The organism is Alteromonas sp. P256, assembly GCF_036864455.1.
Taxonomy (GTDB): domain Bacteria; phylum Pseudomonadota; class Gammaproteobacteria; order Enterobacterales; family Alteromonadaceae; genus Alteromonas.
The window spans coordinates 115344-173014 of sequence record NZ_JAZETM010000009.1 but is presented as its reverse complement, the minus strand read 5'-3'; the positions used below and the strand labels follow the sequence as shown (position 1 = coordinate 173014).

The 57671-nt window shown below is 45.2% G+C and carries 53 protein-coding genes and 1 tRNA gene (2 of these 54 cut by a window edge); 18 read left to right on the top strand and 36 right to left on the bottom strand.

The annotated features are described in order from the left end of the window. Together V7R39_RS14120 and V7R39_RS14115 are read right to left on the bottom strand one after the other, a co-directional pair. A protein-coding gene (locus V7R39_RS14120) for a cation:proton antiporter domain-containing protein (RefSeq protein ID WP_334031464.1) crosses the window boundary here: on the bottom strand, positions 1-799 show its 5' portion. It extends 11 nt beyond the left edge of the window; the window shows 799 of its 810 coding nt (coding positions 1-799); its start codon is at positions 797-799; the stop codon falls past the left edge of the window. 13 nt (positions 800-812) lie between these two features. Then, entirely contained in the window at positions 813-1448 is a 636-nt protein-coding gene (locus tag V7R39_RS14115; protein WP_334031463.1) for a cation:proton antiporter domain-containing protein, read from the bottom strand. A gap of 214 nt (positions 1449-1662) precedes the next feature. On the opposite strand from V7R39_RS14115, the gene V7R39_RS14110 reads away from it, so the two are divergent. The 6 genes from V7R39_RS14110 (at position 1663) to V7R39_RS14085 (ending at position 6087) form a co-directional block, all read left to right on the top strand. Beyond that, positions 1663-2022, top strand: coding sequence for a hypothetical protein (locus V7R39_RS14110; protein WP_334031461.1), 360 nt, complete (start codon positions 1663-1665; stop codon positions 2020-2022). An 87-nt stretch (positions 2023-2109) separates the two neighbouring features. After that, positions 2110-2754: a DUF4386 family protein gene (locus tag V7R39_RS14105; protein WP_334031459.1), complete on the top strand. Its 645-nt coding sequence runs from the start codon at positions 2110-2112 to the stop codon at positions 2752-2754. A gap of 77 nt (positions 2755-2831) precedes the next feature. Then, positions 2832-3401: a histidine phosphatase family protein gene (locus V7R39_RS14100; protein ID WP_334031457.1), complete on the top strand. Its 570-nt coding sequence runs from the start codon at positions 2832-2834 to the stop codon at positions 3399-3401. Further along, positions 3395-3904, top strand: a complete 510-nt coding sequence (locus tag V7R39_RS14095; RefSeq protein ID WP_334031455.1) for a shikimate kinase — start codon at positions 3395-3397, stop codon at positions 3902-3904. The genes V7R39_RS14100 and V7R39_RS14095 overlap by 7 nt, the downstream gene beginning before the upstream one ends. 200 nt (positions 3905-4104) lie before the next feature. Beyond that, positions 4105-4278 carry a hypothetical protein gene (locus V7R39_RS14090; protein WP_200883130.1) on the top strand — a complete coding sequence of 58 codons (174 nt, stop codon included), beginning with the start codon at positions 4105-4107 and terminating at the stop codon, positions 4276-4278. Positions 4279-4608: 330 nt separating this feature from the next. Beyond that, positions 4609-6087 (top strand): hypothetical protein, encoded by a 1479-nt coding sequence (locus tag V7R39_RS14085; RefSeq protein WP_334031454.1) that lies wholly within the window; start codon positions 4609-4611, stop codon positions 6085-6087. An 18-nt stretch (positions 6088-6105) separates the two neighbouring features. Here V7R39_RS14085 and V7R39_RS14080 read toward each other — a convergent pair whose 3' ends face one another. The 4 genes from V7R39_RS14080 to V7R39_RS14065 all read right to left on the bottom strand — a co-directional run bounded on the left by V7R39_RS14080 (position 6106) and on the right by V7R39_RS14065 (position 10903). Then, a complete protein-coding gene (locus tag V7R39_RS14080; RefSeq protein ID WP_334031452.1) occupies positions 6106-7380 on the bottom strand; it encodes an NRAMP family divalent metal transporter in 1275 nt (424 codons plus the stop codon). A 121-nt stretch (positions 7381-7501) separates the two neighbouring features. Then, a complete protein-coding gene (locus tag V7R39_RS14075; RefSeq protein ID WP_334031451.1) occupies positions 7502-8845 on the bottom strand; it encodes an alginate export family protein in 1344 nt (447 codons plus the stop codon). Between the two features lie 99 nt (positions 8846-8944). Further along, the gene (locus tag V7R39_RS14070; protein WP_334031450.1) at positions 8945-9742 is read right to left on the bottom strand and encodes a substrate-binding periplasmic protein; all 798 of its coding nucleotides are present in this window, start codon (positions 9740-9742) and stop codon (positions 8945-8947) included. An 18-nt stretch (positions 9743-9760) separates the two neighbouring features. After that, positions 9761-10903: a hypothetical protein gene (locus tag V7R39_RS14065; protein WP_334031449.1), complete on the bottom strand. Its 1143-nt coding sequence runs from the start codon at positions 10901-10903 to the stop codon at positions 9761-9763. Positions 10904-11352: 449 nt separating this feature from the next. On the opposite strand from V7R39_RS14065, the gene V7R39_RS14060 reads away from it, so the two are divergent. After that, the gene (locus V7R39_RS14060) at positions 11353-11655 is read left to right on the top strand and encodes a hypothetical protein (RefSeq protein WP_334031446.1); all 303 of its coding nucleotides are present in this window, start codon (positions 11353-11355) and stop codon (positions 11653-11655) included. Between the two features lie 240 nt (positions 11656-11895). Continuing rightward, positions 11896-12606, top strand: coding sequence for a YitT family protein (locus V7R39_RS14055; RefSeq protein ID WP_334031444.1), 711 nt, complete (start codon positions 11896-11898; stop codon positions 12604-12606). A 433-nt stretch (positions 12607-13039) separates the two neighbouring features. Here V7R39_RS14055 and alr read toward each other — a convergent pair whose 3' ends face one another. After that, entirely contained in the window at positions 13040-14122 is a 1083-nt protein-coding gene (gene alr, locus V7R39_RS14050) for an alanine racemase (protein WP_334031442.1), read from the bottom strand. Positions 14123-14340: 218 nt separating this feature from the next. On the opposite strand from alr, the gene murQ reads away from it, so the two are divergent. Together murQ and V7R39_RS14040 are read left to right on the top strand one after the other, a co-directional pair. Next, entirely contained in the window at positions 14341-15309 is a 969-nt protein-coding gene (gene murQ / locus V7R39_RS14045) for an N-acetylmuramic acid 6-phosphate etherase (protein WP_334031440.1), read from the top strand. A 368-nt stretch (positions 15310-15677) separates the two neighbouring features. Next, the gene (locus V7R39_RS14040) at positions 15678-17069 is read left to right on the top strand and encodes an exo-beta-N-acetylmuramidase NamZ family protein (RefSeq protein ID WP_334031493.1); all 1392 of its coding nucleotides are present in this window, start codon (positions 15678-15680) and stop codon (positions 17067-17069) included. A gap of 976 nt (positions 17070-18045) precedes the next feature. Here the strand turns inward: V7R39_RS14040 and V7R39_RS14035 are convergent. After that, positions 18046-20163 (bottom strand): glycoside hydrolase family 3 N-terminal domain-containing protein, encoded by a 2118-nt coding sequence (locus V7R39_RS14035; RefSeq protein WP_334031438.1) that lies wholly within the window; start codon positions 20161-20163, stop codon positions 18046-18048. A gap of 176 nt (positions 20164-20339) precedes the next feature. Here V7R39_RS14035 and V7R39_RS14030 point away from each other — a divergent pair, with 176 nt between their 5' ends. Further along, positions 20340-21716: a Na+/H+ antiporter NhaC family protein gene (locus V7R39_RS14030; RefSeq protein ID WP_334031437.1), complete on the top strand. Its 1377-nt coding sequence runs from the start codon at positions 20340-20342 to the stop codon at positions 21714-21716. A gap of 169 nt (positions 21717-21885) precedes the next feature. Next, on the top strand, positions 21886-23484 hold the full coding sequence (ggt, locus tag V7R39_RS14025) for a gamma-glutamyltransferase (protein ID WP_334031491.1): 1599 nt from the start codon (positions 21886-21888) through the stop codon (positions 23482-23484). 45 nt (positions 23485-23529) lie between these two features. On the opposite strand, the gene V7R39_RS14020 is transcribed toward ggt, so the two are convergent. The 6 genes from V7R39_RS14020 to V7R39_RS13995 form a co-directional block, all read right to left on the bottom strand. Continuing rightward, positions 23530-24000 (bottom strand): LabA-like NYN domain-containing protein, encoded by a 471-nt coding sequence (locus V7R39_RS14020; protein ID WP_334031490.1) that lies wholly within the window; start codon positions 23998-24000, stop codon positions 23530-23532. 191 nt (positions 24001-24191) lie between these two features. After that, positions 24192-24608 (bottom strand): VOC family protein, encoded by a 417-nt coding sequence (locus V7R39_RS14015; RefSeq protein WP_269520925.1) that lies wholly within the window; start codon positions 24606-24608, stop codon positions 24192-24194. Between the two features lie 11 nt (positions 24609-24619). Next, on the bottom strand, positions 24620-26026 hold the full coding sequence (locus tag V7R39_RS14010) for an aldehyde dehydrogenase family protein (RefSeq protein WP_334031436.1): 1407 nt from the start codon (positions 26024-26026) through the stop codon (positions 24620-24622). A gap of 312 nt (positions 26027-26338) precedes the next feature. Further along, positions 26339-27637, bottom strand: a complete 1299-nt coding sequence (locus V7R39_RS14005; RefSeq protein WP_032095424.1) for an adenylosuccinate synthase — start codon at positions 27635-27637, stop codon at positions 26339-26341. 271 nt (positions 27638-27908) lie between these two features. Beyond that, a complete protein-coding gene (locus V7R39_RS14000) occupies positions 27909-28091 on the bottom strand; it encodes a DUF2065 domain-containing protein (protein ID WP_334031435.1) in 183 nt (60 codons plus the stop codon). A gap of 107 nt (positions 28092-28198) precedes the next feature. Then, positions 28199-29362: an aminotransferase class V-fold PLP-dependent enzyme gene (locus V7R39_RS13995; protein ID WP_334031433.1), complete on the bottom strand. Its 1164-nt coding sequence runs from the start codon at positions 29360-29362 to the stop codon at positions 28199-28201. Between the two features lie 246 nt (positions 29363-29608). Here V7R39_RS13995 and V7R39_RS13990 point away from each other — a divergent pair, with 246 nt between their 5' ends. Beyond that, positions 29609-30037: a hypothetical protein gene (locus V7R39_RS13990; RefSeq protein WP_334031432.1), complete on the top strand. Its 429-nt coding sequence runs from the start codon at positions 29609-29611 to the stop codon at positions 30035-30037. A 52-nt stretch (positions 30038-30089) separates the two neighbouring features. Here V7R39_RS13990 and trxA (V7R39_RS13985) read toward each other — a convergent pair whose 3' ends face one another. Beyond that, positions 30090-30959: a thioredoxin gene (gene trxA / locus V7R39_RS13985; protein ID WP_163106963.1), complete on the bottom strand. Its 870-nt coding sequence runs from the start codon at positions 30957-30959 to the stop codon at positions 30090-30092. A gap of 232 nt (positions 30960-31191) precedes the next feature. On the opposite strand from trxA (V7R39_RS13985), the gene V7R39_RS13980 reads away from it, so the two are divergent. Continuing rightward, positions 31192-31521: a DUF962 domain-containing protein gene (locus V7R39_RS13980; RefSeq protein WP_334031431.1), complete on the top strand. Its 330-nt coding sequence runs from the start codon at positions 31192-31194 to the stop codon at positions 31519-31521. A 196-nt stretch (positions 31522-31717) separates the two neighbouring features. Next, entirely contained in the window at positions 31718-33832 is a 2115-nt protein-coding gene (locus V7R39_RS13975) for a S9 family peptidase (RefSeq protein WP_334031429.1), read from the top strand. Positions 33833-34010: 178 nt separating this feature from the next. On the opposite strand, the gene V7R39_RS13970 is transcribed toward V7R39_RS13975, so the two are convergent. From V7R39_RS13970 to trxA (V7R39_RS13930), 9 genes are all read right to left on the bottom strand, one after another. Beyond that, positions 34011-35156, bottom strand: a complete 1146-nt coding sequence (locus V7R39_RS13970; protein WP_334031428.1) for a PQQ-dependent sugar dehydrogenase — start codon at positions 35154-35156, stop codon at positions 34011-34013. A 312-nt stretch (positions 35157-35468) separates the two neighbouring features. Beyond that, positions 35469-35942, bottom strand: coding sequence for a Dps family protein (locus V7R39_RS13965; RefSeq protein ID WP_334031426.1), 474 nt, complete (start codon positions 35940-35942; stop codon positions 35469-35471). Positions 35943-36131: 189 nt separating this feature from the next. Next, the gene (locus V7R39_RS13960; protein ID WP_334031424.1) at positions 36132-36740 is read right to left on the bottom strand and encodes a copper chaperone PCu(A)C; all 609 of its coding nucleotides are present in this window, start codon (positions 36738-36740) and stop codon (positions 36132-36134) included. 67 nt (positions 36741-36807) lie between these two features. Beyond that, a tRNA-Thr gene (locus V7R39_RS13955) sits at positions 36808-36883 on the bottom strand. 61 nt (positions 36884-36944) lie between these two features. Further along, positions 36945-38081: a 5-(carboxyamino)imidazole ribonucleotide synthase gene (locus V7R39_RS13950; RefSeq protein ID WP_334031422.1), complete on the bottom strand. Its 1137-nt coding sequence runs from the start codon at positions 38079-38081 to the stop codon at positions 36945-36947. After that, a complete protein-coding gene (gene purE / locus V7R39_RS13945) occupies positions 38078-38572 on the bottom strand; it encodes a 5-(carboxyamino)imidazole ribonucleotide mutase (RefSeq protein ID WP_334031421.1) in 495 nt (164 codons plus the stop codon). Before purE ends, V7R39_RS13950 begins: the two co-directional genes overlap by 4 nt. A 232-nt stretch (positions 38573-38804) precedes the next feature. Beyond that, positions 38805-40103 (bottom strand): amidohydrolase, encoded by a 1299-nt coding sequence (locus V7R39_RS13940; protein WP_334031419.1) that lies wholly within the window; start codon positions 40101-40103, stop codon positions 38805-38807. 170 nt (positions 40104-40273) lie between these two features. Further along, on the bottom strand, positions 40274-41539 hold the full coding sequence (rho, locus tag V7R39_RS13935) for a transcription termination factor Rho (protein WP_032095483.1): 1266 nt from the start codon (positions 41537-41539) through the stop codon (positions 40274-40276). A 268-nt stretch (positions 41540-41807) separates the two neighbouring features. Continuing rightward, positions 41808-42134: a thioredoxin TrxA gene (trxA, locus tag V7R39_RS13930; RefSeq protein WP_163112631.1), complete on the bottom strand. Its 327-nt coding sequence runs from the start codon at positions 42132-42134 to the stop codon at positions 41808-41810. 100 nt (positions 42135-42234) lie between these two features. Here trxA (V7R39_RS13930) and rhlB point away from each other — a divergent pair, with 100 nt between their 5' ends. Both rhlB and V7R39_RS13920 read left to right on the top strand, forming a co-directional pair. Next, positions 42235-43521: an ATP-dependent RNA helicase RhlB gene (gene rhlB / locus V7R39_RS13925; RefSeq protein WP_334031417.1), complete on the top strand. Its 1287-nt coding sequence runs from the start codon at positions 42235-42237 to the stop codon at positions 43519-43521. A gap of 13 nt (positions 43522-43534) precedes the next feature. After that, on the top strand, positions 43535-45046 hold the full coding sequence (locus V7R39_RS13920) for a Ppx/GppA phosphatase family protein (RefSeq protein ID WP_334031416.1): 1512 nt from the start codon (positions 43535-43537) through the stop codon (positions 45044-45046). A gap of 125 nt (positions 45047-45171) precedes the next feature. On the opposite strand, the gene hemB is transcribed toward V7R39_RS13920, so the two are convergent. The 7 genes from hemB to tatA are packed head-to-tail and all read right to left on the bottom strand — an operon-like array spanning position 45172 to position 50744. Then, positions 45172-46167, bottom strand: a complete 996-nt coding sequence (hemB, locus tag V7R39_RS13915) for a porphobilinogen synthase (RefSeq protein WP_334031415.1) — start codon at positions 46165-46167, stop codon at positions 45172-45174. A 2-nt stretch (positions 46168-46169) separates the two neighbouring features. Beyond that, on the bottom strand, positions 46170-48059 hold the full coding sequence (locus V7R39_RS13910; protein WP_334031414.1) for a sensor domain-containing diguanylate cyclase: 1890 nt from the start codon (positions 48057-48059) through the stop codon (positions 46170-46172). Positions 48060-48068: 9 nt separating this feature from the next. After that, positions 48069-48845, bottom strand: a complete 777-nt coding sequence (locus V7R39_RS13905) for a TatD family hydrolase (protein ID WP_334031413.1) — start codon at positions 48843-48845, stop codon at positions 48069-48071. Further along, positions 48846-49406: a hypothetical protein gene (locus V7R39_RS13900; RefSeq protein ID WP_334031411.1), complete on the bottom strand. Its 561-nt coding sequence runs from the start codon at positions 49404-49406 to the stop codon at positions 48846-48848. It lies immediately after the preceding gene. 25 nt (positions 49407-49431) lie between these two features. After that, positions 49432-50205, bottom strand: coding sequence for a twin-arginine translocase subunit TatC (tatC, locus tag V7R39_RS13895; protein WP_334031410.1), 774 nt, complete (start codon positions 50203-50205; stop codon positions 49432-49434). Further along, entirely contained in the window at positions 50206-50505 is a 300-nt protein-coding gene (gene tatB / locus V7R39_RS13890; protein ID WP_032095443.1) for a Sec-independent protein translocase protein TatB, read from the bottom strand. Beyond that, positions 50505-50744: a Sec-independent protein translocase subunit TatA gene (gene tatA, locus V7R39_RS13885; RefSeq protein WP_032095444.1), complete on the bottom strand. Its 240-nt coding sequence runs from the start codon at positions 50742-50744 to the stop codon at positions 50505-50507. The genes tatB and tatA overlap by 1 nt, the downstream gene beginning before the upstream one ends. 182 nt (positions 50745-50926) lie before the next feature. On the opposite strand from tatA, the gene V7R39_RS13880 reads away from it, so the two are divergent. Then, positions 50927-51976 carry a hypothetical protein gene (locus V7R39_RS13880; protein WP_334031407.1) on the top strand — a complete coding sequence of 350 codons (1050 nt, stop codon included), beginning with the start codon at positions 50927-50929 and terminating at the stop codon, positions 51974-51976. Between the two features lie 108 nt (positions 51977-52084). Here V7R39_RS13880 and ilvN read toward each other — a convergent pair whose 3' ends face one another. From ilvN to V7R39_RS13855, 5 genes are all read right to left on the bottom strand, one after another. Beyond that, positions 52085-52582 (bottom strand): acetolactate synthase small subunit, encoded by a 498-nt coding sequence (gene ilvN / locus V7R39_RS13875; protein ID WP_032095445.1) that lies wholly within the window; start codon positions 52580-52582, stop codon positions 52085-52087. Further along, entirely contained in the window at positions 52582-54300 is a 1719-nt protein-coding gene (locus tag V7R39_RS13870; protein ID WP_032095485.1) for an acetolactate synthase 3 large subunit, read from the bottom strand. Before V7R39_RS13870 ends, ilvN begins: the two co-directional genes overlap by 1 nt. Positions 54301-54555: 255 nt before the next feature. Then, positions 54556-54939: a DUF413 domain-containing protein gene (gene maoP / locus V7R39_RS13865; RefSeq protein WP_334031404.1), complete on the bottom strand. Its 384-nt coding sequence runs from the start codon at positions 54937-54939 to the stop codon at positions 54556-54558. A gap of 249 nt (positions 54940-55188) precedes the next feature. After that, positions 55189-55650 (bottom strand): hotdog fold domain-containing protein, encoded by a 462-nt coding sequence (locus V7R39_RS13860; protein ID WP_334031402.1) that lies wholly within the window; start codon positions 55648-55650, stop codon positions 55189-55191. Positions 55651-55828: 178 nt separating this feature from the next. After that, positions 55829-57671, bottom strand: partial view of a TonB-dependent receptor domain-containing protein gene (locus V7R39_RS13855; protein WP_334031400.1) — the 3' portion only. 1244 nt of this gene lie beyond the right edge of the window; only the last 1843 of its 3087 coding nucleotides appear in the window; its start codon lies beyond the right edge, outside the window — the gene reads right to left on this strand; the stop codon is at positions 55829-55831.

Below are 57671 nucleotides of genomic sequence, written 5' to 3'. Positions count from 1 at the left end.
GATAAAAGCAGCTTTCCACGGCTTGTTTATCAAGCAGCTTAGTAATAATAAATACGTGATCGCCTACCTCTAAACGTGTACTACCTTTAGGAATAAGCGTTGCCTCCCCACGCGCAACTACCGCAATAATCGTTTGTGCAGGCAGCACCAGCTCACCAATCGACAGCCCTATCGCGGGTGAGTCTTCTATCAACTCTATTTCTATTAACTCTCGCTTGCTCTTAGCCACCTTCACTATTTCGATAGTGCTTGATTCTTTAGCTTTCGCATTCAGCACTAGCCCCAGCTTCTTCGCTGCAAAGGGTAAACTAGAGCCTTGCAGTAAGGCAGATATAAGTACGATAAAAAACACCACGTTGAATATGAGGTCGGCATTCGGCAGCTCAAATATCAATGGGAATATAGCCAAGATAATAGGCACTGAGCCGCGTAGCCCAACCCATGATATTAATAGTGATGCTTTAAACGAAAAACGACTAAGCATCATTAGCGGCATGACGATTAGTGGCCGCGCAACAAATATAAGCACGAAAGCAATAATTAGCCCTTCTTTCCAAGTTTGAAAGAGATCGGTGGGTGTAACTAAAAGGCCTAAAATAACGAACATGGCGATTTGCCCAAGCCACGCAAGCCCGTCGAGAAACACAAAGGTGTTGCGTTGATAAGAAAAACGACTGTTTCCAACTATAACGCCAGTTATAAAGGTAGCTAGAAAGCCGCTGCCGTTTAGATTTGCGGCCAAGCCAAACGCTAACACCCCGAACAGCATGACAAACACAGGGTACAAACCAATAGCCATTAGCGTAATTCTTCTAAAAATCCATACCGCCCCCCCCAATACCGGCCCCCACCAAGGCCCCTACTCCCATTTGACTTACAAATAGCGACGCCAGCTCGATAGGCTGGGTAGAGGAGTCTTTTATGAGTGTAATTAACCCAACGGTGAGAAATATGGCCATAGGATCGTTTGATGCGCTTTCTAATTCTAGCGTGGCCTTAATTTTTGCAGGTATAGTAATGCCTGCATTTCTCAGTACAGAAAATACCGCAGCAGCATCTGTCGACCCTACAATAGCGCCAAGCAGCAAACCCATGTACAGCGGTAAGTTCAGAATATACATGGCGGCAATGCCTGTGATCGTAGCAGTGCCCACTACACCAAGGGTGGCTAAAAGTGCCGCAGGTTTCCATGCTCGTTTTATCGACCTTTTCGAGGTTTGTAAGCCACCATCAAACAAAATAAGAATAAGCGCGAACGTGCCAATTGAATGGGCCACATCCACGTTATCAAAAAGAATTCTGCCAATGCCGTCTTCTCCGGCCAGCATGCCAACACCTAAAAAGAGAACAAGCACCGGCACGCCAAATCGCGGCGACAATTTGCTGGCTAATACACCAAGTATGGCAAGCACAGCGCTGAGTAAAATAATGTGGTCGACCGCAAACATAAGAATATCCTTGTACTGAGTTGCGCGGAAAAATGAAGAAAACGGAAAGGCGCTAGAATAACAGGCTTATAAGCACGATTGAGCACCACAATCGTACGGTTTCGTTGTTCGGCTTTTTTACTACCTCTTTGCCAACTTTTGATAGCGCTCTTAAGACTATTTGATGTTTCACATAACAGCGCTATATTTAAAACTCGGTTTAGGGAGATGATAATTGAAAGACTTTGACATCATCTTTGATTATTTAAAAAACATTCTGACGGACTATGAACAGGATATGGTGGTTGCCATAAACGCACCCAACCACTTTTATCTTAATACCCATCATATTATGAAAAATAAAAAGCCAATGTATTTTGCCTCAGCAAAGGTCAATAAGAATTACGTTAGCTTTCATTTAATGCCAGTTTATGTCTTTCCTGAATTACTCGACAAGGTTTCTCCTGAACTTAAAAAACGAATGCAGGGCAAGTCTTGCTTCAATTTTAAAACGTTCGACGACACTCTTATTGATGAATTGACAGCCCTTACTAGAGCAGGCTTTCATAAATTTGAACAAGCCGACTATTTATAATCTCAGCGTAATAATGACTGGCGCTGGTGTTGACCGCATTGGTATGTAGTCGTGTATGGCGATATTTAACCCTTGGAAATATACAGCTTGAGTAACTTACAAAAAACAGGCGGCGTAGCTGCATTATTTGAAGCCGTTATTTATGTTTCGGCGTTTGTGTTCTTTGGTGCGTTTTGGAGCTCACCCGGTGGTGGCGATGCAGCGCAACAATTTGCCTTTCTCGCCGAGAACAAAACAGTGCTATCCATCGTTAACTTCGTTATGTATGTCCTTTTTGGCATTGTATTAGCGGTATTAGTACTGGCACTTCACGAGCGTTTAAAAAAAGGGGCTCCAACACTTTCTTCACTCGCCGCTGTATTTGGTGTGGTTTGGGTAGGTCTGGTGATAGCAAGCGGTATGATAGCGAATATTGGCTTAGCCGCAGCCATAGACCTTGCTACCACAGAGCCACAACAAGCAATGATAATGTGGCGCACTATTTACACCATAGTGGAAGGAATGGGTGGCGGAAACGAAGTGGTAGGTGGACTATGGGTTTTACTGATAAGCATTGCGGCATTACAAAGCCAAACGCTGCCAAAAGCGTTTAACGTTGTTGGATTATTTGTTGGATCTGTTGGTGTACTCACTGTGTACCCTGCCGACGTATTGACCGAAATCTTTGGCGTAAGTCAGATAGTATGGTTTGCTTGGCTGGGCGTAACCTTGTTGAAAAGCAGCGAAATTTAACAGCCATATATGTAACATGGTGTTGTCATTTAATATTCATTGACCATCAATAATAGTGATAGCACGGAAGTGAAACTATGCAAATAGTACTAGTACGACACGGAAAACCAGAAAAATCCCAAAATACTCGCTTGGGCAGCGCGGGCTTCGCAAACTGGGTAAGGAACTACAATCACTCGATGGTTGCTAATACGAGTCGCCCAAACATGGTATTTACTGACAGCTTTGATGATTACTACGTGGTGTCTAGCGATTTACCTCGTGCTGTTCATAGCTGTGAAATAGCACTCAATAAATCTCCAAACCTCACATCGGCGTTATATCGGGAGATGGATATTCCGCGCTTCAAATTACCTTTTACCCTAAACGCGTGGACTTGGGTTTATGTAAACCGAGCTTTATGGACGGTAGGAAAAACCGGCCCGTTTGAATCTTATCGACAAGCAAAAACACGCGCTAAAACTGCAGCAAAAGAATTAATCACCATTGCGCAAAAAGAAGGTAAGGTTATTGTATTTGCTCACGGTTACTTGAACTTACATATGAGAAAACACTTTCGTAATTACGGCTTAAAGCAAACTTGCAAATCAAGCCAATATTGGGGAGTCACCGCCTTTGAAAGCGGGTCACGGAAAACGCCATGTTAACTAACACTCTAATTTTTGGAAACTCTGCGTCTGGAAAGTCCACCCTCGCCAAAGGGCTTGCGAATACATACGGTGTCGCCCATTTAGACTTAGACACCATAGCGTGGCAACCGCAATCGCCACCATCGCGAATGCCTATGGCAGAATCTAAAGCGTTGATAGATGCGTTTGTAAATACACACACTCACTGGGTTATTGAAGGGTGCTATTCTGATTTATTGGCGCTTGTTGTGCCTTTAGCCAGTAACGTGCTTTTTCTCAATTTATCCGTTAATGACTGTATACAAAATGCCAAAAACAGGCCGTGGGAGCCACATAAGTACGAGAGTAAGGAAGCCCAAAACGCCAACTTAGATATGCTTATACACTGGATTTCGCAGTACACCGAACGCAATGACACATTTTCAAAAGCGGCTCATGAACACCTATTTAATAGCTTTGAAGGCAACAAGCGCATGTTTGAGTCGAACCAAGCAAAGTCTCGCTGGCTCTTACAACAATGAAAATTACGGCTAAAACCAGCTTAAGCACAAACTCACTTAGACTTACATATGTGCTTAGTTACGTGCTCAGCTAAGCGCTCAACTCTCTCCTCAAATAAGCGTTCAGATAGACTCAGACACATACGCTTACGTTGTTTTTGCTAATGGCTTTACTCAATGCACTATAATTACAGTTCGGCATACCAACATGGAGTATTCTGATGCCCCCATTTATTCGTATCACCATTGCGTTATTATTTCTATTTGCTGCGTTATTCTCATACAGCATGGGCTTTGAAACCGGTTTGTTTGCTCTTGTCGTGCTTGGTTTTATCTTTGAGGCAGGGTTTTGGTTGGGGCTTTTCCCAATAAAAAGAAGAAAGCAAAAATTCTAGTGCATCACTCTGTGGTCACCGGTGTGCTCGCCAGCATGATCAACAGCTTGGGCACTAGTTTGATCGTAGGCTTGGTCAGAGATTTTATCTCGAGTTCAATAGCAGTTTAGATTGCAGATTGGTTTATAGCTGTTTGAGGCCTTGGCTGTTCGAGGTCTTGGCTGCTTGAGGTTTTAGCTGCTTGAGGTTTTAGTTGTTGAAAATTTAACCAAGCTATTTTACATTAATCACTCTTTATTAAGTAAACGGACACAAATTCTATTGCGCTGGTGTCATTGCGCTGAAGTTATTGGAGTGGGGTCCTCACTTACCTAGCATGGACGTACCTCAATGACCAAAATATTTACTATAGGCGACAGCATTTCCCAAGGCTTTATGTCAGGCAGTGCGGCTAACACGCGACTTAGTTACAGCACACTGCTTGCCGACGCGCTTGGCGAACCCAACTACCGCTACCTTCGCTGGGATGAGCGCTATAAAACTAAAGTCGATTTAGAACGCATTTTTAGGGCACTGGAAAGAAAGTTTGGCGCAAACATTCGTGGCCTTGAATGGCTAAATGCATTTTCAGTGATTAATAGCGTGCTCGATCAGGCTGAAGACTTTTACGAGCGTGGTGACGGCATGCCGGGTAAACCCGTGGGTAGCAATTTCGACTCGCTAGGTTTTCACAATGTGGCCGTTGAGGGGATGGATGTGGGCGATGCCTTTATGGTCACTCCCCGCTCATGCCTTGATGTTATAGCAAACAGCACCGCTACCGGCGATGGCTACCTTCAAGCCGTGAGTACGCCCTTTTCGAGAAATGCGTATCGCGTACTTAACCCATTAGGCGATGAGGGGTTAGACACCTTCGGCAACTATACCGCCGTAGACTGGCTAAAGCATTGCGCGAGTGAAGAAGGCGTTGAAAACCTCTGCGTGTGGCTTGGCGCCAATAACGCGCTAGGCACGGTGTTAAGCCTCAATATAGCCCAAACACCAAACGACCCCGAGCGAGTGCTACAGGCTTCGCGCAAAGAGCGTAGCAAGTGGAATTTATGGCACCCCAACGACTTTCACGCCGAATACGACATGCTGTTAAACAAGGTTGTTGACGCTATGGCAGACAATAAGGAAAGTGACTGGAAAGTTTTTGTAGGCACAGTTCCTTTAGTCACTATTGCGCCTATTGCCAAAGGGATGGGGGAAAAGCGAGTTATAACCGACCCTTCTCGGCCTGATAAAAAAGCCCTTTATTTTGAGTTTTATTCTTACTTTCCGCTGTCGGAATCGGCTGCAAAAGGGTGTGGTAAATACCTCCCGTTTAGAGATGCGGTATTCATCGATAAAACTATCGTCGAGTTTAATCGTAGTATTAAAGCGTTGGTGGCTGCTAAAAATGAAGCCTTAGGCAGCGAGCGCTTTCATATTGTCGATATTGGCAACGACTTAACAGAAATGGCGTGGAAGCGCAATTTTGGTGAGCCAACTTACCCACTGCCCGAGGCTTTGCAGTTTGTCTATCCTCCCATAGACACCAAGTATTATGATACCTCGGCGCAGGGCGATGTTTTATCCGGCGGTATTTTTAGCCTAGACGGGGTGCACCCTACCGCGATTGGGCAAGGCATCATTGCCGACGCATTTCTCAAAGAAATACAAAACGCCCGCCCCGATGAATCGGTAACACCGCTTAATTGGCAAAACATTATTGCAAGCGACTCGTTACGCCAAAAACCCATTACCTTAATGAGCGAATTGTATGAGCACGATAAGCTGGTGAAATTTATTTGCTCCGTGGGCGACATTATTCGCTTTCGAGACTAATACGTGTGTTAGTTCGCATTATGCCAACCATTTCCACCAAACAAAGACCAACAAAAATCCGAATAAATAAATAAGCCCTAAATAGCTTATCGCCGTAACCCATTTGCTTGGCGCGGCGTCTTCATGCAGCTGACTTCGGGCCACTAATCTATGGTTAAGCCACGCAAAAACCGGGGTTGTCACAAAAGCCAGCGTCATCGCAAACCCTAGCATAGCCAACAGCGCGGTTTTAAAAAATAGCACTATGGCAAAACTTATCGCAGCTATGGCAAGCAGCACTATTGTAACCAGCCTGTTCTGAGGGCCTTTTTCGCTGTTCGCTGCTTCGCCCGCTTTTTTCTGTAAAAGCAGCGAAATACCTTCTGCGACCACTCGCGCATAACCATCGTAAACGGTCAGCGCCGATCCGAAAATACACAGAAAGGCCACCAGCGCTATAAGCCCATGGGCCCATTCACCAATAGTGGCAGAATACATGCTAATTAGCTGATGAGAAAACCCTATGCCGCTTGTGGCCAGAGGCGTGTTACTTGAATAGAGTACCAGTGCACCTAGCCCTAAAAACAGCATGGCAAGCAACACCGTTACGCCGTAGCCAAGGTTGAAATCGAACAGCGCGCTTTTAGGAGTAACCGCTTTGTCTTTACACTGGCGCTTTAGCCACAGCGATGTAATTGACGATATTTCAATAGGCGCAGGCATCCAGCCCATGGTAACAACTAAAAATCCGAGGGTAGCTAACGTCCATGGAGAAGGAGGCGTCTCTTTGGGCGCAACCGGGGCGTACCCCACTAGGGCAACAACAAACACCACAATAGTAGCTACCACCAAGACGCCCATTATGCCCTTAGCAATATTGTCTAAGCCTTCAAAATGCCCGGCTAACAAAATGACTAAAATAAGGCCCAATACCAAGGATGAGGAGAGTGTGATCGCGATATCGAAAGGCACAAAGTACGAGAGCAAACTGGCGGCGAACAGTAAAAGTGCGGCTGCATTGACCACAGAGGCGAGCATATTTAAGCACAGCGCCGACCCTAAATAGCGCTTACCCATACTAAGATACCCCTGCTGCAGGGTATTCTGAGTACTTATAGTGTAGCTAACCCCGGCTCTAAAAAAAGGGTACTTCAGTATATTAACCACAAGAATGAGTATGGCGAGCTGCCAGCCAAACTTAGCCCCTGCCTGCGTTGACGCTACAAGGTGACTTCCTCCAACGGCCGCTGTGGCCATGAGTACTCCGGGCCCAAGGAGCGATAAGAGTGCCCGGAAACGAGAAATTAGCGACATAAATGGCAAGGTGCTCTCTTAACTATTAGCAAACGATGAGCAAAGATAACAGGTTAATTAAACAGGGAAAAGGTTAACTAATTTCTATTAGCTAGGCGCATCAGGTATCAGTAAACGGCGTTTAAAAGCTGTACATTGCGCCTGTGAAAACAAACGCACTGTTATCGCTATAGTCGCCGCGCTCAAAGCCCCGCCCTTTAAACAAATACGCACCGCCAATAGCCAAGCGCAAATTAGGCAAAACGTTATAGCGCCATCTTGCCTCTAGTTGATGCCCGATAAAATCATCCACACTTTCAGGGGCTTTTTGGTACCACATGGCTTTATAGCCAAGCAACACATGGTGGGCGCTTGCAGGTTTGCTAATGCTACGCAACCCTACCGTTTTCAAGTTTCTGCGGGGCATGGCTTGATACACATCCGTTGGCCCAAAATCAAAACGCCTAACACCAAATAAACTGTCGAAATTCTCAATTCTGTTGTCTGACGTATCGTTATCACCACTGATGTAATCTACCTCGGCGCGTAAAAAGGTGTTGGCAGTAATCTTTTTGCCTAGATAGCCAAAAAGCATGTAGGCGCGAACGTCTTTATCTAAAGTGTCGTCAGCGGCTCTGGTTTCTCTTGCGGTTCCAGTTTGACCGACCACCTCTACGTTGCCCTTCCAACCATGACTAAACGCTTTGGTATAATCTATGGATAAGGTATACAAATCTCTGTTATTCGTGGCTAACTCGTCGCCGTCATCTTCTTTTAACCAGTAGCTTTGTAGCTTTACATTGTCATCGGGAGAGGTGATATATGCCCCGAATAACCGTCTCTCGCTGTAGCTTTTATCAAATGCTCGCTCGTTTGCATCAACACTTGCCGCATCGAGGGGAAAACGCACCACAGGCTGAATATATATCCCACTGACATTCCACTGTGAGAATGTAGCGTCTACCACTACTCCGTCGTAACTGTTTGTAGCATTGCGATAGATGGTTTTTGCCAGCAGGCGACGGCTGCCGTAATCAAGCTCCATACGCCCTACTTTGATGGCGTCTATATTGGTTAAAGATGTTGGGGCATAAGAAACATAGAACTGCACGGGCTCAAGTGTATTGACCTGATTGGCGCCCAAGGTAGGGTCGTTATCATCAAGAAATGCTCTTGAGTCTCTTACATCCAGAGTTGCGCTAATATTGTTGTAGCTTACCGTGGTGTTAACAATGACTCGGGTAGAAATACGCTCGTTGTTTTGCTCGCGCTGCTCACGTGTAGTAGGAAAAATAGGGTTATGCAGCGACTCGTAGCGCACTCTTAGTGAGCCTGATACGTCCACATGCACTTGGTTGTCGTTATGTATCGCTGTATCCGCTAACGCATTATTAGCCACCAGTGGCGACAATATAATTAGCGCTATAGAGAAAAGAAAGAAAGGAAAAGCGAAGAGTAAAGGTAACCGACTAAAAAGCGAGCGCATTAACAACCCATAAAGACCTAAAAATTATGGGTTGTGATTATACGCAGGGCTGCGCATAACGCACTATCTGTTTACTTATAGCGCGTTATTTGTATTGAGCTATCGTCTATCGTAGTGCACTTTTTTCTGAGGATGCTGGTAGTAGCCCTCTTTTAACAGGCGCTTGAACCTTGTTAACTTACCTTCAAGGGTTAGCTCATCAATACCTTTATTAAACAGCGACAGCACTAGCTGACTGTTTTGCCTACCCTTTGGCACAATAAGATGGGTAGTTACGGTAGAAATATTAGGAGAAATAAGGGCCACGCTATCTCGCTCAGCGTCAGTGAATTCACGCTCTAACAAATACCAGCCGGTTAACTCATCAATGGGGAAGATATCAATATCGCCATTAATAAGTGCTTCTAAGTTCTCCTGATCGCTACCTCGCCTTACCACGTTTTCATTGCCTTCAATAAAAGCGGCAATTTCGTCGTTGTAGAGATACCCTTCTGTTATGCCCATTTTCAAATCGGCAATATCGCTTAGCTCAGACCAGGTGCGTATTTCTTTTTCACTATTCACATAGAAGACTAAACTTTCAGCGCTAATTGGCTTGCTGTGAAAAAACTCACTTTCTCTGGAGCGAACAAAATTGCCGTAAGAAAGGGCATCGTATTCACCTGCTAAGGTAGCTTCTAACGCTTCTTCCCATGGCATTGATACATACTCAACCTTCACCCCAGTTTCTAACAGCGCGTCGGTAATAATGTGGTTAATATAGCCGCCGTGCTCCATATCTGTTGAGGTATAAGGCGCATACTCAGTAGTTGCTATTTTTAACTTCAACCACGCATGACCGTGACTCGCCGACGGTATAAAAGCGAGTAAAAATATAATGGTAAATACTGTTCTCATAATAATTCCCCTAAGCGCTTAGAAATAAATTCCAAGGTTAATATTGAGTCTGTGCGTGGTGTCTTGCAGGCCGCCGATGTCTAAACCAATTCCCGGGCCACCGGAAAACCACATATTTTTGCCTCGAATGCTATCCACATACATGAATAATTTATCCCATCCCACGCTACAGCCATTCACCCACTGAGATGAGTTTTTACCTGAGGCATCATCACCTTTAGCAAGACTGAACTCTGAGTAGCATGTCATTGACGATATATTGTCAAAGTCGTATGGCACCGAGTAAATGAGATTGGCCGAGTAGGTTTGTCCATCTGCCGCAGCCAAAAAAGGAAAGGTAAACGAAGATAGCGCTAAACGATCGTCAGCCTGACCTTCTGGCGCAGCTAAATTATATTCGTAGTTGATATATTGAAGTTCTACTTTAAAGTCATTTTGGGTATGACGCATGTGCAGGGCGTAGGCATTCATATCACCACTGCTAGAGGTATCTAAGTTGAGAATATTGCCATACTGATAAGACGCCCCAATCTCGGTGATAGCACCTCTAATAAAACGACCAGTATAGTTTGCCCGGATATTATACTGGCCGTCTTCTGAGTTTCTAAACTCACCGTCGTCGGCAACATCAAATGAATAGCGACTAAACTTTGCGGCGTCGTTATATTCATCGTTCATAAAATAGGCCGCCTGAAAATCCCAGTTACCTCGCGTGTGATTTATTTTAACGCCGGCATCATAGTCGTCTTCAAACCCAAGGTAGTAATTGACTGAAAACCAAAAGCTGTTACTGGCAAAGGGCTGTAAGCCAAAAGGCGTTTGCGTAATACCGCCGGTTATTTCTGTACGCTCGTTGAAATGATACGTTAAATCAGCAAAGCGAATGGTATTAAAGTCGACATTTTCATACCAGCGGTACTCTGCTTTATAGCTGAATTGATCAGATTCACCAGACACACCCAGTTTAAACGATTCAAATTCAAAGCCGTCTCTAAAATCAGGGATAAGCCAGTCTTGATGCCCGTAGTTAACACGTGCATGACCAGAAAGAGTAAAAGGTAATTCGTCAGCTATCGCTGATTTGCTAATGCCAATAGCGCCGATAGAGCAACCGATGCCACTACCGACAATCAACGACAGCGCGATGGGGAGTTTTTTCATTGCAGTTCCTACAAGTAAATTGGCGAAACAAGAGAAGAAGAAGGCTTACGAAAGGTGTTTGATTACCTAGCTTTCAAAAAAATAATTCTACGCCGAGAGATTTGCAATCATGGTATCAGCCCAGCGTAAACCTTACAAAAATATAACGTGTAACGCATTTAATTCTCACGTTTGCCTTTACGTATACCACACAGGCTTGTGCAATGCGGCGTTTTGCTACATAAGCTCCCAACAGGTTTTCTAACTAGAAAACAACCGCGTTACGAGAGCACATTTCCCTATTTTGTATTCTTTATATCCCATATATGGTCGTGATATGTTTATGCGATTGAGTAGGAACCGTTTCTTTTTTTACTAACCTGTAAACGCACTTTTAACTCATTATAGTGTCTGAAACTTCTCGATGTAGTCTGCCACCGCGCAATGATAGAGGTAAAACAATGCATGCTATGAAACGTTCAATTCTTGCGGATATTGCTGCAATCGCTGCTATTGCAGCACTCATTGCAGTCACTTTTTATTGGATTGAAGCGCGAAGAGAAGTCATCATTTTATGCGATAATTTCTATCCTGGTATATCAAAAGCAAATGTAGAGCGTCAGTTGAACACCGCTGAGCTTTTAACGTGGCACACGGAATTTGTCGCTTACGGCAGCAAAATAGAAGCGTCCAGTCCGCTCCATTTTGGCGTTATGCAGTGCAATATTAGTTTTAATAAACAAGGCATCGTGTTAAGTGCCTCACTCGATTAGGCAACAACCTATTAGTGCGTGATTTAATGCGGTCATTTTATGCCTAGTACTGAAGTGGTTGTCACAATTTGGTGCAACGTTTACATGGCCGCAACACCCTGTTTACGGAAGAGATAAGAGTCGTAAAGGCATGCATACCATTCGCTGATTTGCCGACTTTAAGTTAGTCGCTCCCCCCTATATTCCATTATGTTGTAAACGTACAATTACATTGTGTATTCTTAACGCAAGCTCTTTATCATGCAAAAACCAAATCACAGTGTCATCGAAGATGTATTCGCTTTAGTTAGTGCGGGTTTATTTGTTGCGTTTGGCGTGTTCTTATTCCAGTCTCAAGACTTAATGGTAGGCGGTGCTGCAGGTTTAGCATTGCTTGGTACCTACGCAGTGGATATAGACTTTGGCGTGCTCTTCTTTCTAATTAACATTCCCTTTTACGCCTTAGCGTGGACGCAAATTAGTAAACGTTTCACTATTAATACTTTTATCTCTGTTACCACGGTATCGGTGCTTACCGAACAAATACCAGCCTTTGTTGATATAAGCCACGTGAACCCATTTTTTGCCGCAGTATTTGGCGGCATTCTCATTGGTGTGGGTATGCTAATGATGTTTCGTCATAGCTCTAGCTTAGGTGGTATCGGCATTATGGCGTTCTTCTTACAACAGCGCTTTAATATACGAGCCGGTTTTTTCCAGCTATCGGTAGATAGCGTCATATTGTTATGCGCGTTGCAGTTTATAGAATGGCACCTTGTGTTAATTTCTATTCTTGCAGCGCTTTGCCTTAACATGGTGATATCGCTTAATCATCGCCCCGAGCGTTACGCGCCGGTATCAAAAAGCAAAAACAACAGTAAAAGCGTGAGTAGTGCTGACGCTAACAACACCACACTCACAGGCGAACAGAACGAGCATTTAGACAACGGATTACACCCTCAAAATAGCTGATGCAATTTTGAACGCCTGATGTGCCTATGCTTTGGCGACACAATTTCAGCAAATTGACGTGGCGCGCAAAAGAAAAGCCCGATTGACTCACATCAATCGGGCTTTTTTGAATTGCTTATTTGTATTTTTACCGCTTAGGTACGTTGGCGTCGACTTTAGCTACTGCTTCTTTTTTAACAGGCGTTGGTGGACGGCTTACTGCGCCACGGTTGACTCTCGGTCTTGAAAACGAAGTACGCATACAAACCTCACTTATGAGTATTGGCAACACTGTCGATGATGAAACATTCACCTCACACACACATTGCACGCAAACAGTATAGACACAAGGTAGGCTAAATCGCCTCATTCTTTTGTCGAATAGTTATTAATATAATTTTAGCTATTCGCCGTGTAGTGCAGTTTCTGAGTGGGAAACACTCTACATAAAAGTTTAGGCGTATCTCACGATACGAGGGACGCGACTGGACACGCGTGTCATCAGTTCATAATCGATAGTGCCCGCACAAGAGGCCACTTCGCTGATAGAGATGTTTTCTCCCCACAGCTCTACCGTATCGCCAGTGGTCACATTATTAATGTGAGTTACGTCAATGGTTATCATGTCCATAGACACCCTACCTACCAGCGGGGCGCGCTGCCCTCTTATCATAACGGGCGTGCCGTTAGGACAGTGTCGTGGATAACCATCGGCATAACCTATTCCCACTGTTGCTATTTTACTTGGCTTTTGGGCGCGCCAGGTTTGTCCGTAGCCTACCCCTTCACCCTCAGCGATGTCTCTAAGCGCAATAACGCTAGAGCGCAAGGTCATTGCAGGGAACAACTGCACTGCCGAGCTGATGATAGATTGAGTAGAAACCTGTCCACCATAAACACCGAGCCCTAACCGATTCCACTGTGCTTGAGATTGTGGCCAATTCACGCTTGCTGGCGAGTTTGCTAGGCTAACTGGTAACGACAAAGACGCTACCTTGGTTTCAAAAGCGGCTATTTGAGTGGCTGTAAAATCGTTATCTGGATCGTCGGCGCTGGCGAAATGCGTGACTAGAGTGGTTTCGCTGGTAAGCAGGCTTTGGTTTTGAGCCACCACCTGGACAATGTCGTCGGTAGAAAAACCCAGTCGATGCATACCACTATCTACTTTTAACCAAATGTGGGGGCGTTTAGATACTTCACATTTTTGCATCCACTGTAGCTGTTCATAAGAATGCATCACTAATATACAGTCGTATTGCGCCGCCATTGCGCACTCTTTGGCTTGATGCGCCCCTTCAAGTACCACTATTGGCACCGTTATGCCCGCTTCTCTTAACGCCACCGCTTCTTCAATAATAGCCACTGCAAAGCGCGGCGACACATGCTGAAGTATGCGCGCAACATTAATAGCACCGTGACCATAGGCATCGGCTTTAATCACGGCCATAGATTGGCTGTGCTTTGCCATAGACGACAATCTTCTGAAATTTTGAAGTACGGCATCTGCGTGGATGATGGCTTGAGTTTGACGGCTCACAGATTAACTCTCACTGCATAAAAAAGTTGCTAATCACAATACAATCACTGTGTGACCATATCTAATAACGCAGATTATATCATGAGTTAAACCTGACCGCGTTTGTCTTTACCTGTGGTTTGTGGCCTTTCACCTTTAGGCAAATGCCGCTATTCTAAGCGCTTTCTGATTAGCCTTGGCTATTAGCCCGTTATTCAACGTTCATTAGAGTATCTCTCATGCCATTGTCACAGCCTTCATCTTCTCATTCTCTTATCAACGATTTAGCGCGTATCGTATCGGAGGGCAGAAACCCAGACACTCTCGACATTGATACACTTTCTACCGTAGACGTCCTCTCAAAAATTAATGCTGAAGATGCAAAAGTGGCAGCGAGCGTAGCCACGCAAATTACAGCAATTGCACAAACCGTGGATGCAGCAACGCAAAGCATTAAAGCGGGCGGCAGACTTATTTATATTGGAGCCGGTACCAGCGGCAGGTTAGGCATTTTAGACGCGGTGGAGTGCAGACCCACTTTTAGCGTGCCCGATTCACTGGTAGTGGGAGTTATTGCAGGAGGTGACGATGCCATAGTGCACGCAGTAGAAGGCGCTGAAGATAATCGTGCGGCCGGCAAAGATGATTTGGTTGCCCTATCACTGACTAAGAACGACACCGTAGTGGGCATTTCAGCAAGTGGCCGCACGCCTTATGTCAGTGGCGCGTTAACCTATGCAAGTGAGCTAGGCTGCACCACCGCCGCTATTGCCTGTAGTCCTGACGCTGCCATATTTGAACCCGCCGCTATTACAATATGCCCAGTAGTTGGTCCGGAAGCATTAACAGGCAGTACCCGAATGAAGTCGGGCACGGCGCAAAAAATGATCCTCAATATGATAAGCACCACCACCATGGTGAAATTAGGTAAAACTTACGAAAACCTGATGGTAGACGTGAACGCCACGAATGAGAAATTGAAAGCCCGTGCATGTCGCATTGTAATGCAAGCCACCGAGTGTGATGAGGTCACCGCCATAAAGGCCCTCGACGCCTGCGAAAATAAGGCAAAGGTCGCTATACTGATGGTGTTGACTAACACCAATGCAGAGCAAGCGGCTAAAAGCCTGAGCAATCATAACGGATACTTAAGAAAAGCAGTAAAAACCGACACCGCGGACAAGCCAACGCCAAAGGCTGATAACTAGCGAATAAATTACTAAAAATAGATAACTAGAAAATACAGACGAAATAGGTGAGCCCTCTGGCTATAAAAGGTTATAAGGGTCAACAAGGGTGCAATACATTGGTAAAAGGCATGCAGCAAAGCCTTAACAAGGGAAGCAATATGAAAAGACATAGATCATCAAAATGCCTTTTTCCGTCTTTTACCACGGCAGTGCGATGCGGCTTAATGTTCTTTGCATTAAGTTTGAGGCACAGCTTGGGATTGTGCCTGAAATTTTTCTTGGGATTATTCTCGAGATTGTGCCTGAGATTTAGCTTAGGATTGGTCATTCCATTAGGGGCTATTTTTTTAGGGGCTATTCCTCTAGGGGCTATTCCTTTAGGGGCTATGGCAGCGTCAAATACACCACCCGCGAGTGCCACACAGATTAAAGTTGGCGCTGAGCAGTTTGACACCTATTTGCCTTTGTTATTAGGAAAACGTGTTGCTCTGGTTGTTAACCAAAGTGCCCTGGTTGCGAATAGCGAACCGGAGCCTAGCGTTCAGGGTGATGGTGATAAGTCAACTGGCACTCCGTCAGCAACTAAACAGCATCTGCTTGACGCATTGCTCGCTCGCAATATCAATGTGGTCAGCACTATGTCTCCCGAGCACGGATTTCGGGGAGATAAAGACGCCGGAGAAAAGATAGACAGCAACATCGACATTCAAACGGGCTTACCCATTCACTCTCTTTACGGTAAAACCAAAAAGCCCTCTGTGGCGATGTTAGAAAATATCGACACCGTTATTTTCGACATACAGGATGTGGGCGTGCGCTTTTATACCTATTTGAGTACTATGCATTACGTTATTGAAGCCGCGTTTGAACAAGGTGTTGATGTGATTGTGCTTGATAGGCCGAACCCTAATATCGCCTATGTTAACGGGCCGTTACTTACGCCACCCTTTAAATCGTTTATTGGCATGCATCCCATTCCCGTACTTCATGGTATGACGCTAGGTGAACTTGCCAAAATGATAGTGGGAGAAGGTTGGATAGACACAGATAAACGCGCAACGCTAACGGTGGTGCCAGTAGCAAACTATACCCGAACCACTCCCTACTCGCTTCCCGTTGCGCCGAGTCCAAACCTTCCCAATGATAATGCTATTCGGCTTTACCCTACGCTGTGCTTTTTTGAGGGAACATCGGTAAGCATTGGGCGCGGAACTGACCTTCCTTTTCAACTTATAGGTCATCCCGTTGCCAAGTTGGGCAACAGCCGCATTAAGGTAAATGCAAACCATGGTGCGTCAAATCCGAAGCACAAAGGCACAACATTGTTTGCTCAAACTCTTGTGGCCAACTCTTATGCTTCTAAGCTTTCTAGCGCGCAAGATTCTCAAGGACAAATGTTAATATCAGAGCCACAAATAATAGGAGGGTCGACAACACCAAATGTAAGAACAAATACAAGTTCAAAAGCGCGAAAACCGAAAGAAAAAATAGCACAAAAACCAGTGGCCAAAAATGCAATATCAAGCTCAATAAGCGGGCTAAATATTCAAACCTTGCTAGATACATTTAACGCGGTAAAACTGGCTAATGAAACTTTTTTTACTCGCCCAGATTTCTTCGATAAATTAGCCGGAAATTCGTCTTTGAGAGAAGCCATAGTGGCAGGCAAAAACGCAGAAGAAATTTATGAGTCTTGGCAAGCAGACATTGTAAAATTTAAAGCGCAGCGAGCCCCCTATTTACTTTATTCAGAGCAGGCTAAACACACTTCAAAATAAAGTTTGTAACCACTTACAAACTATCAATAGTATTCACTTAGATATTGCCCACCAACCCATTTATGACAAGCGGCTATCTTCAACAGCATGAGCTTATATCTGCTACAGCGTGAGCGCCTGTAAAAGCGCGGGCGGTTAACGCCGTGTGTAAACCGGCAACGAGCAAGCCTGCTAGATAGACGCATAGAGATTAGTGAGCACTCACATTTCTTTAAAGAGTGTTCATTAAAATGCTGGCTAAAGGGATATTTTAAATATTACCTGTGTATACGTTGAGAATTGCTGACGTATATTTTGAGTGTAAACTGGGACTTAACTTGAGGAACAGCTTGAGGAACAGCTTGAGGAACAGCTTGAGAGGATCAGCACTTATCTAATGTTTTACAGTTCACAATTATTAGCAGGTTGGTACATAACAATACACACTATTAGGTGGCATACTACTAGGTGACATACTACTAGGTGACATACTACTAGGTGACATACTACTAGGTGACATACTACTAGGTGGCATAAACTGACAGTAGGAGCTTAGTTTATTCCTTCGTTTATTGTCTTATTTTCAGCTTTATTCGTTGTCTATCATCACAAAAAAAGTAAACAAAAATAGCGCAAATTGCCGATAACGTTTTCGCTAAAAACCCTGCTAATTTTTCAGCTTGAGATAACACTTTAGACTTTTTAAAAAGCTGATTAGTGAGTACTAACACACCGCTTATTCTTACCAATTTTCAGCGCGTTTTTTATGTATTTTACTTACTGTTTGGCCTAGTGCTTAACTCAATGTTTGGGTAGCAACTTACGGGTCTTTATATCCACATATTTGATCTAACAAACGCTTTTTTTCACCTAGTTTTCACCCTGCTTACGACCTATTTTTACTCTGTTTTGCCCCTTTATTAACCCTCTATCAACCTTAATACTAGCCCCAGCACTTATATTACTTTGGCACGTAAGATTAAAAATAGTAGCGTAACTATTGTTGCCAGCTAACTGGAGATTTTCCTTTTGGAACAAGTTTTCCGCTTAGCACTTTCATTAAGGTTTTAAGACTCTGACTAGACACCCTTGGGCCAGATTCATCGCTGTTGGTATCGATTAGCGCACTTTTCTCTAATGAATTGTCTTGTAAAGCATTCGACTGTTTCGACTCTGGCAAAACTGTTACTGCATAGTCATAAGTTGCAATGCCGATATCTGCATAGTCCATTGCCGCCTTAGCGGTGTAAGGCATTCTCATTGCAGCAAAAATTACTGTTTTGCCGTGCGACCTTGCCAGCTTCATTGCATATGCGCCAAAGGCGTTTAACTGCGCTCCACTTGCCCTATTTGCGAGTTGCGAGGCTAGATCTAACCCACCAAGCTCATAGCTGGCGTGAAGTGGCGTAATATCACCCACAATGAGTGCATCAGATTGCGTGATTAACCGCGATACTAACCCTTTATTCGGCAGCTCGATGAGCGGCAAACACGCGTACTGAGCATTAACGTCGACAGCAAGTAACGCGTCTTCAAGGGCTAAGCATCGCGCTGCGTCTGGCATAAGCGCTACCCACTTCATTGCTTTCACGGGAAGTTTATTTTTTCCAAACAATAAGGTGACAGACGACTCAGAAAGCGCTTTCTCGATTTGCTTTCCTTTTAAATACAGTGCATTGGCATTCTCTTCTAAATAGCCTGCTGCTTTCGATTTTGGGATAACCTTGTCACTGCGTAGAGTAGTCTCACCGGTGTTCGCCTGTGCTTCATTAAGCCACCACGACATAGGTTTACTCACGTACCGGCCTAATTGATGATGTAACTTCATCCGCAACACCCGTTGGTGTGACGCTGTTAACCGTTCCATCTTTTGCTTATCTTTCACCGTTCGCATTGCAAGGCTATTTAGCATGGCTTTAAATGCCGCTATGTCTCGTTGATTGCGAATGGTATATGGCATAAGTGCAATGTCTGCCCCCGCGTCAAAGGCCATCATCACCGCCTCTTCTTGCGTAAAAAATTGTGATATGCCCGCCATATCCAACGCGTCGGTTACAATGAGTCCATCGAAGCCTAAACGGTTGCGTAACATGTCGGTTAAGATGCGCTTAGACAAGGTGGCCGGCACAATTTGCAGTTCGCCCTGTTTGTTTTTGATGGTGGTATTATCTAGGGATGGATATTGAATATGAGCGCTCATCACCATGGCTGGCGGTGTGTCGCTATTAATAATATTAGCGAATGGAAGCAAGTCGCCAGACTGTGCTTGTTTAAGCGAATGGTCAACCAGCGGTAGTCCCGAATGACTGTCTACGCGAGTATCCCCATGACCAGGAAAATGTTTAAGCGCGCTTAATACCCCAGCTTTTTGCATAGCAGACACAAAGGCTTCACCAAGTTCTGCGGTTTGTTCAGGACTTTCACCAAAGCTACGAACGTTAATAACGGGGTTATTGGGTTCGCTATTAATATCTACAGAAGGGGCGAAGTTAGTGTTTATCCCCAGCGGCAGCAATGTTCTGCCTATGTGCTCACCAATGTTGCTAGCAAACGCATTACCATGTTGATGCGCAGACGCCCCAATAGCCAAGTTACCCGCAAAAGCGGGTAATATAGTGGTAGGTAATCGAGCCACCCGCCCACCTTCTTGGTCAACAGCAATAAAGAGGGCTTCTTTTCCCGCCTGTCGCATGTTGGCCTGTAGCTCGTAATTCATTGTTACAAGCTGCTTGGCGCTATGAATATTTTCACTAAAAAGTATTACGCCGCCAATATTTTCACTACTGAGTAAGTTTAGTAATGGCTGCGGTATGGACGTAACAGGCGTTCTGCATTGCTTGGATAAGGTATCATCTTGGCAAAAATAACGTAAATCCAACATCATTTTTTGCCCTATCATCAACTTGGCTTTTGTAAGCTGAGCATCACTGACTTCACTGTTGGCGCTGCTAGGTGTAAAACTAGCGCTAAAATCAGATGCGAAACAAGGCACAGCTACTGCCGTAATAAAACCAGCAATGAATAGGCTTTTTCTAAAAAGCGTTAACGCAGAGAGTACTGAACGACTTGATGTTATAACGGGGGTTTTGGTTTTATTAAATGTGAAGAACGACAATGTTTATCTAATCCTTGGTAACAACGCACACAATACGGTACGCTACTATTAATTAGGAAGCTAGCAGAACGCTAACTGCTCTGATCACCGCTAAACCCGCAGTTTCTCTGCGAGTTAGTCACGTTAATGAGCGCTCCCCTGGCGCTAAGTCAATACGTTTAGATTTGGAAAGTAGTATGGATTGGATGTCAGTCATCCCCCCAATTGTGGCTATTGCCGTTGTATTTTGGAAAAAAGAAGTCATTCTCGCACTGGCCCTTGCTGTGCTTTGCGCGGAAACGCTGATATTGATCAATACAGATTTAAGCGGCACTTACCTTGCGCCGATTAATGCGATTGAAAGAGTGGTTGGCACAGCCTCTAGCCCAGGTAACACAAGGGTATTATTATTTTCAGTATTAGTTGGTGCACTACTAGCCTTTATTCGCGATTCTGGCGGTGTTACCGCTACCGTTAACTTTCTGGTTGGCAAAGGCGTAGCCAAAACTCGTAAACAGGTGGGCGGACTGACTATGTTTACCGGTATTGCGGTGTTTATCGAATCGAATTTAAGCGTGCTGACTGCGGGTATATTTGCCAGAGGTTTATATGACCGGTTTGGAATGAGCCGCGCTCGCCTTGCCTACATTATTGACTCTACCAGTGCGCCAGTTTGTATATTAATACTCCTTAACGGTTGGGGCGCGTTTATATTAAGTCTGCTAGATGCCTACGAACTGCCCGCCTCTTCTGCCTCCATTTTATGGGGCAGCGTTGTATTTAATTTTTACGCCATTTTTACTCTTCTTATTGTCGCCTACACTATATCTGCCGACAAAGTACACGGCCCAATGCTAGAAGAAGAAAACGCGCTTTCTCACACCGACGTCACGCAGCACTCTGAACCGGCTACTAAAGCGCGCTTTATGATAGCGCCTTTACTGGTGATGGTATTTAGCATGGTGGGCTTTATGTTCTGGACTGGTAACGGCACGCTTTCACAAGGAAGCGGCAGTAAATCTGTACTTTACGCCACAGCGCTCGCTACTGCCCTTGCGTATTTCTTGCTGTTGTTTCACAAACGATTCACCCACAAAGAAGCGGTAGAGATTGGCTTTAAAGGCATGGGCGAGCTTCTGCCCTTGGTTACCATTGTATTGCTTTCTCTTACCCTTGGTAATAGCTTAAAAGACTTAGGAACAGGGGTGTTTGTTGCTGGCGTAGTGGGCGAATACCTTCCTATTGTGTTTATTGTGCCAATGCTATTTATTGCCGGTGGCGTGATGTCTTTTACCACGGGCACCTCGTGGGGCACTTTTGCTATTCTTATTCCTATTGGCGTACCGCTAATACAAAGTTTAGGACTACCCCCATCGCTGGTTATTGCGGCTATTTTGGGAGGCGGTATATTTGGCGATCATTGCTCGCCTATTTCAGATACAACAGCGGTTTCTTCTCTGGCAGCAGGGTGCGATGTACTTACCCATGTTAAAACACAAATACCCTATGCGCTTTTCGCCGGTGTACTCACGCTAATTGCATACTTCATTGCTAGCGTCATTATGATTGGGTAACCCCCATTTTTGCATTAACTAGGAGCTATACATGACTGGACGGATAATATTTAATGCCTGGATGCTAAAAGCAGCAATGCTTGTTGGCGTCATAGCACTAGGAGCAGGCTGCACTTATACGGCTTCTTCTGATGCTGGTCAGTATGAAAATGATAATGTTAAAAGCCCAATGACGCAGCAGGCTGTTGCTATGCCAGATAGCTACAGTGCCGATGCTGCAATGGCAGTATTACAAGAAGGCGGTAACGCCATTGACGCCGCGATTGCTGCACAATTTGTATTGGCAGTCACCTTGCCTGAGGCAGGCAACATTGGTGGCGGTGGCTTTATGACCATTAAGTTTGAAGACACTACAGACTTTCTCGACTATCGGGAAATGGCGCCTCAACAGGCTCACCGCGATATGTATTTAGACGATAACGGTGACGTAAAACCTTACGAATCGCTTTTTGGTGCAAAAGCCTCCGGTATTCCGGGCACGGTTGCAGGAATGTGGGCCGCCCATAAAAAGTATGGCACGCTAAGCTGGGAACGCTTACTTGCCCCTGCAGTGCAATTAGCTGAAGACGGTTTTGTTGTGCACGACAAGCTAGCTAATAATATTTCAAACTACATTAGCCGAACTCAAAATAACGGTATTAACAGCAACTTTGCAGACTATTTTCAACAGGCTAAAGCCAATACCGTATTCAAACAACCTGAACTGGCGGCCACGTTAAAAACCATTCAGTTAAAAGGCAAAGAGGGCTTTTACTCAGGCGAAGTGGCTAACCTTATTGTGGACTTTATGAAGCAGAATAAGGGCTTAATTAACCACGATGACCTAGCGGCCTATAAAGCAGTGTGGAGAAAGCCACTCCAATTGAGCTGGCAGGGATATGAGTTAGTGACTGCCCCGCCGCCAAGCTCAGGCGGTGTCGCTGTAGCACAGTGGATTGGTATGCTTGAGGCCTACACAGCGCAGCACGAACTGCCAGCCCACAACAGCAGCGAATACATTCACATAATGTCGGAAATTGGTAAGCGTGTATTTGCCGATAGAGCTGAATACTTGGGCGACCCAGACTTTGTAAACGTGCCTGTTGCCGCCCTTACCCAGCCACAGTATATTGCGGCGCGGGCAAAGGATATTCAACCAGACACCATTTCAAAAACCATCACGATTAAGCCTGGCCTTCCTGAAAGCGAAGATACCACCCACTTTTCAATTATGGATAAGTGGGGTAATGCCATTGCCAATACCACCACTATTAACCTGACTTTTGGTAGCGGTGTAGTGGTTAGCGGCGCAGGCTTCTTACTTAACGACGAAATGGATGACTTCAGCGCCAAGCCAGGCGTGCCCAACTTTTTTGGCGCGATAGGCGGCGAGGCTAATGCTATTGAACCTTACAAGCGTATGCTGTCTTCGATGACGCCAACCTTGGTGAAAAAAGACAATGACGTGGTGCTGGTGACCGGCTCTCCAGGGGGAACCACCATTATTTCATCGGTAGCGCAGTCGTTATTAAATGTGTTGCTGTACGACATGAGCGCCGAAGATGCCGTTAATGCGCCCCGTTTTCATCACCAACTATTTCCGAAAGACACCATTAGAATGCACGATGGTTTCAACAAGGACACATTGAAAAACCTTGAAAGCATGGGGTATATCATTGACAACCGACGCTTTGGTGATACACACCTTATTAAGCGAACTGACGCAGGTATTGATGCAGCATCAGAGGCCAGCGGCAGAGGAAAAAGCATTGTCGCTGCCTCTAACTAGGGCGTACTGACCTAGTGTTCAAAGCACGATAAAATAGTGAAAGCACTAGAGTAAAAGTGCGGCATCGATGGGTATATACTCCGATGCCGCTTTTTGCAGGCTTTCTGCCGTTAGCGCCGGTACACCATATACAGAGACTTTTTTGCCCTTGGCGTTCAGTGCCTCCACGAGTATATCGAAGTCGCCATCGCCAGATACCAGCACCACTTCATCGGCATTGTCGGCGTATTGCAGTGCATCAACGGTAATGCCAACATCCCAATCACCTTTTGCTGACCCATCGGCACGTTGAATAAAAGGTTTGAGCTTTACATCAAAGCCAATAGCCCGAAGTATATTTTGAAATTCCCGCTGTTTGTTATCGCCCTTATCTATTGCATAGGCGAATGCATTGACAATATCGCTATTGGCGTTAATTCGCTGCCAAAAGCGGTTGTAGTTAAAGTTGCGTTTGTACGCCTGACGGCAGGTGTAATAGACATTTTGCACATCGACTAAAATAAGAACTTTCTGCAAATTATTTTTACCCACTTGATTTATACTCTCTTGTTTTTTACTCGTCTGGTTTAGACTCGCCTGATTCTGACTGGCTTTGAGAAAATGAAATGAGAATGACATTACCCAGGTAATGTCACTACACTGAGGGTGTGCTGCTAAAGCGTTAGGTGTAGCGCTTTGAGCGTCAAGCCATGAGCCTGAACTTTAAGCTACGAGGCAAACAGCTGATTGATGTCGGCAAACGCTTTAAACTCTAATGCATTGCCGAAAGGATCTTTGAAAAACATAGTGGCCTGCTCTCCAGGCTTTCCCTTAAAACGAATGTAAGGGGCAACAATAAACTCAATATTAGCCGCCTCTACCTTTTCTGCTAGTTCCTGCCATACCCCCATTGTTAGCACTACGCCAAAATGAGGCACAGGCACTGCGTGATCGTCTACGCCATTATAGGAAGGTGGCGAGGGCATTTCATTTACGCAGTGGGTAACTAGCTGATGACCAAAGAAATTCCAATCTATCCACTGGGTATCGCTACGCCCCTTCTCACAGCCAAGCAATTCGCCATAAAATCGATTGGCATCGTCTAAGTTTGTTACTGGAATAGCTAAGTGAAACGGCTGTGTCATCAAACGTCCTATTATAAAAATTTCTTGAGTAGCGACAGTTTAAATTTAGAAAACGGCGCGTATCTAAAGGGGACATCTAGCGCAAATGACCGCTTCATTACTGTTTTCAAATGGCTAAAGGTATCGAACCCTGCACGACCATGATAACTGCCCATACCGCTATTACCAACACCGCCAAAGGGAAGTTCGGGATTGGTCATAAATAACATGGTGTCGTTTGTACAAACGCTACCGGAGCTAGTGGCACTAATAATTCGGTCGAGCACCTCGTCGCTGTCGCTAAAAGCATAGAGCGCAAGGGGTTTAGCACCGTCATTCACTAACGCAACACCATCGTCTAACGACGGTACCGTGACTATGGGTAAAATAGGCCCAAAGATCTCTTCTTGCATAATAGCACTATCAAGACCCGGCTCGAGTACTAAGGTGGGCACCATTGCCGGGCGCTCTTCATCAAACTCGCCGCCATAAACCACGTTCACGTTATCTAAATAACTGCGTAAACGACTTAAATGGCGTTTGTTGATAATGTTGCCGTAATCTGGCGAGGCGAGTGCCGATTTACCATATTGCTTTTTAAGCTCTTTTCTAATGGCATCGATGAGGGGCTGCTCAAAGCCCTTTTCTACAATGATGTAATCTGGGGCTACACAGGTTTGCCCTGCGTTCATCCACTTACCCCAGACAATGCGCCTAGCGGTAACCTTCAAATTTGTATTTTTATCGACAAAGCACGGACTTTTACCGCCAAGTTCAAGGGTAACCGGAGTAAGATAACGGGCCGCTGCACTCATCACAATTTTGCCAACGGCCTCACCGCCGGTGTAGAAGATATGATCCCATTTGCAAGCAAGTAACGCAGTTGCCTCTTCTTTACCACCTTCTATCACCTCTACACAAGACACATCCATGTATTGAGGGATAAGCTTTGCCACCAGCGCCGACGTTTGTTCTGCAAGCTCAGAGGGCTTTAATACGGCGCAGTTACCCGCCGCCAGTGCGGCAATATAAGGCGCTAGCAATAGCTGTAACGGATAGTTCCAGGCACCAATGATAAGCACTGTGCCCAGCGACTCAGGCTGCTGAAAGCTTTTTCCTGGCCACGCTACCATGGGAGTTGACACCTTGCGAGGCTTAACCCATTTGTCTAAATGCTTAAGGGTGTGATCGATATCGGACAATAAAAAACCTTGCTCGGCAACCATGGCCTCGGTTTCACATTTGCCCAAATCCGCTTTAAGAGCCTCTAACAACGCCTCTTGGTTGTCTTCTAACATGCGCTTTAATGCCAACAATTGATTCTTTCGCCAGTCAAGAGACTGTGTTTTTGTGGTGCGATAGCTAGCGTTTAGCTTTTTAACATTGTCGATAAAACAAATACCCGGTTCGATAGCATGAAGAGTAGGTCTAGTTGGCATATGAAGGCTCCGCTGGCGTTGTCAGCTCGAAAAAATTCGACGTTCTATACTCTATTAATAGGTATGTTCTGCTGCAACGCAACTAAATTGTTTATTAATGTTCGCTCGTTGCCGTATTTTATTAGCGCGTGATTAGCGCTTTTTGCCCTTTGCAGCGCATTTTTATGGCGCTTTTAGGGCTGCTTAGACAACTATGTCGATGTTATCTACTTTGTTTCGCGCATAAAAAAACCTAGCACAGGCTAGGTTTTTTTGATGTATCGGCTTAAGAATACAGCGGCGGCTGCATACTTAAGCTAACGTTTCGTTGCATTAGGCATCATAAGGATGACGTAGCACGATAGTCTCGTTTCTGTCTGGGCCTGTTGATACGATATCGATTGGCACACCTGTTAACGCTTCTAAGCGTTTGATGTAGTTTTTCGCTGCTTGCGGTAAGCCTTCAAACTCTGTTACACCATAGGTGTTGTCAGACCAACCCGGCATTTCTTCGTATACCGGTGTTATCTTATCGTAGCCATCAGCAGCCATAGGCGGTACGTCTTTCACATTACCGTCAGCGTCTTTGTAGCCTACACAAATTTGAAGCGACTCCAAACCGTCAAGTACATCAAGCTTGGTCAGGCAGAAGCCTGTGATAGAGTTAATCTGCACTGCGCGTTTCATGGCCACAGCGTCAAACCAACCTGTGCGACGCTTACGACCTGTCGTTGCACCGAACTCATGACCTTTAACACCTAAGTGCTGACCTACTTCACAATCTAGCTCTGTAGGGAATGGACCAGAACCAACACGGGTTGTGTAGGCTTTTACAATACCTAGCACGTAATCAAGCTTCAATGGACCAAAGCCTGCACCTGTTGCCACACCGCCTACTGTGGTGTTCGACGAGGTAACATAAGGATAGGTACCGTGGTCAATATCAAGCAGCGTACCTTGAGCGCCTTCAAACATGATTGGCAAACCGTTTTTGTCGGCTTTATCAAGTTCGTCGGTAACATCAATAACCATTGCTTTAAGAATATCGGCAACTTCCATCGCGCCTTTCAACGTTTCGTCAAAATCGACAGCTTCTTCACCGTAATATTGAGTCAGCGTAAAGTTATGCACATCTAGCACTTCTTTTAGCTTGGCGGCAAAGTCTTCAGCATTAAACAAATCACCCACGCGAAGACCGCGACGAGCCACTTTGTCTTCGTAAGCTGGACCAATGCCGCGACCGGTTGTACCGATGGCTTTAGCGCCTCGCGCCTTTTCACGAGCAACATCGAGTGCTACGTGATAAGGAAGAATCAGAGGACAAGCTTCACTAATTTTCAAACGCTCACGCACAGGAACACCACGCTCTTCTAGCATAGTGACTTCTTTCATAAGTGCGTCTGGGCTTAACACAACACCATTACCAATTATGCAGGTAACGTTGTCACGTAAGATGCCTGATGGGATTAAGTGAAGAACGGTTTTTTCACCGTCGATTACTAGAGTGTGACCTGCGTTGTGTCCGCCTTGGTAGCGAACAACATATTTTGCGCGATCAGTGAGTAGGTCTACGACCTTTCCTTTACCCTCGTCACCCCATTGAGTGCCGAGTACCACAACGTTCTTTGCCATGAATCATATGTGTTAAAAAATTAGGCGGGGATTCTACAAAATTCTACGCAAAGTATCATCTATTTTTCGAACAAAAATGCGCCACAGAACGCCCTTTGGTGTGAAGATATTTTGTCAATGCACTCATAAAGCAAGGTACAAACTCCACTAACCCTATATTTTATAAAGGGTTAACGGGTAACGTTTTTTATTCGCAAGCGGGATAAACTGAACAAACGGTCAATAGAATTAAAACCGTCTTTCTTATGCTTTTATTAAAGTGCTCATTGAGCTACGAAAAAAACAGGAGTAACAGTGTACCAAAAATAACCAACACACCACCTATTTGACGAAGTTGATTACTGGGCTGCTGGCTTATTTGCAGCAAGTAATTGCGCCATTTATTGGGAAATAGCAATGGTCCTATTCCCTCTATAATAAGCACCAGCGCCAGTGCAGGTATAAACCATGACATTTCCCTCTCCTTTCTTTAGCGAATTCAGCAAGCAGCCTTAGTTGACAAGCTATGAATAAGTTTACAAGGGTAACCGCTGAGGGAAAAGGACGCTATCAAATAGTGCGTTACACCTTGCTAAGAGCATTCAAATCTACATAGTCTGGCGTATGGTATAAGCCAAATCCAAAGCGCAATCGATTTCCTCGGTAATCGGTGAGTATATTTTGCGCTTTTAAAGCATTCGCTAACTGCTGGGTTTCATCAGCACTATCAAATTCAAAGGTTAGAAAATGCCCCCGTACGTTGTCATCTTTAACCACTAACGCCTGTCGGTTAATCTGCGTGTGGCCGTTTGCATCTAGCTGAGCTAAAAAGTGACGCTGCATGCCCATAACGTGCTCGTCAATTTTCTCGACACTGAGGTGGTGCGCTTCAAACAACTCTAGTACTGCACGCAAGCGGTACAGCGCAGTAAAGTCCATCGTGGCGCCGGCAAACCGCATGCCGTCGGTACTGTATTGGACCTCCCCCGAACGAGGCTTATCTAACGTACCAAATTCGGCAAACCACCCGGTGTACACAGGGCGCAACGCACAGCCTATAGGAATATGAGCAAAACACGCCCCCTCTCCGGCCTGCGCGTATTTGTAGCTTCCCGATAAATAAAAAACTCTGTCTTCTATATGTTTAAGGTTTGTAGGCTTTGCCATAAACCCATGATAACCGTCTACCACGATTAGCGTATCGTCATTCGTTACACTAGCAACAATACTGTCTACGTCATCTACCACGAAGCCTGAATTGAAAAACACATGACTAAAAAACACCAGATCTGGCTGATGCTCATTAATAGCAGCTTTAAAACGCGCGCTAAAAGTATCGTAAGGTTGGGTGGGCACGCTGATAAGATTAATATTGTCTTGTTCATTCATGCGGGTGACTTGCCGCTGAAAGCTATGAAATTCGCTATCTGTGGATACAATGGTCACTTCGCGAGAGTAATCTAAGCAGCTCATTATGCGATACAGTAACTCATGGGTATTAGATGCAAACACCAGCTGTTCTGGTGCGCTAGTACCGATGATTTCACTTATCTTGCTTTGTAATTCGGGAACGAGTGTTTCAAAAAAATAGCCCCACTTTGCATCAACGTAGCGGGCGCTATCATCCCAGTATTGAAGCATGGCCTCGCGAGTACAGTCTGGCCAAAAATAATGACTGTGGCACGCGTAATGTTGCTTGCCCTCATTTGCCTCGAGGAATCTGGTATAAAAATGCTGATAGGACATAATGAATTACTCTTACTTTGACAACACTTAACTTACCAAAACCTATCAGCGGTGACATGAAAACAGCAAACTAAACTCTCCCTAAGTGTAAAAAGTTTAATCCATAGTATGAATATTTATACCTATGTAAGTTTTAAAACCCAGAATATATGCTATAAAATAAGATAACAGTATAAAATATCATACGCTTCACATTAACTCTCGTTAGGCACACACTTTCAAAAACAGGGTGGTTATAAAAAAGAAATGCAGTTCCCTCCTTACGGCAATTACTCTGTGGACATTTCTGGCAATGTGTTAGAAGTGTTTGCCTTAGGCGCGTGGAATTTAAAGACCACCCAGCTATTTGTTGAAGAGATGCATTCGTTGATTAAACGCTTTGATGGTGAACCTTGGGCAGCATTGATGGACGGTAGGCGTTGGGTGCTGGCTACACCAGATTGTCAGGCGTACCTTTCAGGGGCCATTAAGACCAACATTGCTATGGGGCTGTGCCGCTCTGCCTATGTACTAGATAGTGGCATGGTTAAGAAAGCCCACCTTGAGCGAACTCACCCGTCTAAACAAAGAGATTCAGAATTTCCTCACTACGAACGGCAGTATTTTAAAAAGTATTTTGAAGCGCTTAACTGGCTAGATACGCAGGGGTATTCACCTATCTTATCCAAACTATAATTAAAAACAGCATAGCCTTAACAGCTGCGGTTAAGACTATACCTTATGCCATTTAGTAAAGCAGGCTGTATACCTTTCTGCGGTATTCAGATTTGAGCGGGTCGCCATCTGGCAGCGCGTTCATCATATCCATCATCAGTTTGCGAGCATTGCCGAAACCAAGCTCCTTCTTTAACACCGCATAGAGCAGTGCAAGCGCATCTTGCGCTTTATTGGCCTGCTGTAGCTGAACGGCCAAATCCACCTTTGCTTGTAAATCATCTGGGTTCGATTCGACTACCGACTGCAGCTGTCGTATTTCTGGAGTATCGGCCGCTTGCTCCGCCAGCTCTATTTTTCCATTTAAAGTTTGGTAGCGGGAGTCTTGATCCACTAGCTTAATTTCTGACAATAGCTGCTTAGCCACATCGATTGAACCGGTTTCTATAAAGCAGTCGATAAGCATGTACTTAGCGTTCACATTGCTTTCGTTAAGTGCCAGCGCCTCTTTTGCAGCCGGCAGTGCTGCTGCATAGTCGCCCTGCTGAATTGCTTTACCCGCAGTGGCAAGCAGTTCGTCTTCAGGATTAGGCAGGTATTTACCTAACATTTCGCGTATTTGCGGCTCGCCCTGCACACCGGCAAAACCATCTACAGGTTGACCGTTTTGCACTACCATCACGGTGGGCAGATTGCGAATTCCAAACTGAGCTGCCACCTCTTGTTGTGCTTCACAATCAACTTTCGCCAGTATCATGTGCTCACTGTATTCACCGGCAAGTTTCTCTAAAATTGGCTGTAGGTCTTTGCATGGCTCGCACCACGGAGCCCAAAAATCGATAAGCACCACTTTCTCTTGCGACGCTTCAACTATAATTTGTTGAAAGTTCTCGACGGTAATATCAACAATGGTTGCCTGAGTATTAGCAATCATATTTTCCATAACGGGTGCCTTTTGTTTAATCATTATATGCAAAGGAATATGGGGTAGTTAGACACAAAATACAAGGCTAAGCGCATATCCTATTTATAGGCAGTAATGACAGACAAAGTAGAAAAAACATTGTCGTATTTATGACATTATTTGACAAAGCACCATGTTAAATTAGTGTAAATAGTAAGAACAAGCGCTTCGCCTTAGTAAGCGATGACGTATATAAATAAGGCAGAAAATTATGAGCAATGAAATATCGTCTGATTCCCGCTTTAGCTCTTTTGCAGAGTTTTATCCGTTTTACTTAAAAGAACACAGCGACGCCACTTGCCGCACGCTACACTTTATTGGCTCATGGCTTGTTCTGGGAATTATCGCCACAGCCATATTCACTAACGTGTTAATTTACCTTTGGTTGATTCCCCTAGTGGGATATGGATTTGCTTGGGTGGGTCATTTTTTCTTTGAAAAAAATAAACCCGCTACCTTTAAATATCCCCTTTACAGCTTTATAGGCGACTGGGTAATGTTTAAAGATATTTTGGTAGGCCGGATTAGCCTCAGAAACTAGCCAAAATAATTAGCCTTAACAGTTAGCCTCAATAAGCAGTTTCTGCGCGCGCCCCAATACAAAGGCAGTGCGCTGTTTGTCACACTAAAGGGTAAGTTTGCCGCACAGGCTTTACACAATTTAAAGCAACAGGCTATGGTAAGAGAAATGATCGTTACCGAATCATTCTCTGCATTAAAAATAAAAAGGAAAACCTATGTCTGCTTACCGCTTGGTAAATCGCAAACGTAACTTCGCGTTATGTGCTGCGATGACGGCTATATGCGCTGCCCTAACGCCAGTATCTGCTGCTGATAGCGTTGGTGTTGAAAGCCCAACTGATAACGCACCCAACGTGCTAACCTACAACGACACATTCAATTTAGAGTTTGTTTCTAATCCGCAGTTCATCAATGATGACACCGTTATTTATAGCCGTCAGAGCTTAGACATTATGTCTGACAGCAGGCAAAGCAGGCTGTGGCAGGTTGATATAAGCTCAGGTAAACATCGTCCATTCATTGCGCAAGATGAAAATATTTCTCAAGCCACACTGTCTCCCGACGGTACTGTTATCGCCTATACCAAAGCCGTTGATGGACGCGCTCAGCTGCACTTGTATTACCTTGATTCAAAGCAATCTGTACGCCTTACCAACAGCGACGAAGCGCCATCTAACTTAACCTGGTCTCCTGATGGCAAGTCACTTGCCTTTAGCCTTTTTACCGAAGAAAAAAACGCCCCAATATTCACCGGCATGCCGGCAAAGCCAGAGGGAGCCAAATGGGCAGAACAAGCCACCTATATTGATACCACGCAATACCGCGGCGACGGGCGAGGCTATTTACGGGAAGGGTATAACCAAATCTATGTTCTTCCTGTTGAAGGCGGCACGCCGAGACAATTGACGGATGGAAAGTTTCCCAGCGGTGGTTCGCTTTCATTTTCAAAAGATGGTGATTGGATTTATTTTGCCACGCCTCATCGAGAAGATTATGCTCTGCATCCTTACTTTAGTGATATCTACAGAGTCAATGTCGCTACCGCTGAAAGTGAGCAAGTGACCAGCATGGAAGGACCTGAGGGCTCACCCGCCTTAAGCCCTGACGGTAAATATCTCGCGTTTACCCATGTTAACGATAGAAAATTGTCTTATCAAAACAATGACCTGCTTGTGATGAAGCTAAGTGACGGCAAAATAACCCGTCTCACCTCTTCCCTTGACCGTGCTATCGGCGACTTTACGTGGCGTAAGAATAGTCGAGGGCTTGTTTTTTCATACCTCGATAAAGGTGACAATAAACTCGCAGCAGTGAACCTTAAAGGCGACGTGAAACCATTGGACGTTGCCATAGGTGGTCAATCACTAGGTAGACCGTATACATCGGGGGCCTTCGCCATGAGCGATGAAGGTACCATTGTGTATACCAGCGCAGCTCGAAATATGCCGGGCGATCTTACTTTGTATCGCACCCGCGATGACGATAGAGCCTTAACACACCTCAACGACGATACACTGGGTCATAAGGCACTTGCAGAGGTGATTGATGTATCGGTAACTTCTAGCGTTGATGAGCGAAACATCGATGCTTGGATAGCACTACCACCCGGTTTTGATAGCAGTAAAAAATACCCATTTATCTTAGAAATTCACGGTGGTCCGCACGCTGCCTACGGCCCCCACTTCGCCATGGAAATACAGTTAATGGCGGCGCAAGGTTATGTAGTGGCTTGGTCTAACCCAAGAGGCAGTAGCTCTTATGGCGAAGATTTTGGCAACCTTATTCACCATAACTACCCATCTGAGGATTATAACGACCTTATGGACGTCGTCGATGCTGTCATCGACAAGGGTTATGTTGATACCGACAACCTATTTATTACCGGTGGCTCAGGAGGCGGTGTGCTCACGGCGTGGTCAATCGGAAAGACCGACCGCTTTGCAGCGGCCGTGGTTGCCAAGCCTGTGATTAACTGGATGAGCTTTGCTTTGACCGCCGATGCCTATCCGTTTTTCAGTCAATATTGGATGTCTGATATGCCGTGGAATATTGCCGACAAACTGTGGAAACGCAGCCCACTTTCATTAGTTGGCAACGTGACGACGCCCACTATGCTGTTAACCGGTGAGTCTGATTACCGCACGCCGATTAGTGAGTCTGAACAGTATTACCAGGCGTTAAAGCTTCAGGATATTGATGCAGCCATGGTGAGAATACCTGGCGCTTCACACGGGATAGCAAGCAAGCCATCTCGCCTTATTCAAAAGGTGGGGAATATTCTTGAGTGGTTCGAGCGCTACAAAACCACACCCGACGGTGAAGATAAATAAACTTCGCGCTTCAAATAAAAAGCCGAGCTAGCGCAAATTCGCTAGCTCGGCTTTTTGGCTTGCTTTTTTTGCTTGCTTTTTTGCCAAGCCCTGTCTTACCTGTGATGATAAGAGAGTCGACTGACCTATTGCGTCACTCGCATTGGCACTGACCTTAACACTGCCGTTGGCAGTAACACTATTTGGTCAGCTTTAGCACCTTGCCATTTGGCGCATCCGTTAACAGATAAATTGCACCTGCTTCGTCAACCTCAACATCTCTGATGCGAGCGCCGTTATCTCGTAGGTATTCGTGCTGCTCTGTGGGTTTTCCATCTACCACATCGATACGACGAAGATGAGTAAACTTCAACGACCCCACAAGAATGTCGCCCTGCCATTCTTTAAACATGTCACCGGTATAAAATACGAGTCCACTAGGAGCGATTGAAGGGTCCCAATAGAGCCAAGGTTGCTCCATGCCTTCCATGTGAGTTCTATCGCTGATGATCTCGCCACTGTAATCAATGCCATAGGTGATTTCAGGCCAGCCATAGTTAGCGCCGTTTTTGATTATGTTTATTTCATCGCCGCCTTTGGGACCATGCTCCATTGCCCAGACCGCACCGGTATCGGGATGAACCGTTACGCCCTGAACATTTCGATGACCAAAACTGAATACTTCCGGCGCATCACCGTCAGTGAAAGGGTTACTTTCAGGTACACTGCCATCGCGATTAATGCGCACTATAGTACCGAAATGATTATCCGTATTTTGTGCTTCCTTCATGTATTTGTAGCGATCGCCAAGGGTGACATACAGTGACTTTTCAGCATCAAACACCAAACGACACCCAAAGTGAAAACCATTGTCGATAACAGGCGAAGCGCTGAATATTACTTCTATATTTTCGAGCCCATTGTCTATCAGTGTCGCCTTCGCCACACTGCTGCTGCTGCCAGGCTTACCATCATCAGAGGGTTTGCTGTAGCAAAAATACACCGTATTATTTTCGCTGAAATCAGGGTCGATAGTAATATCCAGCATTCCGCCTTGATTGTTTGCAACAACCTCTGGCACGTTTTCTAGCCTGTCTGATAACTCGCCGCTTTGTGACAACCTACGAATACCACCAGAGCGTTCAGTTACTAGCATATCTTGATTAGGTAGAAACGCCATTCCCCACGGATGCTCAAGCCCCTGCGCGAGTGTCGTTACTTTCATCCCGTTATCTTTTGTGCTAATGACCTTGTCTGAGTCGTTGTGACTATTTGCCATCACGCCTTGGCTGACTGCCAAACTGATACTACAAAGGCCAAGTAACCCCGCTGTAAATTTTTTCATCTGTGCCTCAATGTTTGCTATTGCTCTTATCGATGTCGCTTTTTGAATGCCGTATTTTTTAATGCGCTATCGTAGATACATCTTTTGCTTTGTATCTACTGCTCTGCATTTAGCCTTCTATATCCAGCTTTCTATATCTAAAGAGGACGAATATAACTTAGTGAAGTGACAATTATACAAAAAAGGGTACAGCATGGCTGTACCCTTTGTTTTATTCGTCCCGAGATATCTGGAAGTGCTCTCTTTTTGCCGAGCTTTCTTTTTGCCGAGTTTTCTTTCTACCGAGCACTCGTTAACGCAACCTTTTGACGCCTACTTTGGTAGCATTGCGCGAAGCATCCAGGCCGTTTTTTCGTGAACGCGCATTCTATCGCCGATAAGCGCAGATGAAGATTCATCATCCGCTCCTTGCGCTAGTTTCAAAGACTCTCTGCACGTTTTCACTACCTGCTCGTGGCCATGGGTAAGTAAACGCACCATTTCGGTAGCCTCTGGCACACCATCAACTTCTTCGATAGCACTTAGCTCGGCAAACGCTTTATACGTTCCCGGAGCCGCCACACCTAACGTACGAATACGCTCTGCAATTTCATCAACAGCTTCTGCAAGCTCGGTGTAGTGCTCTTCAAACATCAAGTGTAGTTCGCGAAACTGCGGGCCTTCAACATTCCAGTGAAAATTATGGGTTTGAAGGTATAACGTGTACGAGTCTGCCAATAGTTTTTTTAAACCATGTGCTACTTCGCCACGATCGCTTTCTGAAATTCCAATATCAATTTTGCTCATGTTTCGCTCCTTAACATACTGTTAAAACTAGTTAGTAGTAACGTTATCTATTCAACGATAGTACATCAACTTAATGCAGATAGAACTCGCATTAAGTTGATTGCAGCCATCTATTTTATAGATGTTAGACTGTTAATTTTCAACGTAAATGACACGAGTATTGGCCTCATCATAAAAACGTCACCGTGTTTAATGTCCGTGCTTATGCATACCTTGTGTATTGGCTTTTACAGGTAGAACCGCATGCAATGGCTCTTGCCCATCAAAACGAAGCGTTAGTTGCAATTCTCCTCCCTCGCTTAAACCATTTTTTAAACCTAAAAGCATTATGTGGTAACCACCGGATGTAAACTCGACATGTTTGTGAGCACCTATGGTCACACCATCAGTTAAGTGACGCATGCGCATAACGTCGCCTTCCATTTTCGTGGTGTGAATTTGCGCTTCGTCTGCCACTTTGGCGTCAACAGTAACACCGCTTAGTTGAAGGTCGTCGTCGCCATGATTATGCAGTGTAAAATAAGCAGCTGCAGTTTTAGCCATTGGGAAGGTTGCTCGGGCATAGCCATCTTTAAGGACAATGGGCGATTGGGAGTCTTTCACGTGCCCATGTTTTTTATGATGCTCATGGCCTTGGACGTGCTCATGGCTCTTGTCGTGCTCATGGTTTTTGCCGTGCTCATTCTCATGGCTGTGCTCACCATGAGCAAAAACAGTAGCCGAAGTAAAACACGTTAGGGCTAGCAGACAGCTAAATAATTTGCCATGAAACTGGCGAACATAGGAAGATAATGACATTGAGAAGTTGCTCCGTTGTGGTTAACGGAACTATATTACGTAAGAAATGCGTAATAACAAAGATAAATGGTGCCGACTGCCGGAATCGAACTGGCGACCTACTGATTACAAGTCAGTTGCTCTACCAACTGAGCTAAGTCGGCACACTATTTAAAACCGCTGCCTAGACAGCGGATGCGTATTCTAGCGATTAAATGGTTACTGTCAACCTTTTAATCGCGTTGCCTCAGCAACTAATTTGGGGAAGTACTCAAGGGGAAGGTATTGACTAAGGGCCATTAGCTTTTCACCAAGCTGATGGTAACTATCAGTTGTCACATTGATGTGGCCCATCTTGCGCTTGTCTCTTACCGATTTACCGTACCAATGCAGATGACTGCCATCGATACTCAAAAGCTCTCGAGAGAAACTGCTGCACCCGATAATATTCACCATTGCACTGGGTCCCAACGCTGATGTATCGCCTAACGGCAGTCCGCACACCGCTCTGAGATGATTCTCGAACTGACTGGTTATGGCGCCAGATTGACTCCAGTGACCTGAGTTGTGAACCCGCGGCGCTAATTCATTCACCAATAAGGTATCGTTTACTTGAAATAGCTCCACCGCCAGTACACCCACGTAGTCCATACCGTCGGCCAGAGTAGTAAAGATATCGTGTGCCTGTTGCTGTAGCGCCTCATCGACGTTTGTTGCAGGCGCAACAGACACATGTAACTGGCCCTGATGGTGCAAGTTTTCCGCAAGTGGGTAGGTGCGAATATCACCTTTGGCATTTCTTACACCAATGAGTGAAAGCTCGCGGTCGAAGGCAACCATTTTCTCAACAACTAAAGGCACATTTTCTAAATCTAGGCCCTGAAGAGACTGCTTTAACTCTGGTAATTCAGCGTCGTCTGACAAACGCCATTGGCCATAACCATCGTAGCCATCGCGACTGGCTTTTAAAATTAACTTACTGCCAAGCGCATCAACACATTCATCTAATTGGTCTAAGTGCGTAACAATTTTGTGCTCGCAATTTGCCACACCCATAGTCTGCAACAAGTGCTTTTCACGAACACGATCTGCACCCACCAAAATACTTTGAATATTGGGCATTAACTTATTGGTTTGCGCGGCAACTTCAAGCAGGCGCTCAGGAACGTGCTCAAATTCAACGGTTAGCGCATCAGCACCGTCTAACGCTTCATCAAGAGGGATATCTAGAGGGCTTTTACTTACCGGATGAACAACCGTGTCGTTGTTTACGTCAACGGCCTGTACATCAATACCTAACGGGCTACCCGCAAGATACATCATTTGTGCTAATTGACCTGCACCGTAAACGACGACTCTCATTCATCTAGCTCCAATGTGTTACTTGACGCTAGCACTGTCTCGGTTTGAGTTTTTCTAAAGGCAATAATCGCGTCTCGTACTGTCTCGTCTTGCAACGCAACAACTTGAGCGGCCAATAGCCCAGCATTGGCTGCGCCAGCTTCGCCAATGGCGAGCGTACCAACGGCAACGCCTTTAGGCATTTGCACAATTGATAACAATGAGTCTAAACCGCTAAGTGCTTTTGATTTTACCGGACACCCAAATACTGGCAAATGAGTATGCGCCGCAATCATGCCAGGCAAATGAGCAGCACCGCCGGCACCCGCAATAATGGCGCTAAAGCCTTCATCTGCAGCGTTCTCTGCGAACTCCACTAGTAAGTTTGGTGTTCTATGCGCCGACACGACTTTCGCGTCGAATTCGACGTTGAACGACTTCAGCATTTTTGCAGCCTGCTGCATGGTAGGCCAGTCTGAAGTTGAACCCATTACAATCGCGACTTTCGCCATCTAATGATCCTCGGAGTAGGTAAAATAGACAAGTTTTAAAAGCACGCGATTGTAGCGTAACTTGCGCAAAATTCCCACTTCAATTGCCTGTGGACAAGGCATCGCACTTCTGGATACAGAAAAACCAGATCGCCGCGATATTGCGTTTTAACATTGCGTTTAGCGCCAGAGGCCAGCTAAAAACCAGCTAAAAACAAAGTGAGTTTTATTATAAGCCCCTTAAGCACCATGTTTAGTTTTGCGCCATATAATCAAGTGTAAAGTTAGTCAGTAGTTTTACGCCCAATTTCATACCTTCATCGTCTACATAAAATTCTGGCGTGTGATGAGCGGGACTATCTTCTTCAGACACATCTAGGGGCTTTCCACCTACCCACACGTACAGGCCAGGCACTTGCTCTTGGAAGAAAGAGAAGTCTTCAGCACCTGTAACAGGGTTAGATAACAAGGTGTTTTCAACGCCGGCGGTGCGCTGCATTGTTGGCAACATGGCCTGCGTTAATGCGGGGTCGTTATACGTAATAGGATAAGAATAATCTAAGGGTAACGTGAGCTCTGCTTTGGCCCCCATACTTTCAGCGATGGCGTTTACCTTGCGAGGCAATGCCTCATAAATATGCTCACGGGCAGCCTTGTTCAACGTTCTAATAGTACCAACAAGCTCAACTTCATTAGGAATAATGTTAGACCTGTTACCACCGTGTATTGAGCCGATTGAAACAACAGCAGCATCGTCAATAAGCTTTAACTCTCTGCTAACAATGGTTTGTATAGACATGATCATTTGTGCGGCGGTGACGACGGGATCGACGCTTTTCCACGGGTAAGCGCCATGCGCCTGTTTACCGTGAATAACGATTTTAAACGGATCTACGGCAGCCATGGTGCCACCAGGCTTATAGCGCACTTTGCCCACATCAGTGTTTGCATTAATGTGCAAACCAAAAATCACATCCACATCAGGGTTTTTAAGTACCCCTTCCTTTACCATTACTTCGGCACCACCGGTTTCTCCCGCGGGTGCGCCCTCTTCTGCTGGCTGAAAGATGAACTTTACCTTGCCAGTAAGTTCGCTTTTTATACCGGTTAGGGTTTTAGCTGCGCCCATCAGCATGGCCATATGAGTGTCGTGACCACATGCGTGCATGACGGGCACGTCATTTCCATTGTATTCACCCATCTGTTCAGAGCGATAGGATAATTGGTTTTGCTCTTTAACAGGCAGCCCATCCATATCGGCGCGAAGCGCTACCACAGGACCTGGATTACCAGAATCGAGAATGGCCACTACGCCAGTTTTTGCAACGCCGGTTTGTACCTCTAAGCCCAGAGAGGTGAGGTAATTCGCAATGTAGTCTGCCGTTTTAAATTCGCGATTAGAAAGCTCAGGGAACTGGTGAAAGTGGTGACGCCATTTAATGACATCTGGCTCTACGTTGTTGGCCAAACTATCAACATCGACAGGTGCAGCGAATATGCTGGTAGATGCCGCAAAACTTGCGAAGGCTAACGTTGCTATCGTCCTAATCATAGTGTTTTTCCTCTGTTGTCTTTCCTTTTTTGTTTTATCCAGAATAGATCATCTTTCATAAGAACACACCACCAGCGTCAGCAGAAAAAAAGAAACGCAACTATTGAGATAAAAAACGGAGACAAAAAAAGCGCCTAGACTGGGCGCTTTTTTCAAATCATTCACTATTGCTAGCTTCTTTGTCTTCGCATTGCATCGAAGAACTCATCGTTCGTCTTCGTCATAGAGAGCTTACTAATTAAGAACTCCATTGCGTCGATTTCTGACATTTCATGAACAATTTTACGCAAGATCCACATTTTCTGTAGTTCATCTTGTTTCGTAAGTAGCTCTTCACGACGTGTGCCAGAACGATTAAAGTCGATAGCTGGGAACACACGCTTCTCCGCAATTTTGCGATTAAGGTGAAGTTCCATATTACCGGTACCTTTAAACTCTTCGTAGATAACTTCATCCATTTTAGAGCCGGTATCGATAAGTGCTGTGGCGATAATAGTTAAACTACCACCCTCTTCAACGTTACGGGCAGCACCAAAGAAACGCTTTGGCTTATGAAGTGCGTTTGCATCAACACCACCGGTAAGTACTTTACCTGATGATGGAATAACCGTGTTATAGGCACGAGCAAGACGAGTGATTGAATCGAGAAGAATAACCACGTCTTTTTTGTGCTCTACTAAGCGTTTCGCTTTCTCGATAACCATCTCTGCCACTTGTACGTGACGGCTTGCTGGCTCGTCGAACGTAGAGGCAACCACCTCACCTTGTACTAGGCGATGCATTTCAGTGACTTCTTCTGGACGTTCGTCGATAAGTAGTACCATCAATTCACATTCTGGGTGATTGGCAGCAATAGACTGTGCAATATTCTGTAGAAGCAACGTTTTACCGGCTTTGGGCGGCGCAACTATGAGTCCGCGCTGACCGCGACCAATAGGCGATGCTAAATCGAGAACACGCGCAGTAATATCTTCTGTTGAACCATTACCACGTTCCATGCGCAAACGATCTGCAGCATGCAAAGGAGTCAGGTTTTCAAACAAAATTTTGTTTCGCGAGTTTTCAGGCTTGTCGAAGTTTACTTCGCGAATTTTTAATAGCGCAAAGTAACGTTCGCTGTCTTTAGGAGGACGAATTTTTCCTGCAATGGTGTCACCAGTGCGCAAATTAAAGCGACGAATCTGGCTAGGCGAGACATAAATATCATCTGGACCTGCAAGGTAAGAAGAATCAGCTGAGCGTAAGAAGCCGAAACCGTCCTGTAAAATTTCTAAAACTCCATCTCCGAAGATATCTTCGCCACTTTTAGCGTGCGTCTTCAAGATAGAGAATATGATGTCTTGTTTTCTGGCGCGAGCCATATTCTCAAGGCCCATTTTCTCGGCCATGTTAACCAATTCGCTAATTGGTTTATTCTTTAATTCGGTTAAATTCATACTGGTGGGTCTTTGTGCTTGAGCTTCGCTTACAGGACTTTTGGTCACTCTGTTCTCGTTTAGATTTGGTATCGCCCGGATTTGGGCAGTTGCAGAATGCTGCTCGGATGAGCGCTGAGAGAAAAGTTAGCACTATATTTAACCAACGTCCAGCGATTTGGTCACTAAATGTTAATTAAATTGGGCTCACTATCCTAAAGTGTAATGCTATCTAGTGTGATGAAAAAAGCCGATGTAGGGGTTACCTACACCGGCTTTTCTGTATCAATTACAGGTTTTCGTTGAGAAATTCTGTTAACTGAGTTTTTGATAGCGCACCCACTTTTGTCGCTGCAACGTTACCATTTTTGAAAAGTAACAACGTTGGGATGCCACGGATACCGTATTTAGGCGGAGTTTCGTTATTTTCATCGACATTCAACTTGCCAACTGTTAACTTGCCATCAAACTCGATCGCAACTTCTTCTAAGATAGGTGCGATCATTTTACAGGGGCCACACCACTCGGCCCAAAAGTCAACTAGTACAGGACTGTCAGCATTGATAACATCTGCTTCGAATTTATCGTCAGATAACTGGATAATTTTGTCGCTCATTCTTTTCTCCATTGTTGGTCTGTCGCTGAGTCTTCTCAGCCTTACCATAAGTGTTATATAGAAACTGTTTTTTAATGCAAGCACTGATAAGCTATAAGCTATGCCTACTCATTTAACTGAAACTCATTTTTCTGACCTGCCGATCAACAGCAAAGTCGTTGACGCCTTGACGGCAGAGAATTTTTCGCATTGTACACCAATTCAGGCACTTGCACTGCCTCCGTTATTAGAGGGCCTCGATATTGCTGGCCAAGCTCAAACGGGCACGGGAAAAACCATTGCGTTTTTGGTCGCTACATTCCATTACCTGCTAAGCAAAGCAGAAAACTCAAGTAACAGCCAATTAGACGGTCCGCGTGCCATTATTATGGCACCTACACGAGAACTTGCTGTGCAAATTTATAACGATGCCAAATTGCTCAGTGAGCACACTGGAATATCGTTAGGGTTGATTTATGGGGGCGAAGGTTACCAAAGTCAACGTGAAACCCTAGAAGAAGGGGTGGATATAATTATTGGCACGACAGGACGCATACTGGATTACTATAAACAGGATGTATTCTCGCTGAAAAATATTCAGGTTGCCGTGCTTGATGAAGCCGATCGTATGTTCGATTTGGGCTTTATTAAAGATATCCGCTTTTTATTCCGTCGTATGCCACCTGCAAACGAAAGACTTAGCATGCTGTTTTCAGCCACGTTGAGTTATCGCGTACAGGAGCTGGCTTATGAACACATGAATAACCCTACTCATGTGCAAGTTGCCCCTGAACAAACGACTGCAAGCCGCGTAAGCCAAGAACTGTTTTATCCGTCAGATGACGATAAAATATTGCTGCTTCTCACACTCCTAGAAGAAGAGTGGCCAGAAAAGGCCATTGTGTTTGCCAACACCAAGCACAGCTGTGAGAAAGTCACAGATTGGCTAACCGCAGACGGACACCGCGTTGGTTTGTTAAGTGGCGATGTTCCGCAAAAGAAACGTCTTGGTATTTTAGAAGACTTTACCAAGGGCGCATTAGACATATTAGTTGCGACTGACGTGGCGGCTCGTGGTTTACATATTGATGCGGTAACGCATGTATTTAACTACGACTTGCCTGACGATGCCGAAGATTACGTGCACCGTATTGGCCGTACCGGTCGAGCGGGAAGAAGCGGTATTGCAATAAGTTTTGCGTGCGAAAAATACGCGCTTAACCTACCGGCAATTGAAAAGTACATTCATGCTACTATTCCGGTTACAGACTACGACAGAACCGCATTATTAGACGAGGTAACACCTCCTAAGCCACGCAGAAAGCGTGTGCCTAATAATCGAAACTCTTCTCGTAGAGGCAATAGCCGTGGGCGCGGCAAGCCCCAGCAGCGAAATACAAGTAAATAAAACACGAGACACTATGCAGGCAGAACTCCAGCACGATGCCCAGACCTACGGCGAGTATTATGCCGCCGTTGACCTAGGCTCTAATAGTTTTCACATGGTGATTGTCCATGTGGTCAATGGAAGCGTTCAAATTATTGGTAAAATTAAGCAGAAGGTGCGATTAGCAGCCGGGCTTGATGAACAATTATTGCTTGATGACACAAGCATGGAGCGCGGTTGGAAATGCCTGCAAGTTTTCTCTGAAAGATTACAAGATATTCCCCCTTCAAATATCAAGGTGGTTGCAACCGCGACACTGCGCCTTGCCACCAATGCACACGTTTTTGTGCGCAAAGCCGAAGAAATCCTTAATCATAAGCTTAATGTTATCAGCGGCGAAGAAGAGGCCAGACAGATATACCTCGGCGTAGCCTATACATCGGCCAATCAAGGCAACAGCCTTGTTATTGATATTGGTGGTGCTAGCACTGAAATCATTATTGGTAATGATATGCAGCCCATTCATTTGAAAAGTTTAGACATGGGCTGTGTCACCTTTATGGAACGCTATTTCCATGGAGGAAGCATAACCGATGACAACTTTGATAAGGCAAAAAAAGCTGCACATGCACTTATTAGTGAAGTGTCTGACGCCTTTTTATGCTTTGACTGGGAAAACTGTCTCGGTGCTTCAGGTACGCCCCAGGCGATAACTGAAATATTAGTGGCTCAAGGGATCAGCGATGCTATTCGACTCGATTACCTCTACCACTTGCAAAAGCAGTGTGTTGAATGCGGCTCTATCGACCAACTCACTATTGAAGGGTTAGAAGAAAACCGCAAAGCAATATTTCCATCGGGACTGGCTATTCTCATTAGCTTATTTGAAGCGCTTGATATCAAGTACATGAACATTTCTGGTGGCGCCCTGCGTGAGGGTCTAATCTATGGCATGTTGGACAATGTTACCGATAACGACCGCCGCCAGCAGACGCTAAACCAGGCCAAACAGCGTTACCACATCGACACGGCTCACGCAGCTACGGTAAAGCAAGTGGCGCTATCGCTGTGCTATCAACTGTGTGGTCAACAAAATATTTGTCACCTCGATACCGAGACAATTTTAGGCGCAGCCGCAGAGCTTCACGAAATTGGTCTGCATATTGAGTACAAGCGCCATCATGAACACGGTGCGTATATACTCAGTTATATTGATTTACCAGGCTTTACCCGTTTACAGCGCTCAGCAATTAGAGAGCTTGTGTCTCAGCATCGATTAAATGTTGCCAGTGATATATTTGATAATTATCACCAAGATTATCGCCCTATGCTTAAAGGGTTACTTCGGGTTTTACGCATTGCCGTGGTACTGTGTTTACGCAGACAAAACAAGCATATTCCCGATGTAAAACTGTTGTGTGAAGGTGATAAGTGGACGCTTACCTTTCCAGAAGGTTGGTTGAAGTCTCACCCTTTAATTAATGCCGAGCTAGCCAATGAGTGCTGGCTGCAGCACAAAGCCGGATGTGAGCTGGTGTGTGTGTAACCAGCCATCTTTAAGATGGGTCACCACAAATAAAAAGAGCCGCTCTCAAGCGGCTCTTTTTATTTGCACTTATGCCCATTGACGGAACATGAGTTGTCTACATTTGCAGTCTTATTGTTAAACGACTACTTTTGCAATAGCTCTGCTGCTTTGGGGGCAAAGTAAGTCAAAATGCCATCGGCACCGGCACGTTTAAATGCCAATAACGATTCCAGTACCACCTCATCTTCGTTTAACCAACCGTGGGCAAAAGCCGCTTGGTGCATGGCGTACTCGCCGCTTACCTGATAAGCAAACGTAGGCACTTTGCATTCATCTTTACAGCGACGCACAATATCTAAATATGGCATGCCTGGCTTCACCATCACCATGTCTGCACCCTCTTCGATATCTAGGGCAATTTCATGAATGGCTTCATCGGAGTTTGCAGGGTCCATTTGATAGGTTTTTTTATTGCCGCCTTTAATATTGGCAGCTGAGCCGACGGCATCTCTAAAGGGCCCGTAGTAAGACGAAGCGTACTTAGCTGAGTAGGCCATAATACACGTGTTTACATATCCGTTGCTTTCTAGCGCCTGGCGAATTTGACCTATGCGTCCATCCATCATATCTGATGGTGCCACAATATCCGCGCCAGCTTCGGCATGGGATAAAGCCTGCTTTACCAATACTTCCACCGTTTCATCGTTGACCACATACCCATCGCTATCAATGAGGCCATCTTGGCCGTGAGACGTAAATGGGTCGAGAGCAACATCAGACATTAGCATAATGTCTGGGTACGCTTTTTTTATCGCGCGAAGTGCCGTTTGCGTTAAACCATCAGGGTTAAACGCTTCTTTTGCACAGTCTGTTTTTAATGTCATTGGCGTAACGGGAAAAAGGGCAAATGTGCGAATACCCAGCGCAACCCACTTTTTCATTTCTTCCAATAAAAGGTCGAGAGAAAGACGCTCTACGCCTGGCATTGAGGGGACGGCCTCTCGTGAGTCTTGCCCAGGCAATACGAATACGGGGTAAATTAAATCATCTACGCAAAGTGCGTTCTCAGCAACGAGTCCACGCAGAGCATCTTTAGCTCGAAGTCTGCGCATTCGGCGATTTGGAAACGAAGTGGTCATAGTTAGTCCTGCAGTTGTTGAGATATTACTTTGTTTCGCCCACTCTGCTTTGCTTTATACAACAGTGAGTCGGCAAGTCTGAATAAGTGTTGAGCCTGATCTTCATCATGCATAATAGCAGTTGCTACGCCTGCACTGGCAGTAAGGTTTATTTCATCGCCCTCATAACTCAGTGGTTCAGATGCCAACGCTGTTAGCAGACTTTCGGCAATGAATTTACCGCCTTCAATATCCGTATTAGGCAATATAACAGCAAACTCTTCACCCCCGATTCGACATAAATCATCGCTAGGGCGATGAATATGTTTTTGAAAGAGGTGTGTCATATGCTTTAAACACTCGTCACCGGCATCATGACCAAACTTATCGTTAATTTGCTTGAAGTGATCAATATCGAGAATGATCAACGAGAGCGGTATTTGCTCTCTGCGACTTCGTCGCCCCTGTGCGCGCAGGCTTTTATCAAAGTGACGGCGGTTGTGAGCGCCTGTAAGCGGGTCTACTGCGTTGAGTCGCTCTAGCTCTTGGTTTACTTCAGAGAGCTCTCGCAATGTAACCTCAAGCTCTAAGGTGCGCTCTTCAACTTTGTACTCCAAATCTTCTTGATGACGTTGCTGCATGGTTAACAAGTGCTCTTTGGCCGTGTTTGCCTGCTTCTCTTGCTCTAATGCAAATTGCTTAGCGTTTATAAGCGTATCTCTGCTGTGGCTGAAATTAATCGCCAAGATTAACGCCAGAATAAGCGTTTCAACTGCACCACCAATGATGAGTAACGTATTAGACGTTAATGGCAGGTGGACTAGGTTTAGGTTGTCAAAACTTGCCGCTAATGCGCTTATCAATAAAAAGCCCCAAGCAATAGTAAAGTATCGAGCAATCACCTCGCCCTTAGTGGCCATCCATACGCCTAATAGCAATGTGAAGGAGACGATAATGCTCAAGGCCGCTAAGAAAATCTTGATCATTATTGAATATGGCAACAACACACTGGCAACGATGCTTGCCCCACATAGCCAACCAATGCCGCGCATTATTTTGTCCAAGAGAACACTGTATTTCTTTATGGGCAATAAGCTACGGGTAAACATGCTGCCAAACATAATAGTGGCACTGGCAAAAATAACGGCGGCTTTACCTTGAAACCAGGGGCTACCAGTCCAAAGATAAGTAAAACCATAACCTTGAAGTGTCGCAATGGTGAGGGCTAAGCAAAAGACGTAGCCGGAGTAGAGGAAAAATGACTTACTCCCAGTAGTGACTGTGAGGAACAAATTGCTTATTCCCATCGCAATCAATATTCCAAAGAAAACGCCTAATGCTGCATTTCGATTGGCGGTGAACTGAATGAACTCGCTTTCTTTCCAAATACGAATGGGTAACCGGATGGTTCCCGACGTTTTTACTTTAATAAAAACCTGCTGTGAGAACTGGCTAGACGGCAACGGAAAAAGTGGCTTTACGTGCTGAAACGGACGGTTTTCTGCCGTTCGTGTATCTCCAGCAGAGTAAGTAACAACGGGCACCGAACTAATATTCTCAAATATGCCTACGTCGAGTTCATCTAATAAGGCATAGTCGATATGCAGCAAATATTTGCTATCTGGGCTTTGAGTGGGCTCAATGACCATTGAAAACCACACAGTTTTGTCACTCATTCCCAAATTGACGGGCGATGTAGCGGGCATCCATTGGTTGGATGGTACTTGGTCCACATTCTCAAAATTTAGCTCGTCAGATGAGGCAAAACGATATTTTAATTGTGAGTAATGCGGGGGCTGCGACGAGTTGGGGGATATGTTTAAAAACAACGATACACACAGCACAACAGTAACGATGGCTGTTACCAGCAAACCTACATCATAACTGCGTAGCTTGTCCGTGTGAATTTGCATCAAGCGTTCTCAGCCCATAGAAAACAAAGTGCAGCTGTTAGTGAAACTGTATTCGCTTAGCTGCTCTTCAGATAGTGCTAACATCTCGCTAACCTGCTTCACAATGTGAGGCAAAAAGGCTGGCTCGTTATTCCGCTTTCTTGGTCTTAGTGTTTTTGGAAAAAGATAAGGAGCGTCAGTTTCAAAAATAAGCCTGTCTTTAGGAATATTTTTTACCGCTTCTCTTAGCGCGTCGCCCCGCTTTTCATCACATACCCACCCCGTGATCCCAATGTATAAACCGAGAGATAGATACGCATTAACTTGTTCTACCGTGCCAGTAAAACAGTGTGCAATGCCGCCTGGCAACTGAGGAATATAGTGAGTTAATAGTGTCATTTGAGGCTCAAACGCATCGCGCTCATGCAGGTACACGGGCTTTTGCAATTTTACTGCAATAGCAAGCTGAGCCTCAAACACCGCTAACTGGGTTCCTTGTGCAGAAAAGTTGCGGTTAAAGTCTAAGCCGCACTCGCCTATGGCTACACAGCCTTCACGCTGCGCTAATTGCTCAAGTTGAATTAATGATTGGTCGGTAACGTCTTTTGCGTGGTGCGGATGCACGCCTATGGTGTAACACAGAATTTCAGGGAACTTGAGATATAGCTGATAAGCAGGCTCCCATTCATCTGGATGAGTGGTAATTACACATAATTTTTCAACGCCTGCCTCGAAGGCACGTTGAATGACTTCGCTGGCATCGAAGCGCCTGTCTAGCAGATTGACACCAGCATCGAATAATGTCATTTACTTCAGTCGTTTTACTTTTAAACGTTTATTTATGCCGTCTACCCCTAGAAAGAATGCACCAAATAGCCCTTTCTTAATGGTAACGTCCTGCCCTGCTTCTAATTTTAAGTACGTGTTATCCACTTGTTGCCACTGTGAGCCGTCATTAAAAGTAATTACTTGCTTTCCACGAGCGCTTTTAGACACTTCAGCAACCGTTAGTGCAACTTCAGATACGTCATCGGCTGGAGTACGCTTTTTATCTAAGCCGAAAGACGCTTCGGGGTCTTGCTCTTCCATTTCTTGCGGCGCAGCAGCAACGGTAGGGCGAACCGCCGGTACTTTGGTGACGGCTGGCTTTGGAGTTGCTCGAGGAATAGCCGGTACATCACTTATTTGCATATCAACGTCGTCGTACTGGCTTATAGATTTTGCCATACGGTCGTAACACATAAGGCGCTTTAAGCTGTTTTCAGTGCCGCGACATTTTTCGATTGCTTTGCTAATACTTTCAGCCTGCACCGAAAATGTGCCTAACGCTGCAAGCAGTGAGATCAAAGTAATGGCTCGTGATTTCATTTTTATCCCTTTTGTTATTAATGAATTAAACGTCGTCTGAAATTTTGTTTTCTGCTTCGTCTTGCTCGGGTTCATCTGCGTCCTTGGCCTTACCAGCGTATAGCCCGCCTATGATCACGCCCACTTCAAATAGAAACCACATGGGGATTGCCAATAAAGTTTGCGAGATAATGTCCGGCGGGGTAAGCAGCATGCCGACAACAAACGCACCAACCACCACAAATGGGCGTTTAGCACGTAATGATTTGGCGTCTGTAACACCGGTCCAACACAATAGAATAATAGCGATGGGTATTTCAAAAGACACGCCAAAAGCAAAAAACAGCTTTAACACGAAGTTCAGGTAGCTTGAAATATCGGTGCTTACCGTAACGCCCTCGGGGGCCACACTCGTGAAAAAGGCAAAGGCGATGGGGAAAACCACAAAATACGCAAACGCCATACCCGCATAAAAGAGTAAGGTGCTTGATAACAACAATGGCGCCACCAAACGCTTTTCATTGCGATAAAGGCCTGGCGCCACGAAGCCCCACACTTGAAAAAGTACGTAAGGAATGGCGATAAAAAAGGATAGCACCAAGGTAAGTTTAAACGGCGCGAAAAACGGTGAGGCAACGTCAGTGGCAATCATTGTGGCATTTTCTGGCATTGCATTTAAAAGCGGCATAGCCAAAAGCTGATACAAATCTTGCGCAAACGCAGCCAAGCACAGGAAAACCACCAGCACGCTCAATAGCGCCTTTAGAATTCTGCTGCGTAATTCAATTAAATGAGATAGTAAGTTGTTAGCGTCAGACATCTACTGCTTTTTATATGGTTCTTGAACCGACTCAGCCGCTTTTTTCAACTCATCAACACTTTGTTCAAGTTCTGGTGAGAGATCTTTAAGCCCTTGCTGTTCCGCTTTCTTAAGATTTTCATGCAATTCGTGCACGCGCAATTGATGTTCAACCTCTTGCTTAAAGCCAGTTGCCATATTACGCACGCCGCGAATAGTGTTAATAGTAGACCGCATGGCACCGGGCAACCGTTCTGGACCTAACACTAGTAGAGCCAGAACGCCAATGACCAATAACTCCCAAAAGCCAATATCAAACATTAGGACTTATCTTTAACGTCGCTTTCTGTTTTTGTGGATACTGAGTCAGTCGAGCGCTGCTCTTCAACCTGCTTTTTTTGGTCAAAGTCTGCATCTTTATCATCTTCAGTGATTTCTTTTTTGAAACCTTTGATGGCACTACCTAAGTCGGTGCCAATACCTTTAAGGCGTTTTGTACCAAAAAGTAACACAACAATAACCAGTATTATCAGCAACTGCCAAATACTAATTCCACCCATAAAATTTATCTCCCCAACGTCAATGGCACCAGTATGCCACCGCGAGCCGTTCCTTTCACCTGAATATTTATCTTATCGAATAATCATTGACGTTTTGTACTTACCGTTTCATTCTTTGTATTACAAAGGTTTGCTAATTTAAGCACCTAACATCGCGATTGCTAACAAGGGGTTAGTCATTAATGACCTGTGCGGTAACTGTGTTATGTCACCTAATACTTGTCAACTTTTCGCCGCTACAAACCAACATAGAGACGGCCAAACGAGATGTAACTTCGGTCAGTAACCACGAGCAATCCCAAAGCAGCGCTAGCCTGCAAACTCATCAGTCCAATGAGCCCGACAATGTTCATGAACATCATTTTGATGAGCAGTGGTTTGATATCTGGCAGCGCAGTTTTACTGACTCTATGGATTTTACTGTCAAGCAGTTTGATGGTTGGTTTCACAGTGGCGACTCAGGTGCAAAACAGCTCGGTGAACAGGCCCGTGCCGAGGGGCGTATTCAGCTTGCGTGGGAACCTCGTTCTGGGGATTTTGCTGACACAGATTTACGTTTTAGGATCCGCGTAAAGCTTCCGGCCCTTGAGGAGCGCGTTGACCTTTTGTTAAGTGATAATGAAGATGAAACCCAAGACTCATCGATTCGAGCCGCCAGAGATACCGCCAATAATAATCGCGACCAGACCACTATTGCCCTGCGCTTTCGCCCAGACCAGAATTCACACTACTCTTTTAGAGTGGGAGCCGGACGCCGGGACCAACTGTATACACGAGCAAGGTATCGAGATGCCCTAGCTTTCACCAATAAATTGGCCATGCTTTACGATGCTGAACTGTATTACTTTACCAGAGACAGACTTGGTGCGGAGATAGGCGCTGCCTTTCAGTACGACATTAGTCGACGGCACCTTGTAAGACAAAACAATCGCTTTTTCTATCGCGATGAAACCAACGACTGGTTTTGGCGACATGAAATTCAGCATCTTTACTCTATAAACAGCCACAATGCGTTAATTCCTCACTTTATGGTGGAAGGACTGAGTCAGCCAAATTATCGCGTAGAGGAGGTGTATGGCGGATTGAGATGGCGCTCCAACACAATTAGAGACTGGTTGTATTTCGATGTAGAGCCCTTCGTGCTGTTACTTCGCGATGAAAATTTTTCAGCGTCTTTAGGTGTGGCTCTTAGAGTAGAAGCTTACTACGGCGGCAACTCAGGCAATTTATGAGGTCTGACTTTTTTGATTGGCAAATAAAAAGGCCAGTCTTTATCAACTGGCCTTCTTTCTTTTATCGTTTCTGTGCTGCCAGTAATTAGCAGCGAAAGCCGATGAATACTAAGGACGAAGTGCTCTATCACCCCGCGCTAGACCACACACACCGGTTCTTGAAGATTCAATCACCTCGGCACATTGCCCCATTGTAGCGGCAAACGCGTCGAGCTTGTCGGTAGTACCGGTAATCTCAATGGTGTAGTTGTTGGCATTCACATCGAGAATGCGGCCACGAAATATATCTGAGTTACGCTTCACTTCTGCGCGCACTGACTCTGTGCGAGTAGCGACTTTGATTAACATCAGTTCGCGCTCAATGTGCGTATTTTCTGTTAAATCAGCCACTTTAAGTACGTCGATAAGCTTGTTCACCTGCTTGGTGATCTGCTCTATCACCTTATCATCCCCGTGGGTGATAATCGTTAAACGAGACAAGCTTGAATCGTCTGTAGGCGCTACACATAACGAATCAACGTTATATCCACGCTGTGAAAATACACCAACAATACGTGATAGTGCGCCAGGGGCGTTTTCCATTAATACTGAAATAATGCGTTTCATCAGGTTCGCTCCGTCTTGCTCAAGCGCATGTCATCCATGGCGCCGTACTTAATTTGCATTGGATATACGTGTTCGTTTTGATCGATAGCAATGTCCATAAATACAAGTCTATCTGTATAGCTAAAGCATTTTTCCATCGCTGCATCTAGGTCTTCTAACTTGTCGACCTTAATACCAACATGCCCATAGGCCTCAGCAAGCTTAACGAAGTCAGGCATAGAATCCATGTAGGAATGCGAGTGGCGACCTTTATAAATCATGTCTTGCCATTGGCGAACCATTCCAAGGGCACGGTTGTTCAACGAAATAATCTTAATAGGTAGGTTGTACTGCAAGCAGGTAGACAACTCTTGAATATTCATTTGAATACTACCGTCACCAGTGACTACAACCGATGTGGCTTTAGGGTGAGCAAACTGAACGCCCATGGCCGCTGGCAAGCCAAAGCCCATGGTGCCAAGACCACCTGAATTTATCCACTGACGAGGTTTGTCGTATTGATAGTACAGTGCCGCAAACATTTGGTGTTGGCCAACGTCTGAACTCACAAACGCTTTTCCATCGGTATGTTTGTACAAGGTCTCGATAACGCGCTGAGGCTTTATGACCTCCTCGCCTTGCTCGTAATTCAAACACGTCTTTGCACGCCATGTTGCAATTTGTTCCCACCAATCGGCAAGCTTCTCTGGCTGATGTGATAAGTCTTTCTTATCTACTTGGCTAAGAATTTGATCTAATACTTTATCTACCGAGCCCACTACAGGAATGTGTGCGTTCACGGTTTTTGAGATTGACGCTGGGTCAATATCTACATGAATAATGTCTGCATGGGGACAGAACTTGTCCACATTGTTTGTCACACGGTCATCAAATCGAGCGCCCAATGCAATAATACAATCGGCATTGTGCATCGACTTGTTGGCTTCAAGGGTGCCATGCATGCCCAGCATACCGATAAACTGCTTGTGCGTACCAGGCATTGCACCTAAACCCATAAGCGTACAGGTGACAGGAGCATTGAGCTTTTCCGCCAATTCAATCACCTTACTTGATGCATCGCATGCTACTGCACCGCCGCCAACATAAAGTATGGGGCGCTCGGCCTTAAGTAGTGACTCTACCGCTTTTTTAACCTGCTTTGGGTGGCCTTTTTCAGTGGGGTTATATGAGCGCATAGTAACATCGCTTGGGAATACATAGGGATGTTCATCTGCCACACTCACCAAGTCTTTTGGTAAATCAACCACAACAGGGCCAGGACGCCCCGTGTTTGCAATATAATAAGCCTTAGCAATCGCCTCTGGGATATCCACTGAACGCTTCACAAGAAAGCTGTGCTTAACAATAGGACGCGAGCACCCTACCATGTCAGTCTCTTGGAATGCGTCTTCACCAATGTGCATAGACGGTACTTGCCCTGACAGCACAACCATAGGGATTGAATCCATATAAGCTGTGGCTATACCAGTGATCGTGTTTGTTGCCCCTGGACCAGAGGTGACGAGAACAGTGCCGGTTTTGCCAGTTGAACGTGCATACCCATCCGCCATATGTGCGGCTGCCTGTTCATGACGCACGAGGACATGTTTGACATCTTCTTGCGCATATAACGCATCGTAAATGTCTAGTACGGCTCCACCTGGGTAACCGAACACATGCGTCACTCCTACATCTTTCAGCGCTTCAACCACCATGGCTGCGCCCGACATCATTTTCACTGTTGTATCTCCCATAAAAGGTTATGTATTGTCAGCTTTCGTTGACCATGTCTGGACTATATCGAAGCTATTAGGAAGATAAAACATCAAATTGAGGAAAAGTGAGACATATATCCCAATAAAGAAGATTTTTAGGATGATTATTTCGAATACAGCAAGCTTGCAACGCAAATTAGGATAGACTTTTACATTGATTTAACATGTATTAGGATAAATACATCATGTGAACAGGTATAGAGTAAGGGTAGACACGACTTAATCTGATATGTCTACATCAAGGTCGCTATTATCACTTATAGTTGTATCGCTTCCATCATCGACATCCTCAAGAATTGGCTTTTGAGAACCATAGATACTCGCTGCTTTTGGTCGATTTATGCGTCGCTGGTACTTTAACCACACTCTCTCTTGAGGCGTTGTTGGCTCGCGATGGCCTAGTGCTGATTCAAGGTAGGATTGCTCTTCATCATTTTCGGGCGTAATGTGGCCATCGACAAGCGCAGCAAATAACCCCCCTGTAGACTGTAGAAGTTTGCTCTCTGAAATAGAGAAATCACCGGAACGTGCAAAGCCATACGGGTAATTTTTTTTATCCACAAACAATTTACCCACTACCTGCTCTTTCGTCGTAACCGCCATATTCACCCCGTTCAACACATGTTAGCTTGGTGGTAGCTGGCAAATGTAATACCAGTTCGCACAGGTATTAGCACGCGCTCAGCTATGCAACAGACTTTTTACCCGACGTCTATCGATAGGTTTAGTTTGGTTTACAGCGGCTGTCAAACCGAAAATACGCGGTAGTAAAAACTTAATATATTAACGTGGTTTGAAGACAGAAAAGGCCGCAAATGCGGCCTTCTAAATCACGGTTGATGAAACGCTTTTTTATCGTTTCTCACTTACCCACACAGTAATAGTTCCATCAACCACTACTGTGCCCTCTTTATTGTATGCTTTTACTGAAATAGGCAGGTTTCCGGGCTTCCATGCATCTTCTGGCACTTCGGCAACACAACGTATATCGGAGTCTGCTTTTGCTGGGTACTTCACTTCCATACCTTTAGGAATCCACCGCAAATGTTTTGGAATAGATGCCTCGCACATAAACCCCATCGCCATTTCTAGTCCGTTGCAAATTGCAATAACATGCACCGTGCCGATATGGTTTTCTATTGCCTTACGCTTCTTAAGATTGACCTCACAATAATTCGGTCTGACGTCGGTAATTAAAGGCGATACGGTAGAGAAATAAGGCGCTCTTCGAGCAGAGTACCAACTGAACAGCTTTTTACCGAAAGGCAGTTTAAGAAATTTATTGAAGGTGTTTAGTACGTAGTTATTGGACATAGTATTCAGTGTTCCACAGCAACGGTATACGCGTATTTAAAGATTGAGCTGGCATCTTGTAACAGCAAGCACACATCTGGTTAGACCAGTAAGAGTAGCGTTTGATTCGGTTAAAAGCAATAAGACAAAAAAAGCCCCGCGCACTTTCGTGGCGGGGCTATTATTTATCTCACCTAGATTACATGTTGTAATTAAGACCAAGGAAGAAGAAACGTCCTCGAGGGCCTGCTGGACGAGAAAGCGTACCTAAATAAGGGTCTTCTTCGAACGCATTATTCACACCACCGTACACTTCTAGTGAATCGTCAAAGGTATAAGATACAGAAAAGTCGTGAACTAGCGCAGAACCTGTAGATGTAATGCTGACAAAGTCTGGGTTATTTTCAATATCTTGATTCTCTAACCCCGGAAGTAATTGCGAACTTTCGTAACGCCCTTGCCATCCGATAACAAAATCGCCAATTAAATAATCGACGTTCATGTTCACTATCCACTCTGGACGACTAAATGTGCCAAGTACATCAGTCACTTCATCCGGTGCCGATACGTCACGAACTTCATCATTTTTAAGGAAGTTTGTGCCGTTAAGGGTAAAGTTTAAACGAGAGTCTGTGTCGGTTAATTCAGCTAAATCAAAACCATAATCAATACGGAAATCGATTCCCGAGGTTTCTACTGCTGCTAGGTTGATAAACCCTGAGCGGAAGTTAGAAATAGAGCCGTTTGTTGCATTTCGGTCTACCGCATCGCAGAACTGGTTGTTGATCGTTGGTGCATCAACGCAGTTAGACGCAATGTCAAAACCAGTTAGGCTGTCGATAAGTCCGTCAATTTGGATGTTGTAATAATCAAGCGTGAATACGAGACCATCAAACAAACCGTCCAATTCGCCAGCAGGCTTCCACACCGTACCTATCGTAATGGTTTCAGCTTCTTCTGGTTCCAGGTCGGGATTACCACCAGTTGTTCCAGCGACGAAGGCAGATAAGAAGTTAGTTGAATCATATGAGCCGTCGGCGACGCTATCGCCGATCAATGCAATACAGTTTGCTTCGCGGAATTCAGAACCTGCTTCAATAAAGTTTTGGTTACATGGGTCGTCACCTGCACCAAGGGTTGCAGCGAAGGTTGGCGCAAATGCCTCGTTGATATTTGGAACACGTACCGCTTCAGAGTACGTAGTACGCACACTGAAGGTTTCTATAGGAGACCATACGGAACCCACTGTCCACGCATCATGAGTGCCGTATGGGTCGTAGTCTGAACTACGATACGCAGTACGAAGCTCAAGACGCTCGGCGAAATCCATCCCCTCTAATAGTGGAATAGTGGCTTCTACAAAGTATTCCGATACATCGTATTGACCATTCGATGCGTTCGTTGGGCCACTGCGTGAATCCAGGGTACCAAAGGTCAGGCCAGATGCAGAGTAGGTGTCTGGTGTATAAGTACTTGTTTCACGACGCCATTCGTAACCTAACGCAAACGATACTGGGCCGGCTGGTAGTTCAAATAAATCAGACGAGTTACCCGATATAACAGCAAGGAAGTTCTCTTGTTCAATTTCGTTTTGTTCAGTAGCAGGCTGGAAAATAAACGCAGCAGCCTCGGCGCTTACTGAATCTTTTCCAAACAAGTTAACAGGAACGCACGAACCGTCACCAGGTTGGAAAGTATTAAAACCAAAGTTATCATTAACCGCAGGGAATGGTGACGTTGGTGGCAGTGCAGAACCGTCTAGATCTGAACGACACACGGCTTCACCAGTAGCAGGGTCTGTTACCGCATCAATAGCTGCGAAATAGCGGTCTTCTAGACGCACTCTGGACGTGATATCAGCATCGGTGCGACCGTAGTTATAAAATACTTCATATTCTAATTCAGTATTTGGGATATAACCGTCGAAGCCAGTGACTATACGGAACGTTTTGCGCTCGGCTTCAGGGTTTGAGGTTGCATTGAAATCTAGAACGTCGCGAGACATTACCAAGCTTACGCTTTCTCCCTCGCCACTAAGCTGG

What these genes read in the sequence shown, in the direction of transcription:
- V7R39_RS14015 (WP_269520925.1), bottom strand. Translation starts at nt 24,608, where the DNA reads ATGACACAGCCGTTTCACTTAGCTATTCCAGTAACAAACTTAGACGAT.
- tatB (WP_032095443.1), bottom strand. Translation starts at nt 50,505, where the DNA reads ATGTTTGATATTGGCTTTTGGGAGTTATTGGTCATTGGCGTTCTGGCT.
- purE (WP_334031421.1), bottom strand. Translation starts at nt 38,572, where the DNA reads ATGGCGAAAGTCGCGATTGTAATGGGTTCAACTTCAGACTGGCCTACC.
- tatA (WP_032095444.1), bottom strand. Translation starts at nt 50,744, where the DNA reads ATGGGTGGAATTAGTATTTGGCAGTTGCTGATAATACTGGTTATTGTT.
- V7R39_RS13920 (WP_334031416.1), top strand. Translation starts at nt 43,535, where the DNA reads ATGCAGGCAGAACTCCAGCACGATGCCCAGACCTACGGCGAGTATTAT.
- V7R39_RS13980 (WP_334031431.1), top strand. Translation starts at nt 31,192, where the DNA reads ATGAGCAATGAAATATCGTCTGATTCCCGCTTTAGCTCTTTTGCAGAG.
- hemB (WP_334031415.1), bottom strand. Translation starts at nt 46,167, where the DNA reads ATGACCACTTCGTTTCCAAATCGCCGAATGCGCAGACTTCGAGCTAAA.
- V7R39_RS14065 (WP_334031449.1), bottom strand. Translation starts at nt 10,903, where the DNA reads ATGAAAAAACTCCCCATCGCGCTGTCGTTGATTGTCGGTAGTGGCATC.
- V7R39_RS14080 (WP_334031452.1), bottom strand. Translation starts at nt 7,380, where the DNA reads ATGTCGCTAATTTCTCGTTTCCGGGCACTCTTATCGCTCCTTGGGCCC.
- V7R39_RS14000 (WP_334031435.1), bottom strand. Translation starts at nt 28,091, where the DNA reads ATGTCATGGTTTATACCTGCACTGGCGCTGGTGCTTATTATAGAGGGA.
- V7R39_RS14100 (WP_334031457.1), top strand. Translation starts at nt 2,832, where the DNA reads ATGCAAATAGTACTAGTACGACACGGAAAACCAGAAAAATCCCAAAAT.
- tatC (WP_334031410.1), bottom strand. Translation starts at nt 50,205, where the DNA reads ATGTCTGACGCTAACAACTTACTATCTCATTTAATTGAATTACGCAGC.
- rho (WP_032095483.1), bottom strand. Translation starts at nt 41,539, where the DNA reads ATGAATTTAACCGAATTAAAGAATAAACCAATTAGCGAATTGGTTAAC.
- maoP (WP_334031404.1), bottom strand. Translation starts at nt 54,939, where the DNA reads ATGGCGGTTACGACGAAAGAGCAGGTAGTGGGTAAATTGTTTGTGGAT.
- V7R39_RS13860 (WP_334031402.1), bottom strand. Translation starts at nt 55,650, where the DNA reads ATGTCCAATAACTACGTACTAAACACCTTCAATAAATTTCTTAAACTG.
- V7R39_RS14095 (WP_334031455.1), top strand. Translation starts at nt 3,395, where the DNA reads ATGTTAACTAACACTCTAATTTTTGGAAACTCTGCGTCTGGAAAGTCC.
- V7R39_RS13965 (WP_334031426.1), bottom strand. Translation starts at nt 35,942, where the DNA reads ATGAGCAAAATTGATATTGGAATTTCAGAAAGCGATCGTGGCGAAGTA.
- rhlB (WP_334031417.1), top strand. Translation starts at nt 42,235, where the DNA reads ATGCCTACTCATTTAACTGAAACTCATTTTTCTGACCTGCCGATCAAC.
- V7R39_RS13960 (WP_334031424.1), bottom strand. Translation starts at nt 36,740, where the DNA reads ATGTCATTATCTTCCTATGTTCGCCAGTTTCATGGCAAATTATTTAGC.
- V7R39_RS13940 (WP_334031419.1), bottom strand. Translation starts at nt 40,103, where the DNA reads ATGATTAGGACGATAGCAACGTTAGCCTTCGCAAGTTTTGCGGCATCT.
- trxA (WP_163112631.1), bottom strand. Translation starts at nt 42,134, where the DNA reads ATGAGCGACAAAATTATCCAGTTATCTGACGATAAATTCGAAGCAGAT.
- V7R39_RS14060 (WP_334031446.1), top strand. Translation starts at nt 11,353, where the DNA reads ATGAAACGTTCAATTCTTGCGGATATTGCTGCAATCGCTGCTATTGCA.
- V7R39_RS14070 (WP_334031450.1), bottom strand. Translation starts at nt 9,742, where the DNA reads ATGAGAACAGTATTTACCATTATATTTTTACTCGCTTTTATACCGTCG.
- V7R39_RS14005 (WP_032095424.1), bottom strand. Translation starts at nt 27,637, where the DNA reads ATGGCAAAGAACGTTGTGGTACTCGGCACTCAATGGGGTGACGAGGGT.
- V7R39_RS13950 (WP_334031422.1), bottom strand. Translation starts at nt 38,081, where the DNA reads ATGAGAGTCGTCGTTTACGGTGCAGGTCAATTAGCACAAATGATGTAT.
- V7R39_RS14115 (WP_334031463.1), bottom strand. Translation starts at nt 1,448, where the DNA reads ATGTTTGCGGTCGACCACATTATTTTACTCAGCGCTGTGCTTGCCATA.
- V7R39_RS13970 (WP_334031428.1), bottom strand. Translation starts at nt 35,156, where the DNA reads ATGAAAAAATTTACAGCGGGGTTACTTGGCCTTTGTAGTATCAGTTTG.
- ilvN (WP_032095445.1), bottom strand. Translation starts at nt 52,582, where the DNA reads ATGAAACGCATTATTTCAGTATTAATGGAAAACGCCCCTGGCGCACTA.
- murQ (WP_334031440.1), top strand. Translation starts at nt 14,341, where the DNA reads ATGCCATTGTCACAGCCTTCATCTTCTCATTCTCTTATCAACGATTTA.
- V7R39_RS13880 (WP_334031407.1), top strand. Translation starts at nt 50,927, where the DNA reads ATGACCTGTGCGGTAACTGTGTTATGTCACCTAATACTTGTCAACTTT.
- V7R39_RS13905 (WP_334031413.1), bottom strand. Translation starts at nt 48,845, where the DNA reads ATGACATTATTCGATGCTGGTGTCAATCTGCTAGACAGGCGCTTCGAT.
- V7R39_RS13975 (WP_334031429.1), top strand. Translation starts at nt 31,718, where the DNA reads ATGTCTGCTTACCGCTTGGTAAATCGCAAACGTAACTTCGCGTTATGT.
- V7R39_RS14075 (WP_334031451.1), bottom strand. Translation starts at nt 8,845, where the DNA reads ATGCGCTCGCTTTTTAGTCGGTTACCTTTACTCTTCGCTTTTCCTTTC.
- V7R39_RS14090 (WP_200883130.1), top strand. Translation starts at nt 4,105, where the DNA reads ATGCCCCCATTTATTCGTATCACCATTGCGTTATTATTTCTATTTGCT.
- V7R39_RS14030 (WP_334031437.1), top strand. Translation starts at nt 20,340, where the DNA reads ATGGATTGGATGTCAGTCATCCCCCCAATTGTGGCTATTGCCGTTGTA.
- trxA (WP_163106963.1), bottom strand. Translation starts at nt 30,959, where the DNA reads ATGGAAAATATGATTGCTAATACTCAGGCAACCATTGTTGATATTACC.
- V7R39_RS13990 (WP_334031432.1), top strand. Translation starts at nt 29,609, where the DNA reads ATGCAGTTCCCTCCTTACGGCAATTACTCTGTGGACATTTCTGGCAAT.
- V7R39_RS13910 (WP_334031414.1), bottom strand. Translation starts at nt 48,059, where the DNA reads ATGCAAATTCACACGGACAAGCTACGCAGTTATGATGTAGGTTTGCTG.
- V7R39_RS14085 (WP_334031454.1), top strand. Translation starts at nt 4,609, where the DNA reads ATGACCAAAATATTTACTATAGGCGACAGCATTTCCCAAGGCTTTATG.
- V7R39_RS13900 (WP_334031411.1), bottom strand. Translation starts at nt 49,406, where the DNA reads ATGAAATCACGAGCCATTACTTTGATCTCACTGCTTGCAGCGTTAGGC.
- V7R39_RS14010 (WP_334031436.1), bottom strand. Translation starts at nt 26,026, where the DNA reads ATGCCAACTAGACCTACTCTTCATGCTATCGAACCGGGTATTTGTTTT.
- V7R39_RS13995 (WP_334031433.1), bottom strand. Translation starts at nt 29,362, where the DNA reads ATGTCCTATCAGCATTTTTATACCAGATTCCTCGAGGCAAATGAGGGC.
- ggt (WP_334031491.1), top strand. Translation starts at nt 21,886, where the DNA reads ATGACGCAGCAGGCTGTTGCTATGCCAGATAGCTACAGTGCCGATGCT.
- V7R39_RS14055 (WP_334031444.1), top strand. Translation starts at nt 11,896, where the DNA reads ATGCAAAAACCAAATCACAGTGTCATCGAAGATGTATTCGCTTTAGTT.
- V7R39_RS14040 (WP_334031493.1), top strand. Translation starts at nt 15,678, where the DNA reads ATGGCAGCGTCAAATACACCACCCGCGAGTGCCACACAGATTAAAGTT.